The organism is Trinickia sp. (assembly GCF_051954495.1).
GTDB lineage: Bacteria > Pseudomonadota > Gammaproteobacteria > Burkholderiales > Burkholderiaceae > Trinickia.
The window spans coordinates 55295-101225 of record NZ_JBQCHR010000010.1 but is presented as its reverse complement, the minus strand read 5'-3'; the positions used below and the strand labels follow the sequence as shown (position 1 = coordinate 101225).

Annotated in this window: 41 protein-coding genes (1 of these 41 only partly in view); 26 read left to right on the top strand and 15 right to left on the bottom strand. The window is 64.9% G+C overall.

Going from position 1 to position 45931, the window contains the following annotated elements:
* Positions 1-528: P-type ATPase (locus tag ACTHNR_RS00970; protein WP_440545523.1), on the bottom strand; the 528-nt coding region annotated here is incomplete at its 3' end.
* 206 nt (positions 529-734) lie between these two features.
* Here ACTHNR_RS00970 and ACTHNR_RS00965 point away from each other — a divergent pair.
* Positions 735-2813: an NAD(+) synthase gene (locus ACTHNR_RS00965; protein ID WP_440545522.1), complete on the top strand. Its 2079-nt coding sequence runs from the start codon at positions 735-737 to the stop codon at positions 2811-2813.
* Between the two features lie 59 nt (positions 2814-2872).
* On the opposite strand, the gene ACTHNR_RS00960 is transcribed toward ACTHNR_RS00965, so the two are convergent.
* Positions 2873-3232, bottom strand: a complete 360-nt coding sequence (locus ACTHNR_RS00960) for a COG4315 family predicted lipoprotein (protein WP_440545521.1) — start codon at positions 3230-3232, stop codon at positions 2873-2875.
* 293 nt (positions 3233-3525) lie between these two features.
* Here ACTHNR_RS00960 and ACTHNR_RS00955 point away from each other — a divergent pair, with 293 nt between their 5' ends.
* Entirely contained in the window at positions 3526-4974 is a 1449-nt protein-coding gene (locus ACTHNR_RS00955; RefSeq protein WP_440545520.1) for a carbohydrate porin, read from the top strand.
* 84 nt (positions 4975-5058) lie between these two features.
* Here the strand turns inward: ACTHNR_RS00955 and ACTHNR_RS00950 are convergent, their stop codons facing one another.
* A complete protein-coding gene (locus ACTHNR_RS00950; protein WP_440545519.1) occupies positions 5059-5727 on the bottom strand; it encodes a hypothetical protein in 669 nt (222 codons plus the stop codon).
* 907 nt (positions 5728-6634) lie between these two features.
* On the opposite strand from ACTHNR_RS00950, the gene fusA reads away from it, so the two are divergent.
* From fusA to ACTHNR_RS00935, 3 genes are all read left to right on the top strand, one after another.
* Positions 6635-8686 carry an elongation factor G gene (gene fusA, locus ACTHNR_RS00945; protein WP_440545518.1) on the top strand — a complete coding sequence of 684 codons (2052 nt, stop codon included), beginning with the start codon at positions 6635-6637 and terminating at the stop codon, positions 8684-8686.
* A 165-nt stretch (positions 8687-8851) separates the two neighbouring features.
* Positions 8852-9559 (top strand): SDR family NAD(P)-dependent oxidoreductase, encoded by a 708-nt coding sequence (locus ACTHNR_RS00940; RefSeq protein ID WP_440545517.1) that lies wholly within the window; start codon positions 8852-8854, stop codon positions 9557-9559.
* A gap of 99 nt (positions 9560-9658) precedes the next feature.
* On the top strand, positions 9659-9895 hold the full coding sequence (locus tag ACTHNR_RS00935; protein WP_440545516.1) for a tautomerase family protein: 237 nt from the start codon (positions 9659-9661) through the stop codon (positions 9893-9895).
* Positions 9896-9903: 8 nt separating this feature from the next.
* On the opposite strand, the gene ACTHNR_RS00930 is transcribed toward ACTHNR_RS00935, so the two are convergent.
* Positions 9904-10815, bottom strand: a complete 912-nt coding sequence (locus ACTHNR_RS00930) for a LysR family transcriptional regulator (protein ID WP_440545515.1) — start codon at positions 10813-10815, stop codon at positions 9904-9906.
* Positions 10816-10972: 157 nt separating this feature from the next.
* Between ACTHNR_RS00930 and ACTHNR_RS00925 the strand changes: the two genes are divergently transcribed.
* From ACTHNR_RS00925 to ACTHNR_RS00910, 4 genes are all read left to right on the top strand, one after another.
* Positions 10973-11524, top strand: coding sequence for a redoxin family protein (locus ACTHNR_RS00925; RefSeq protein WP_440545514.1), 552 nt, complete (start codon positions 10973-10975; stop codon positions 11522-11524).
* Between the two features lie 645 nt (positions 11525-12169).
* Positions 12170-12313, top strand: coding sequence for a hypothetical protein (locus ACTHNR_RS00920; protein ID WP_440545513.1), 144 nt, complete (start codon positions 12170-12172; stop codon positions 12311-12313).
* A 28-nt stretch (positions 12314-12341) separates the two neighbouring features.
* The gene (locus tag ACTHNR_RS00915) at positions 12342-12863 is read left to right on the top strand and encodes a sigma-70 family RNA polymerase sigma factor (protein ID WP_440545512.1); all 522 of its coding nucleotides are present in this window, start codon (positions 12342-12344) and stop codon (positions 12861-12863) included.
* The gene (locus ACTHNR_RS00910; RefSeq protein WP_440545510.1) at positions 12860-13651 is read left to right on the top strand and encodes an anti-sigma factor family protein; all 792 of its coding nucleotides are present in this window, start codon (positions 12860-12862) and stop codon (positions 13649-13651) included. Before ACTHNR_RS00915 ends, ACTHNR_RS00910 begins: the two co-directional genes overlap by 4 nt.
* A 29-nt stretch (positions 13652-13680) precedes the next feature.
* Here ACTHNR_RS00910 and ACTHNR_RS00905 read toward each other — a convergent pair whose 3' ends face one another.
* Together ACTHNR_RS00905 and ACTHNR_RS00900 are read right to left on the bottom strand one after the other, a co-directional pair.
* The gene (locus ACTHNR_RS00905; protein ID WP_440545509.1) at positions 13681-15015 is read right to left on the bottom strand and encodes an ATP-binding protein; all 1335 of its coding nucleotides are present in this window, start codon (positions 15013-15015) and stop codon (positions 13681-13683) included.
* On the bottom strand, positions 15012-15674 hold the full coding sequence (locus ACTHNR_RS00900) for a response regulator (RefSeq protein ID WP_440545508.1): 663 nt from the start codon (positions 15672-15674) through the stop codon (positions 15012-15014). The genes ACTHNR_RS00905 and ACTHNR_RS00900 overlap by 4 nt, the downstream gene beginning before the upstream one ends.
* A gap of 209 nt (positions 15675-15883) precedes the next feature.
* Between ACTHNR_RS00900 and ACTHNR_RS00895 the strand changes: the two genes are divergently transcribed.
* A complete protein-coding gene (locus tag ACTHNR_RS00895; protein WP_440545507.1) occupies positions 15884-17083 on the top strand; it encodes an MFS transporter in 1200 nt (399 codons plus the stop codon).
* A 46-nt stretch (positions 17084-17129) separates the two neighbouring features.
* Here ACTHNR_RS00895 and ACTHNR_RS00890 read toward each other — a convergent pair whose 3' ends face one another.
* From ACTHNR_RS00890 to ACTHNR_RS00875, 4 genes are all read right to left on the bottom strand, one after another.
* Entirely contained in the window at positions 17130-18536 is a 1407-nt protein-coding gene (locus ACTHNR_RS00890; protein WP_440545505.1) for a GGDEF domain-containing protein, read from the bottom strand.
* A 115-nt stretch (positions 18537-18651) separates the two neighbouring features.
* A complete protein-coding gene (locus tag ACTHNR_RS00885) occupies positions 18652-19317 on the bottom strand; it encodes a DUF4136 domain-containing protein (protein WP_440545503.1) in 666 nt (221 codons plus the stop codon).
* An 86-nt stretch (positions 19318-19403) separates the two neighbouring features.
* Positions 19404-21842: a CHASE2 domain-containing protein gene (locus ACTHNR_RS00880; RefSeq protein ID WP_440545502.1), complete on the bottom strand. Its 2439-nt coding sequence runs from the start codon at positions 21840-21842 to the stop codon at positions 19404-19406.
* Between the two features lie 11 nt (positions 21843-21853).
* Positions 21854-23260: a FecR domain-containing protein gene (locus ACTHNR_RS00875; protein ID WP_440545531.1), complete on the bottom strand. Its 1407-nt coding sequence runs from the start codon at positions 23258-23260 to the stop codon at positions 21854-21856.
* 430 nt (positions 23261-23690) lie between these two features.
* On the opposite strand from ACTHNR_RS00875, the gene ACTHNR_RS00870 reads away from it, so the two are divergent.
* On the top strand, positions 23691-24434 hold the full coding sequence (locus ACTHNR_RS00870) for a response regulator transcription factor (RefSeq protein ID WP_440545501.1): 744 nt from the start codon (positions 23691-23693) through the stop codon (positions 24432-24434).
* A 184-nt stretch (positions 24435-24618) separates the two neighbouring features.
* A complete protein-coding gene (locus ACTHNR_RS00865; protein ID WP_440545500.1) occupies positions 24619-27669 on the top strand; it encodes an ATP-binding protein in 3051 nt (1016 codons plus the stop codon).
* 135 nt (positions 27670-27804) lie between these two features.
* On the opposite strand, the gene ACTHNR_RS00860 is transcribed toward ACTHNR_RS00865, so the two are convergent.
* From ACTHNR_RS00860 to ACTHNR_RS00840, 5 genes are all read right to left on the bottom strand, one after another.
* Entirely contained in the window at positions 27805-28095 is a 291-nt protein-coding gene (locus ACTHNR_RS00860; RefSeq protein ID WP_440545499.1) for an H-NS histone family protein, read from the bottom strand.
* A 205-nt stretch (positions 28096-28300) separates the two neighbouring features.
* The gene (locus ACTHNR_RS00855; RefSeq protein WP_440545498.1) at positions 28301-29806 is read right to left on the bottom strand and encodes a PAS domain-containing protein; all 1506 of its coding nucleotides are present in this window, start codon (positions 29804-29806) and stop codon (positions 28301-28303) included.
* On the bottom strand, positions 29803-30261 hold the full coding sequence (locus tag ACTHNR_RS00850; RefSeq protein ID WP_440545497.1) for a response regulator: 459 nt from the start codon (positions 30259-30261) through the stop codon (positions 29803-29805). The genes ACTHNR_RS00855 and ACTHNR_RS00850 overlap by 4 nt, the downstream gene beginning before the upstream one ends.
* 26 nt (positions 30262-30287) lie before the next feature.
* Entirely contained in the window at positions 30288-32456 is a 2169-nt protein-coding gene (locus ACTHNR_RS00845; RefSeq protein ID WP_440545495.1) for a sensor histidine kinase, read from the bottom strand.
* Between the two features lie 154 nt (positions 32457-32610).
* Positions 32611-33633 (bottom strand): AraC family transcriptional regulator, encoded by a 1023-nt coding sequence (locus ACTHNR_RS00840; protein ID WP_440545494.1) that lies wholly within the window; start codon positions 33631-33633, stop codon positions 32611-32613.
* A 291-nt stretch (positions 33634-33924) separates the two neighbouring features.
* Between ACTHNR_RS00840 and ACTHNR_RS00835 the strand changes: the two genes are divergently transcribed.
* The 14 genes from ACTHNR_RS00835 to ACTHNR_RS00770 form a co-directional block, all read left to right on the top strand.
* Positions 33925-35058 carry an acyl-CoA dehydrogenase family protein gene (locus ACTHNR_RS00835; RefSeq protein ID WP_440545493.1) on the top strand — a complete coding sequence of 378 codons (1134 nt, stop codon included), beginning with the start codon at positions 33925-33927 and terminating at the stop codon, positions 35056-35058.
* A gap of 294 nt (positions 35059-35352) precedes the next feature.
* Positions 35353-35547, top strand: coding sequence for a Flp family type IVb pilin (locus ACTHNR_RS00830; RefSeq protein WP_440545492.1), 195 nt, complete (start codon positions 35353-35355; stop codon positions 35545-35547).
* A 73-nt stretch (positions 35548-35620) separates the two neighbouring features.
* A complete protein-coding gene (locus ACTHNR_RS00825; protein WP_440545490.1) occupies positions 35621-36106 on the top strand; it encodes an A24 family peptidase in 486 nt (161 codons plus the stop codon).
* 18 nt (positions 36107-36124) lie between these two features.
* Entirely contained in the window at positions 36125-37135 is a 1011-nt protein-coding gene (gene cpaB / locus ACTHNR_RS00820; protein ID WP_440545489.1) for a Flp pilus assembly protein CpaB, read from the top strand.
* Positions 37136-37206: 71 nt separating this feature from the next.
* Entirely contained in the window at positions 37207-38547 is a 1341-nt protein-coding gene (locus ACTHNR_RS00815; RefSeq protein ID WP_440545488.1) for a type II and III secretion system protein family protein, read from the top strand.
* Between the two features lie 12 nt (positions 38548-38559).
* A complete protein-coding gene (locus ACTHNR_RS00810) occupies positions 38560-38976 on the top strand; it encodes a CpaD family pilus assembly lipoprotein (protein ID WP_440545487.1) in 417 nt (138 codons plus the stop codon).
* Positions 38977-38983: 7 nt separating this feature from the next.
* The gene (locus tag ACTHNR_RS00805; protein ID WP_440545486.1) at positions 38984-40198 is read left to right on the top strand and encodes an AAA family ATPase; all 1215 of its coding nucleotides are present in this window, start codon (positions 38984-38986) and stop codon (positions 40196-40198) included.
* On the top strand, positions 40198-41679 hold the full coding sequence (locus ACTHNR_RS00800) for a CpaF family protein (protein ID WP_440545484.1): 1482 nt from the start codon (positions 40198-40200) through the stop codon (positions 41677-41679). The genes ACTHNR_RS00805 and ACTHNR_RS00800 overlap by 1 nt, the downstream gene beginning before the upstream one ends.
* Positions 41676-42647 (top strand): type II secretion system F family protein, encoded by a 972-nt coding sequence (locus ACTHNR_RS00795; RefSeq protein WP_440545483.1) that lies wholly within the window; start codon positions 41676-41678, stop codon positions 42645-42647. Before ACTHNR_RS00800 ends, ACTHNR_RS00795 begins: the two co-directional genes overlap by 4 nt.
* 2 nt (positions 42648-42649) lie before the next feature.
* The gene (locus ACTHNR_RS00790) at positions 42650-43582 is read left to right on the top strand and encodes a type II secretion system F family protein (protein WP_440545482.1); all 933 of its coding nucleotides are present in this window, start codon (positions 42650-42652) and stop codon (positions 43580-43582) included.
* Positions 43579-44694, top strand: a complete 1116-nt coding sequence (locus ACTHNR_RS00785; RefSeq protein WP_440545481.1) for a tetratricopeptide repeat protein — start codon at positions 43579-43581, stop codon at positions 44692-44694. The genes ACTHNR_RS00790 and ACTHNR_RS00785 overlap by 4 nt, the downstream gene beginning before the upstream one ends.
* Positions 44691-45176 carry a TadE family protein gene (locus ACTHNR_RS00780; protein ID WP_440545480.1) on the top strand — a complete coding sequence of 162 codons (486 nt, stop codon included), beginning with the start codon at positions 44691-44693 and terminating at the stop codon, positions 45174-45176. Before ACTHNR_RS00785 ends, ACTHNR_RS00780 begins: the two co-directional genes overlap by 4 nt.
* A 95-nt stretch (positions 45177-45271) precedes the next feature.
* Complete coding sequence (locus ACTHNR_RS00775; protein ID WP_440545478.1) at positions 45272-45787, top strand: hypothetical protein; 516 nt, start codon at positions 45272-45274, stop codon at positions 45785-45787.
* Positions 45784-45931, top strand: the 5' end (the start) of a protein-coding gene (locus ACTHNR_RS00770; RefSeq protein WP_440545477.1) for a TadE/TadG family type IV pilus assembly protein. The gene runs 1292 nt beyond the window's last position; the window shows 148 of its 1440 coding nt (coding positions 1-148); it begins with the start codon at positions 45784-45786; its stop codon lies off the right edge, out of view. Before ACTHNR_RS00775 ends, ACTHNR_RS00770 begins: the two co-directional genes overlap by 4 nt.

Below are 45931 nucleotides of genomic sequence, written 5' to 3'. Positions count from 1 at the left end.
CAGCGGGTCGGCGGGTTCGGACCCCCCGGTCAATGCTTTTTTATGGTGGCTGCCCCCCCCCCCCCCGACGCGGGCGTCGGCCGGGACGACCGCCCCAAGCGACAGTTCGACGAAATCGCCCGGCACGAGCCCGGCCGCGGGCATCTTTTTCCAGTGTCCGCCGCGCTTGACGCGGGCTTGCGGTTCAAGCCGCTGCGTCAAGGCCGAAAGCGCTGACGCCGCGCGCTTTTCCTGGACGAGACTGAGCGCGACATTGAAAGCGAGCAGCGCAGCGATCACCGCCGCCTCCAACTGGGCGCCGGCGAGCAATTGGAGAACGACCGCCGCTTCGAGCAGCCAAGGAATCGGCGCCCAAAACTTGCTTGCCACGACACGCCAATAGGGCGGCGACGTTTCGTCGACGGCGTTCGGCCCATAGTGTGTCAACCTCTCTGCTGCTTGCTCGTCGGTCAGGCCTTCATCCTGGTTCTCGGACGCATCGACACGGTCGGCGGCGCGTGGTGCGCGGGCTTGGGCGGTCCCGTTCATAGGCGGTGGATGGCGCAATCTGTTATCAATACGGGCTGGGCAGGAATAGACGCTGGCGCGTTGCAGCACGCCGGGCGGCGACTAAAGGATGGAAAGCTGCACCCGGGTCCATTTGACCCTCGCCGCAAGCGCGGCGGTTGATGTGTGTCAAGCTAGCCGCTTGATCGACCGAACACGACGTTTAGAATTTAAAAGAGGCTTTCGCCATGACCGATGCGCCGAACTTCTTCAACCTCTATCGCCACAACTTCGTGCGCATTGCCGTCGCGGTGCCGCGTACCCATGTGGCCGACCCCGCTTCGAACGCCAAAGAGACCATCGCGCTCATGCGAGAGACCGATGCGCGGCATGCAGTGGTGACGCTCTTCCCGGAACTCGGGCTTTCCGCCTATACGTGCGACGATCTTTTCCATCAGCGCGCGTTGTTGGACGCCTGCCTCGCCGCACTCAACGATGTGCTGCTCGCATCGCGCGACCTCGAATCGGTCGCGATCGTCGGTGTGCCGCTCGACATCGGCGGCCAGCTCTTCAACTGTGCGGCCGTGCTGCACCGTGGGCGGATACTCGGCATCGTTCCCAAGACCTACTTGCCGAACTACCGAGAGTTTTATGAGCCGAGGCAATTCGCCCCCGGCAACCGGCTGACGCGCGACCGAATGTCGCTGCTCGGCCAAGCCGACGTTCCCTGCGGCAGCGCTTTGCTGTTTCGCTTCGAGCGCCAGCCGCTACTGACGTTTCACGTAGAGATCTGCGAGGACTTATGGGTGCCCGTGCCGCCGTCGTCGTACGCGGCCTTGGCCGGCGCGACCGTCTTGCTCAATCTATCGGCATCCAACGTGACCGTAGGCAAGGCCGATTTCCGTCGCGATCTCGTGGGGGGACAGTCGGCCCGTTGCCTAGCGGCCTATGCATATAGCGCGGCGGGCTACGGCGAATCCACCACTGACCTCGCCTGGGACGGTCACGGTCTGATCTATGAAAACGGCAATGCCTTGGTTGAAACGCGCCGTTTTCTCGATACGCCGCAATACGCGGTGGCCGACATCGACCTGGACCGCTTGCACAGCGAGCGCATGCGGCAGACGACGTTCGGCGATACGGCGCATGCGCATCGCGATACCGTCGCGCGCTTTCGCACCGTAGCCGTGCCCACCATCTTGCCTCGCACGATGCGCCTTCCGCTCGAGCGCACGTACGAGCGTTTCCCTTACGTGCCCGCCAACCCCGCCCGGCGCGACGAGCGTTGCAAAGAGATCTACGACATCCAAGTACAGGGGCTCGTCACGCGCATGCGAGCCGCACGCGTGTCTCGGCTCGTGATCGGCGTGTCGGGCGGGCTCGATTCGACACTCGCGCTGCTCGTCTGCATGCGCGCCGTAGAGGCGCTCCAACTGCCGAGCACCGCAGTCATCGGCTGCATCATGCCGGGCTTCGGCACGAGCGAACGCACGCTCGATCAAGCGAGACGGCTCGTGTCCTCGCTCGGTTGCGAAGCGCGGGAAATCGACATCCGCCCAAGCTGCCTGCGCATGCTCGAGGACATCGGCCACGCCTACGCGAACGGCGAACCGGTGCACGACATCACGTTCGAAAACGTCCAGGCCGGCGAGCGCACGAGCCACTTGTTCAGAATGGCGAATCAATACGGGGCGCTCGTGGTCGGCACGGGCGACCTCAGCGAACTCGCGCTGGGCTGGTGCACGTATGGCGTGGGCGATCACATGTCGCACTACGGCGTCAACGCGAGCGTGCCGAAAACGCTCATCCAGTACCTGATCCGCCGCAGCGCGCAGTGGGGCACGCTGAGCGCGGCCGCTAGCGCGGTATTGCTCGACGTGCTCGATACCGAGATCAGCCCCGAATTGATTCCGGCCGACGAAGCCGGACAAGTCCAGCGTACCGAGGACAAAGTCGGCCCGTACGAGCTGCAGGACTTCAATCTCTACTATCTGCTGCGTTTCGGCTATCGGCCGTCGAAGGTCGCGTTCCTCGCCTGGTCCGCCTGGCATGACGCCACGCTAGGTTCGTGGCCCGATCTGCCCGACGAGAAGCGGCATAGCTACGAGATCGGCGAGATCAAGCATTGGCTCGGCATTTTCCTGCAGCGGTTCTTCGGCGGGCAACAATTCAAGCGCAGCTGTTTGCCCAACGCGCCGAAGGTCGGCTCGGGCGGATCGGTCTCGCCACGCGGCGATTACCGGGCGCCCAGCGATTCGACGGCCGATGCCTGGCTGGCCGAACTCGATCTCATTCCGGACGCGGATGAGAGCGAGCCCGGCGCTTGACGGGCCGCGAGCGGCGCGCCGCCCGTCACGACCTCGCATCGGCGACAAGCGCCGCGGGCCTACGGCTTGACGAGATGCCATACCCCGCGGAAGCCATCGCCGTTCTTTTCGCCGGGCTTTTTGTCCCCGGAATAGCGGTAGAGCGGATGACCTTCGTAGGTCCATTGCCGTTTGCCGTCGGCGGCATCGACGAAGCCCCACTGCCCGCTGGCTTTGTCATAGGAATCGGCCGTCGCGGCGGGCCACAGCGTAGCGCACCCGCCCGTGCAGGCGCTCTTGGCCCCGGCGGTATCGCGATCGAAGGTGTACAGCGTCATGCCCTCGTCGTCGACGACCACGCCGTTCGCCACTTTCGGCGCTTCGGCCAAGGCGGCTGTCGATACCGCGCATGCGACGAGGCATAGCAAGAGCTTGCTCATAAAAGTCTCCCCTTTCAAGTCAGAGCGTATGTTCCGGACGCCTTCGCGCGAACACCAGCGCGCGAAGGCTAGGAGTAGAACGATTCGGACGGGCGGTTGATTCCAGGGAGAAAAAAAAATTGTGCTTTCCCGACGGCGGGCCGCACGAAAACGCATGCCGCGCGTGGCGAGCGCATCGCCCAGGGTGGCGCGCATGATCGGCGGTCAGCCTTTCAAGCTTCACCGAGGCTGAGTACAATCCGCTTCCCATCGACGTATTGCCCGCACGTCACCGACACCAAGTAGGAGCCTCGATGTTGAAATTCGCCGCTGGACCCGTCGTCCAACGCCTGGCGATTTACGCCGCTTTAGCCTGCGGTGCGCTGGCCTCCGGCGCCGCGAGCGCCGCCGACGCGCCCGACGCCGCGCCGCCACCGCCCGATCCTCAAGGCGTAAAAACCCAACCGTCCGATGAATCGAACGGCATCGCCACGCGCCAGAACCTGCTCGGCGATATCGGCGGCCTGCGCCCTTGGCTCGACCGATACGGCGCGACGTTCGCAATGACCGAGACGAGCGAATATCTCGCCAACCTGCGTGGCGGCCTAGCGCGCGGCGGCGCGTACGACGGCTTGACGACGATGACGCTCAGCATCGATACGCAGAAAGCGTTGGGCATACCCGGGGGCACGTTCAATGTCAGCGGCTTGCAAATTCATGGCCGCAACTTGAGCCAATACAACCTTGGCACGCTCAACACGGCGAGCGGAATCGAAGCCGACGACACCACGCGCTTGTGGGAGCTCTGGTACCAGCAGTCGTTGTTCAACGGCCGCGTCGACGTCAAGGTCGGGCAGCAAAGCCTCGACCAGGAATTCATGGTCAGCTCGTATGCGAACACGTTCGTCAACACCATGTTCGGCTGGGCGGGCGTGCCCTCTTACGATCTGCCCTCGGGCGGCCCTGCGTATCCGTTGTCGGCGCTCGGCGTGCGAGCACGTGCGCAACTCTCGCCGTCGCTCACGGCGCTGGTAGGCGTGTTCGACGGCAATCCGGCGCCTGGCGCGGGCGATCCGCAGCGGCTGAACGGCAGCGGCACGAATTTCAATCTGCACAACGGCGCACTGTACATCGGCGAGCTTCAATACGCCGTCAATCCGCCGCAGGAAGGCGGGAGCGGTCCCGCCGCCGGAAAACCGAGCGGCCTGCCCGGCACGTACAAGATCGGCCTTTGGTACAACAACGAGCGCTTTGCCGACCCACGCTTCGACAATACGGGCCAATCCTTGGCCAGCCCTTCCTCGACCGGCAGCGCGGCTCAGCACCGGGGCGACTACAGCTTCTACGCCGTCGCCGATCAAATGGTCTGGCGCCCGAACGCTGACGAGCCGCGCAGCATCGGCGTTTTCGCGCGCATCATGGGCGCGCCCGGGGATCGCAATCTAATCAGCTTGAGCGCGAACGTAGGGGTCGTCATGAAGGCCCCGTTCAAGGGGCGCGACAACGACAGCGTCGGCCTGGGCCTCGCGTACGTGAAAGTGGGCAGCCACGCGCGCGGGCTCGACGCCGACAACGGCAACGCCGTACGCGGCAGCGAGACCGCTGTCGAGGCAACGTATCAGTACCAGGTCACGCCGTGGTGGCTCGTACAGGGCGACGCCCAATACACGTTCAACGCCGGCGCGGGACAAAACCCCAACGCGCCCGCGCAAGCGCTGCGCAACACGTTCGTCGTCGGCGTCCGCACGACTGTCACGTTCTGAAGATAGAGGCGTTCGGGATCCGGTTTTTTGTAACCGGATGCCGATTCGACATGGCCGAAGGGCCGTTTCGGGACTTTAACTCGGCTAGGCGATCGACAACGAGCGCATGGCCGTTTCGCGTGCGGGAGCGTCCTTCGATACGCGAGCGGGGGCGGGCACGACGTCCCTGAGCGAGCGGTGGATGTACCACCACGGTCCCGTGCCCTTGGCCGGTAGGTCGTCGAGCAGCACGGCGCGCTTGCGCAAGATGCGATATTGGTCGTCCGCGGCCGCCAGGTACCGCGCGGCGTTGATCAATCCGACATAGTTGGCATCGCCGTACTGCAAGTGCGGCTCCAGCTCGCCGGAAGGCGCGGCGCGTCCGTCGTGCCTAACCTTGAGTTCGTTCGTGTAGGTCAGCCACCACGTACAGGCTTCCATTTTCGTCGGCCTGCGTTCAGCCATGACCGACCGATTGTCGAGATGGCTCACCGACAACATGCGCGAGTTGCCTTTATCGTCGACCATTTGCAGCCGCACGCGGTCGGCGAACGAGATGGGGTCGCCCCATTTTCGTTTCGATCCCACGACAGGCAGAATTCGCCACTGATAGTCGCCGGCCGGATGTTTGTCCGCTTCGGATACTTCGGTCGACAGCAGTAACGGGTTTCGGCGCCCCTCGGATCGCCGCACGATACCTAAAAATAACGGCTCGCTGCTTTCACAGCTCTCCATGACGATTGCATCACCATAACGCACGACATTGCCGTTCATGTTTTCGCCCCCCCGGGTTTTGGATGAGTCAACGTGCCGCAACTTCGAGATTGCGCGGTGATATCCGCCGGACTTACAGCGAAAGGCGGAATCGACGTCTTCAGGACGCGCTCACCCCTCGGCATATGCACCGACAACCGGCAAAACATACAGAAACGATCACGTCGCGAAGTGCTCTATTTCGGCCTTTCGCGGTGCAGCAATTGGTACGGCAGTGCCATTGAACGAGAAACGACGGGGCGCGGCAGCCTCGGGTCGAGCCGATGCAGCGCGGCCTGCCGCTCCATCGCCCGCCCGCGCGCACTTGCGCGATAGCCGGGTGGATTCGAGTCGCAAAACATGTCTGGTCCCCTCCCAGTCGCTACGGCAGTTATCGGGCCGGACGGCTAGCGGTTATGTGTCAATTCCGCGGAACGTTTTAGAATGAAGAGCTGAAGACGAATCTAGTGATTAACAGATTGCATGTCAAGAAACCGGAGAAAATTTAAGAGTCTGAGATATTAAGGGAAAACGATTTAATTTCCACATTCTCCGAATCCGCCCCCTTTGTACTGAAGATACGAGACGGATCGCCGACTGCCGCGTGACCCTTGAACCACGGAATGTCGCAGACCCGTCGATCATGCCGAGTCGACTTTGTGACAATTGTTATGTTTTGATGTTGATCGATTGACGATTAATTAGAACACCTAAGCTTTTTTTAGCCCAACCAGTAATCGGGTATAGCATTCAGCTCAGTTTCGTATTGAAACCGTGCTGCGCCGCACGATAATGCAGCGTGAAGTAAGATCGTCCCTCTTAGGCGGTCGGGGCAACATCCGCGGCCGCGATCAGGCGCCTTGCCGGTGGCGGCGCGCTACGTTTTCGCCAATAATGGCCGCATTGCGATCGCAGGACGAGGGCGGCCATGGACTCCCAACCCGAAGCCATTCGTACCATCGCGGTGGTCGGCCATGCCGGTTGCGGCAAGACCTCGCTGATCGAAGCGCTGCTGTCGCGCAGCGGCGCCATCCACGCCGCGGGCAGCGTCGAGCGCGGTACCACGGTGTGCGATTTCGACACCCTGGAGCGAAAGTACCGTCACTCGTTGACGTCCAAGATCGCCCACCTCGATTATCGCGACACGCGCGTGTATCTGGTCGACACGCCGGGCTACCCCGACTTCTGCGGCCTGTCGATGAGCGCCCTGCCCGCCGTCGAAACCGTCGCGATCGTCGTCAACGCCCGGACCGGCATCGAAATGACCACACGCCGGATGATGGCCTGGGCAAGAGCGCGCAAGCTTTGCACAATCATCGTCGTGAACGGCATCGACGGCGAAAAGGTCGATCTTCCGGCGCTCGTCGAGCATATTCGGGAAACGTTCGGCACGATCTGCCTGCCGATCAACCTGCCCTCGCAGCAGGCACAAAACGTCGTCGATTGCTTTTTTACACCGTCCGGCGAAGCCGATTTTTCAAGCGTTCAATCCGCGCACGACGCGCTCGTCGATCAGGTCATCGAACTCGACGCGCAATTAATGGAGCTCTACCTCGAACAAGGCGAGGCGATTGCGCCCGAGCAATTGCATGCGCCGTTCGAGCAGGCGCTGCGCGAGGGGCATCTGGTGCCGATCTGCTTCACCTCCGCCGCGACCGGCGCCGGCATCGCCGAGCTGCTCGACGTGTTCGTGCGCCTGCTGCCGAACCCGCGTGAAGGCAACCCGCCTTTGTTCTACCGGGATGTCGACGGCCGACGCGAAACGGTGGAGGCGCAGCCCGATGCCGACAAGCATGTGCTTGCGCACGTCTTCAAGATCGTCATCGATCCCTATATCGGAAAAATGGCTGTATTTCGGGTGCATCAAGGCACCGTGCGCCGGGACAGCCAACTCTATATCGGCAGTGCGCGCCAGCCCTTTCGCGTGTCGCACCTGATGGTGCTGCAAGGCAAGGATCACGTCGACGTGACGCAAGCCGGGCCGGGGAATATCTGCGCGACCGCGAAAGTCGACGAGATCGACTATGACGACGTGCTGCACGATGCGCCCGAGGACGGCGACATCCACCTCGCGCCGCTGGAATTCCCCAATCCGATCTATGCGCTCGCGATCGAACCGGAACGACGCGGCAACGAGCAGCGCCTTTGGGAAATCCTGCAGAAGCTGGCGGCCGAGGACCCATGCCTGAGAATCGAGCATCCCGAGGGCACGAACGAAACCGTCGTGCGCGGGCTAGGCGAACTCCATCTTCGGCATATGCTCGAGCGGCTCACCGAGCAGTACAAGCTGGCCGTCGTCACGCGGCCGCCGAAGATCGCTTATCGGGAAACCATCGGCGCGCCGGCGGAGGGGCATTACCGGCACAAGAAGCAAACAGGCGGCGCGGGCCAATTCGGTGAAGTCATGCTGCGTGTCGAACCGCTGCCGCGGGGCGCGGGCTACGAATTCGTCGATGCGGTCAAGGGCGGCGCCATCCCGGGGCAATTCATGCCGGCGGTCGAAAAAGGCATCCTTCAGGTCATGGAGAGCGGCCCGCTCGCCAGCGTCCCGATGCAAGACGTACGCGTAACGGTGCACGACGGCAAGCACCATACCGTCGATTCGAAGGAAGTCGCCTTCGTCGTCGCGGGCCGCAAGGCCTTCATCGATGCGGTCCTCAAGGCTCAGCCGATCTTGCTCGAACCGATCGTCAATCTGGAAGTGACGGCGCCCGAAACGGCGATGGGCGACATCATCGGCGACCTGTCCGCACGGCGCGCGCAGGTCCAAGGCTCGCGCACGCTGAACGGTCACATGGTGGTCGTCACGGCCAAGGCGCCGTTGTCGGAGTTGAGCGAGTACCAGTCGCGGCTGAACGCCATGGCCGGCGGCGACGGCAATTACAGCATCGAGCTCAGCCACTACGATCCCGTTCCGCCCAACCAGCAGGATAAATTGGCGGCGCTGTACCGGCGGCACGAGGAAGGCGCCGAACGGTAGGAAAAGATTGCCCCTTGCGACGCAAAGCGATTTGTTCTTGCGACGCAAGACTGTTTGTCCTCGTCGGGTCTTCGAGGCGCAAGCGAGTGCGCCTACAGTCTGCGCCATCGGATCTTCGATTCGGTCGGCAACGCAGCCGAAAACCATTCAATTTCGAGGCACAGCATGAGCACATCCAAAGTCGTCATCGTCACGGGCGCTTCTCAAGGCATCGGCGCGGAAACCGTGAAAGCATTTCGCGCAAGGGGGCACCGCGTCGTCGCGAATGCGCGGTCGATCGCGCCGTCGGACGATCGAGATCTCGCAACCGTCGCCGGCGACATCGGCGATCCGGAAACGGCCACACGAATCGTCGAAACCGCATTGAGCCGCTTCGGCCGCATCGACACGCTCGTGAACAACGCAGGGATCTTCATGGCCAAGCCGTTCACGCGCTATAGCGCCGAGGATTACGCCGCCGTCAATCGCGTCAACCTCGACGGGTTCTTCCACATCACGCAGCAAGCGATCGCCCGGATGGAAGCGCAAGGCAGCGGGCACATCGTCACGATTACGACGACGCTCGTCGATCAAGCGAACAGCCAGGTGCCATCGGTGCTCGCATCGCTCACGAAAGGCGGCCTGAACGCGGCCACGAAATCGCTTGCCATCGAATACGCCAAGACCGGCATTCGCGTGAATGCGGTATCGCCCGGGATCATCAAATCGCCCATGCATGCGCCGGAAACGCACGCGAGCCTTGCCGCGTTCCACCCGCTTGGACGCATGGGCGAGATGAGCGACATCGTCGACGCCATCCTCTATCTCGACGGCGCGCCATTCGTGACCGGCGAAATTCTGCATGTCGACGGCGGGCAGAGCGCCGGTCATTGAATGGGGAATTCGAGCATGAGGGCGGCTCGCCTGCGCCCTCCCCGCTCGTTCGCTCCAAGCGATTCGATGCAAACCCAATGAAACGATAAGGAGCACGTCATGCCCATCGTCACCATTCAAGTCACGCGCGAAGGGACGCACCCAGGCGCCGACGCCGTCACGGCCGAGGAAAAGGCCCAGCTCATCGAAGGCGCAAGCCGGTTGCTGCTCGATGTCCTCGGCAAGCCGCTCGACGCAACGTTCGTCGTCATCGAGGAAGTGCCGCTCGAAAACTGGGGCTGGGGCGGCATGCCCGTCGACGCCTACCGCAAGCAACGCGCGGCGAAAGCGACCTGAGGCGCCGGCTACGCACGCAGCTTTTCGACGAGGAAATCGACGAAGCTGCGCACGCGCGAGGACAAATGCCGGCTGTGCGGATACAGCAGCACGAATGGGCGCGTGCAGCCGCCGTACTCGGCCAGCGTTTCGCGCAACGTGCCGTCGGCCAAGTCTTGCTCCACCAGGAAGCGGTAGGTCTGGAACAGGCCCGCCCCATGACGGGCCAGGGTGAGGCCGGCCAGGAAATCGCCCGACGTGGCGTAGGGGCCGCCCGTGGCGATCTCGATCGTGTCGTTCCCCTGCTTGAAGTGCCAGGGAATGTGGCGGCCGTTGCTCGGCAGCTCGAACTGGATGCAGTCGTGATGCGCAAGATCGTCGAGTGTGTCGAGTCGGCCGGCCCGGCTCAGATACTCCGGCGCACCCACGACGACGATCTCGGCGTCTTCGAGCTTTCTGGCAATGAGATTGGACTCGCGCGGCGCGCGGCCTCGGATCGCCAAGTCGAATCCCTCTTCGGCGAAGTCGATGTTGCGGTTGCTCAGGTGGGCTTCGATCTTGACCTGCGGGTAGCGCGCCCGGAATGCGGCGAGCAGCGGCAGCACGCGATAGTGGCCATAGGGCGTGGGCATGCTGATCCGCAGTACGCCGGCCGGTGTGGTCTGCTGGCCCGTCGCCTCGCGCTCCGCCTCGGCCAGCTGCGTCAGGGCTTGCCTGCACTGCTCGAAGTACCGCTGGCCCGCATCGGTCAGGCGGATCTGACGCGTCGTTCTGACGAACAGGCGCACGCCGAGCCGCTCTTCCAGCCGAGCCACGGAACGGCTCACGGCAGCCGGGTTCACGCCCGCCGCCGTCGCGGCCACCGTGAAGCTTTCCGCTTCGGCCGCGAGGCAAAACAATTCGATGCTGCCGAGTTGAAGGTCTTCGAATTGACGCTGCATGATGCTCGTATTCCCCTGAAATGGCTTGGCCAGCGGGCGTCGCCGCGCTTTTTCCCGCCCAATGCGACGACATATTAGCGCCGCCCGCCGCATGCATCCGTTCGCACCTTTCGTCCGTATCTAGCGCACGAGCCACCTACCTCGAAGGAATCGAATCATGCGCACATCGACACGACGTCTCGGCATCTTCGTCGGCCTGCTCCTCGTTGCGGGCGCGGCCGTCCAAGCAGTCGACGGCGCGGATACGGCCCGCAGCCCCGCCGTCATCGGCCGGAACGCGCCTGAGTTCGCCGGCATCGATCACTGGCTGAACGGCCCGCCGCTCACGATGCAAGCCTTGCGCGGCAAGGTCGTGCTGGTCGATTTTTGGACTTACGGGTGTATTAACTGCTTCCATACGCTGCCGCACGTCGAAGCTTGGGACAAGCAGTACGGCGAAAAGGGGTTGACCGTGATCGGCGTTCATACACCCGAGTTTCCGAGTGAGCGCGTCACGGATAACGTAAAGGATGCGATCCAGCGGTACGGCATTCGCTTTCCCGTGGCGCAGGACAACCAATATGCAACGTGGAATGCCTATGGCAATCAGTATTGGCCGGCGTTTTATCTAGTCGACAAGAAAGGCCGCATCGTCTATACGCACGTGGGCGAAGGCGACTATGACGAAACCCAAGCGTGGATAGAAAAACTGCTGGCGGAAAAGGACTAGTGCCGAACTAACGTCGAAACACGCTTCGCCTGCGCCAAATAGCGCGCAGCAGCAAAGCCACGCCCCACCACATGAGCGTGGAAATGGCGGCCGGGACCGTGATCAAGCCGGCCCAGCCCGCTATGCTCATCGTCGCCAGTACGTCGCCGAAATCGCGCCCGTGGATGATGCAAGGGTAAATCGCGGCTTCATCGAGGCGGCATCCGTATGCGTCGGCGACCGCCCCGGCAATGGACACGGAAATGAAAGGAGAGCAACCGATCAGGAGAATAACCAATAGAATCGTCAAGCGGCGCTTACGTGGCGTCATGGCTGGGTGCGGCAATCAATGCCTCATGAGTGCTACCGTTGAAAGTGCCCCGGCAAGGCGCTCGGCTCGTTTAACCCTGGCGCCCCGGCGGCTGGCTGGCCTTGTCGCATCCGTGCGCCCCGATCTATCCTCGGGAAAGCCGCGCCCAGCGCCCGAAAAACAAAATTCTAGCGCTCGGCATGCATCCGATGGAATAAATCGTCGAGCCCTCCCGTTATGCATGACGAAAGCGTTCCGCTCATGCCGCGCGGCAGGGCGGCCGTACAGTGCGGCGCCCGCCAAGGTTTCCCGGCGGCCCGTCGCTGTATTCATCCGTCCATCAGGAGGAATCGAAGATGAATCCGTACAGAGTGCTCTCCACCTTATTCGTGACGCTGGCATTGGCGCTGGCCTCGCTATCGGTGTCGGCATGCTCCTCGCCCGGCGATACCGCGAACTCGTCCAGCTCCGGCGGCAGTGGCGGCAGCGGTGGATATTGACGTGCATCGATAGCCTGGCGACGACCGTGTGACGTTCGAAGCCGATGTGATCGCGGGGCTGGCCCCGCTGCGCCGCTACGCGAGGGCGCTGACGGGCGACCCCGCTTGGGCCGACGATCTTGTACAGGATACGGCGGAGCGCGCGCTCGCGCGTGCAAGCGCCTTTCGCGAAGGGACCAATCTTCGAGCCTGGCTCTTTACGATCGCGCGCAATCTGTATATCGATCAGTTCCGCGCCCGCAGAGAGATCGCGGTCGAGGACGAGACGGCGCCGTGGCGCACGATGGAGACGCCCCATCGCGAAGTCGACGGTCTCGTGCTGCGCGACGTGCAGCGCGCGCTTTACCATCTGCCGCTCGAGCAGCGCGAAGTGCTGCTGCTCGTGGGCGTGGAAGAGCTCAGCTATCACGAGGCCGCGTCGGTGCTGGGCGTACCGATCGGCACGATCATGTCACGGTTGTCGCGCGCCCGCGAGCATTTGCGCTTGCTGCTGGGCGGCGAACCTTCCCAAAAAAGCACACCGCTCAAAGTCGTGAGAAAGACGCCATGAACGACGCTCCGAACGATCGCACGCAGCCGTCGCCGCTCGACGCCGCTACGCTCGGCGCCTACGTCGACGGCGAGTTGCCCGAAGCGCAGCGCGCTGCCGTGCAAGCGCGTCTCGCACATGACGACGAAGCCAGAGCATGCGTGAGCGCCTGGCGAGCGCAGAAAGCCGCGCTTCAAGCGCTATGCGGGCCGGCAAGCGAGCCCGAGGCCAGGTTCATCGTACTGCGCCCGCGGCCATCCTGGCCTCGCCGTTTCGCCATGGCGGCCGTCTGGCTCTTGACGGCGGGCGGCGCTGGCTTATTGACCGGGGCGTTGTCGTCGCAATGGACCGCGTCCGCCGCGCCGGCGGCGTTCGCGCGGCGCGCCGACGTCGCGTTCGCGGTCTACACGCCCGAGGTTCGTCACCCCGTCGAAGTCGCCGCCAGCGACGAAACGCATCTGGTCGCTTGGTTGTCGAAGCGGCTCGACCGCCCGTTATCGGCCCCTAGCCTGCAGGAATATGGCTATTCGCTCGTGGGCGGTCGGCTTTTGCCTGGCGACGGAGCGAGCCCCGCGGCGCAGTTCATGTACCAAAACCGCACCGGCGAGCGCGTCACGCTCTATGTCACGCGCTCGCCGTCGGGCGAAGCTTCGGTTCGGTTGCTGCGCGCCGGCGGCCGCAACACGCTTTATTGGGTCAATGACCGAACCGGCTATGCCTTGTCGGGGGCGATACCCGAACCGAGGTTGCGCGCGATCGCCGTGGACGTCTGCAGCGCGCTGGGCGGAAAGCCGCAAACCTGGCAATAGAAAATAGAAGACGCAGTGCGGCGTATCGGCTAGACGGGCCGCAGCCTCGACACCGACACGGTCAGCCCCTGGCCGTCGGCATTGTTGCGTAACGAGAGCTCGGCGCGATGCCGGCGGGCCACGCGCGAGGCGATCGCAAGGCCCAGCCCGCTGCCCGCCCCTTTCGTATCGACGCCGCGATAAAACCGGTCGAACACACGCGGCAACTCGGCCTCGGCGATACCGGGGCCCGTATCGATGACGTCGAACGCGACGTGCCCGCCTTCGCGGCGCAGCACCACGTCGACGCGGCCGCCCTCGGGTGTGTGCCGAATCGCATTGTCGAGCAGGTTGTTCAGCAATATCGACAAGCCGTGCGCTTCGCCGAAGACATCGAAGGCGTCGTCGGCGGACGTGGCCGCCACGAGTTCCAGCCCGAGATCGATCGACCGTTCCTCGGCCAGCAACGAGAAATCGCTGACCGCCTGTTCGGCCAGCCGCCGCAGCGCGACGGGCGCCAAAGCCGAGGCAGGCTCGGCATCTTCGCGCGCCAGCACGAGCAGTTGCTGAACGAGCCGAATGATGCGGTTCAGCCGCTCCTCGATCCGCGCCAACGTCGGGCCCGAGCCCGTCAGCGAACCGTCTCGCTGCGCAGCCTGCAATTGCAGCTTCAACGCGGCGAGCGGCGAGCGCAGCTCATGGGCCGCGTCGGCGACGAACGTGCGTTGCGCGCTCGACGCGGTGTTCAGCCGGGCGAGCAGATCGTTCAGCGCGTCGACGAGCGGAAGGACTTCCACGGGCACGGCGCCATCCGGATGCACGGGTTCGAGCGCATCGAGCGAGCGCGTGGACAGCGCCCGGGAGAGCGCGCGAATAGGCGCGAGCCCTCTGCCCACGACGAAGAGCACGAGGGCGATCGTCAAAGGCAGCAGCAAACCCAACGGCCACAGTGTGCGCAATGCGAGCCGCAGGGCGAGCGTCTCGCGTACGTAGACAGGTTGCGCGACTTGAATGAAGCGATCGGGTTGCCGCAATCCGTACACGCGCCAGTGAATCTCGCCGCGTTCGATCGTACGCAGGCCTTCGGTGAGGCGTTCGATGCTCGGCGCGTGCACCGAACGGTAGATCTGCCGCCCCTGCGCATCCCACGCTTCGATCGCGATACGCTCGTCGGAGATTTCGCCTAGCGTGCCCGGCACGTGCGTCGACGCGCCGGGCCCTGTCGGCACCGGCGGCAACGACAGCGCGACGGCGCGCAGCTCGTAGTCGAACAGTTCGTTCGCCTCTTCGTGCGCGGTGCGGAAGATACCGTAGGCGGCGATGCCCGATGCGGCCGCGAACCCAAAGATGAGCCAGCCGAGCAGCCAGTGGCGAATCGACGTCATTCGATGCGTTTCATGCGGTAGCCCACGCCGCGCACGGTCACGATCTGTTCCGGACCGAGCTTGCGACGCAAGCTGTGGACATACACTTCGACGGCGTTGCTGCCGATCTCTTCGCCCCAGCCGTACAGCTTTTCCTCGAGTTCGGCTTTCGTGTGCACCCGCCTGGGGGCCTCGATCAGCGCGCGCAGCAAGGCGAACTCGCGCGGCACCAGCGGCACCTGAACGCCCTCTTTCGTGACTTCGTGGGCGGCCGGATCGAGCGCTAGCTCGCCGTGCGTGTAGACAGGCTGTTTCTGACCGGTGCGCCGGCGCAGCAGCGCGCGCACGCGAGCCGCCAGCTCGTCGAGTTCGAACGGTTTGACGAGGTAGTCGTCAGCCCCCGTGTCGAGCCCGCGCACGCGCTCGTCCAGGGCATCGCGCGCCGTCAGGATGATCACCGGCGCCGCGCCGCCCGCATCGCGATAAGCGCGAAGCACGGCGATGCCGTCCTTTTTCGGCAGTCCTAGATCGAGCAGCACGAGATCGTAGACGCCGTTCTCCAGCGAGAGCTCGGCGGCCCGGCCGTCCTCGGCCCAATCGATCGCGTATCCGGCTCGGCGCATCGCGTCGAGCACGGGCTCGGCGATCATTCGATCGTCTTCGACCAACAGCAGGCGCATGATTCGTTCGTGTCGAGATGGCGGTGGATGGGGCGCATCTAGGATGACGGCGTTCGCCTTAACGCAGCCTTAAGGACCCAACGCGCTCAGGCCCTCGGGCTCGCTGGCTTGCAAAGTGCTTGCCTGCGCTCCATTATCGGTCAGCCCGCGCGTTCGAGCGAGTTCGCCGTCCCTCGTCAACGTCCAAACTTGCGCCATCCTACGTCACGATGCCCCTTGCCCCCGCCGCACGACCTTCTATCCCCCGCACCGTTTGGGCCCTCGGTTTCGTCAGCCTGTTCATGGACCTCTCCTCCGAACTCATTCACGCGCTGCTGCCGGTCTTTCTCGTGTCGACGATGGGCATGAGCGTGGCGGCCCTGGGCATGTTGGAAGGCGCGGCCGAAGCAACGACCATGATCGTCAAGATGCTTTCGGGGCCGATCAGCGATTGGATGGGCAAGCGAAAAGCCCTGTTGCTGGCCGGCTATGGCCTCGCTGCCCTATCCAAACCGCTGTTTCCATTGGCATCCGCGCCCGCGACCGTCGTCTTTGCGCGCATCGCGGATCGGGTCGGAAAGGGTATCCGCGGCGCGCCGCGCGATGCGCTCGTGGCCGATGTCGCGCCGGCCGAAATCCGAGGCGCGTGCTACGGCCTGCGGCAATCGATGGACACGATCGGCGCGATCGCCGGGCCGCTCCTCGCGATCCCGCTCATGCTGCATTTCGGCGACCATATTCGAACCGTGCTCTGGTTCGCGGTGGCGCCGGCCTTCGTATGCGTCGCGCTGCTTTGGGCCGGCGTGCGCGAGCCCGATCGCGCGGCCGCCCACCGGCCCTTCAGAGCGCCGCTGCATTGGCGCGCCGCGCGCGAATTCGAGCCGCGCTACTGGCTCGTGGCGGCCATCGGCGGCACCTTCGCATTGGCGCGCTTCAGCGAGGCATTTCTTGTACTGCGCGCGCAGCAGACAGGCATCGACTTCGCTTGGATCCCGGCCGTTCTCGTCGTCATGAACGTCGCCTACGCGCTGTGCGCCTACCCGATCGGCAAGCTCGCGGACTCGATCGATCGACGAAGCTTGCTGATTGTCGGCCTTGCGCTGCTGCTCGCCGCGGACCTGCTGCTCGGCGCTCGGCTCTCGCCTTGGACATTGTTCATCGGCGTCGCCGCATGGGGACTGCATATGGGCTTCACGCAAGGGGTGCTGTCGGCGATGGTGGCCGACACCGCGCCCGCGGCATTGCGCGGCACGGCGTTCGGCATTTTCAACCTGATCAGCGGCTTGGCCATGCTGCTCTCGAGCGCGATCGCGGGCTGGCTGTGGCAGCGGTACGGGGCGAGCGCCGTCTTCTTCGCGGGCGCGGGACTGCTGGCCGCGCCGCTCGCGATGTGCACGTTCATACGAACGCGAGCGCCGCGCGCCGGCTGACCGGCGCCGAGCTATCCGCGCATGCTTTCAGCCCCGGCAACGCCCGTCAAACGGCGATGACGCAATTGCGCCCGTGTGTCTTCGCGCGTTTCAAGCGCTCGTCGGCGGCTCGCATGATGGCGTCGGCGGAGGAACCGTCCGGGCCGAATTGCGCGATGCCGATGCTCGCCGTGACCGTGAATCGCTCCGTGCCGCCTTCGAACTGCAGCGACTGGATCGACGCCCGAATGCGTTCGCCGATCATTAGCGCCGTGTCGAGCGCGGCTTGCGGCAGCACCGCCATGAACTCGCCGCCGCCCACTCGGCCTACGCCCTGGTACGGCCTGAGCGCTTCGATGCAGGTGGTCGCCACGGCTTTGAGAATGATGTCGCCCATCTGCTCGCCGAAGCGCTCGTTGACGCGCTGCAAATTGTCGAGATCGATCGCGAGCAGCGAGAACGGCTTCCCGCCGCGCTTGGCCGCGCCGATTTCGAGCTCCAGCCGCTCGACGAAGACGCGCCGGTTCGTCGCGCCCGTCAGCGGATCGACGGCCGCCATCGATTCAAGCTTTTGATTGCTGCGCTGCAACTCCTGCAGGGCGCCTTCCGTACGCGACATCTCTTGCCGCAGCCGGGCCAACAACTCGGCTTGGCTGTAGATCGTCGAGAACGAGCGTGTCGTGAGAAACGCCTGAACGATACCGAAGCTGAGCAAAAAGAACCCGCCCGCGAAAATGGCATGCGCGAGCCACCACATGTGGTTCCATGGCTTGCCGAGGATGAACGCGAGCGAGGACAGCGCGAACGCCATCACCGAAATGCCGAAGATCTGCATCAGGGGCGAGCGGATGCGTCGAAACACGAGGCACGCGACATTGAGCAGCGAGATGACCATCGCACCGCCTTCGAGCGAGAGCCGCACCGCCAGCGCCCCCGCGATCGGCGAGTTCGCAAGCACCGCGACGAGCAGATCGATGACGACGAACGCGACGAACCACATGCCCCACAACCATCGATCCCCGCGTCGCTCGGGCGAATCGGCGCGCGCCTCGTACGAGAGCAGGCCAACGAACAGCAGAATCGACATGACGAAGCGCGAGGCCGGACCGTACAACAGGAACAGCCACATATTGTGATGCGCGAGCGGCGTGAACGCACCGTGCGGGGCATAGATCAGGACGAAGCCGATGAAGCCGAGCGTCAGCCAGCGCAGGATCGGTTCGCCGGAGAGGCGATAGCACTGCCACGTCACGTAGCTGACGAACAGCCCTTCGAGCGTCGCCGCCGCGATCGCGAATTCGTGAAAGACGTGGTTCTCGAACAGCAGATGGGGGTCTTGGTAGAACTGGAGATACGCGATGAGGTAAGCCGGCAGCAGCGCAAAAGCCGCCAGCAGGAAGTTCGCGTACCAGGTGGTGACACGCCGCACGGCCTGCGGGGTGTCGTCTGCCGATGTCGTCATTGTTGTATTCATCGTGAGTCTCCTGTCCGTGGGCGACACGTATGGCGCATTCTACGCACGAATAGCCCGCGGTACGAGCCTTACAGCGGCCGCTGGCCGCCGTTCGAGGCCGGACCCGCCGGGGATTTCACTTGCGCAGTATCGACACGCCGGTGACTCGAGGGGACATATCGGCTCCGCCTTCGGGCGCCTGCAGCGTCACTTTCCAATCGCCCCGCAGTTCGCTTTCGTTCGCCGTCTCCGCGTTTCCGCGGGTTTTTGCGGCGCCTGCGAAGGGCAGGCGCGCCAACGCCCCGGCGACCAGATAGCCCGCCGCCTGTCCGTCGTCGAGTTCGCGGTCGCGCTTAGTGGCGCTGACCCTATAGGCTTCCGTACCGTCCGTGCGATCGAAGAAACGCAGGGTCAGCGAGTGAACGTACGCGGTCGTGCCGGGCCACGGGAAGCCCGGCGTGCGCCCGGTATCCGCTGCGCCGCATGGCGCGCCGCCGGCGCAAGCCGCATAGTCGACGCTGACCGATGCCGGGCGGGTCTCGTGCGACAGCGCAACGCGATAGTGCGCTGAAGTTTCAGGCGCTGCGACGAAGCCGAGTTCCGCCAGCCGGCGCGCGATGGGCGAGGTGAAACGGCTATCGTCGCCACCGACAGCGCCCTCCGGGCCTTGGGCGAACGCATAAGTGCGCGCCCCCTGGCCGAAATCCTGGGCCGAGCCCGCCCGCACGGCCGTCTCGGGACCGGCGCAACCTGTCAGCATCGCAGCGATCGCGCAAGCGCCAAGCAGCAGTATCGGTTTCATCGCATCGTTCTCGCAAAGGGTTGTTCGGTTCTTCGGTTGTTCTTCTTCACGGAAAAAGCGCACGCAAGGCCGCTCGCGGCGCCGCTTTAGTCCGTGCCGTCCCAACACGGCATGGACACCGTCACGACGGTCCCCCGCCCTGGCTTGCTGTCGACTTTCACCTCGCCTTCGTGACGCGTGACGACCGTTTTCACCAGCGCCATGCCGAGGCCTGCCCCCTGCGTCTGCGGCTGCCCCGGTACGCGGAAGCGCCGAAAGCGCTCGAACAAATGCGCCCTCGCCTCTTCGGCCATGCCATAGCCTTCGTCGGCGATCGTGCAGTGAATGCGGCCTGGCGGGTCGCCCGTCAGCGACACCAGCACGAGGGTATCGTTCGGGCTGTACTTGACGGCGTTGTTCAGCAGGTTCGTTATCGCCCGTGTCATCAGCGACCGATCAGCGCGAATCCAATAGGCCTCGCCTTCGAAATGCGTCTCGATACGAATGCGTTTGGCGCGCGCCTGCGGCCAGATTTCGTCGCTCGCATCGAGCACGACGTCAACGAGATTGACGGGTTCGAACTGGTAGGTCTGCGATTCCGCGCGCGTCAATTGCACGAAGTCGTCCGCCAGCGTGAGCGCTCGCCGCGTGTAGCGCTCGATATGCTGGAGCAACGTGCGCACCCGTTCGGAGCGCGTGACGGCCATCTCCTCCTCGATCAAAGCGAGCACCGAAGCATGCGGCGACCGCATGTCGTGAGAGAGCAGTCTCAACGCATCTTCTCGCGCCTGCTCCGCCGCATGGAGCGCGGTGACTTCCACGAGGCCGACGGCCCAGTATCCGGAGGGCTCGCCGCGCGCATCGCGGCAGCGCGCATAACGCAGCAGATGGTCGCGCCCGGCGCGATCGCATACCTCGATTCCGCGCTTGACGGTCCAAACGCGTTCGGCATCGCTCGGATCGAGGACCTCGGGCCAACGCGCCTTCAGTTCGTCGTCCGAAACAGTCTCGGGTCCTATCGATTTGATGAACTTCATTTCGCCGAGGGCATCGGTCAACAGTCGCCCTTCCGGCGGGACGCCGCCCACGCTAGCAAAGTGGTCGCGAGCCGCCTTGTTTGCAATGCAAATCATCCCTTGCCGATCGGCGATCAAAATCGGCTCGGGCAAGCTGTTAAGGCAGTCCCATACGAACCGCTTCATGTCTTGAACGCGGTCCGCGGCCTGCTCGACGAGCCCAATGTGCTGCTCGAGCGCATCGCCTCGGACCGTGCGTGGACCCATATCGACGTTCGGCAAGATGTCGGCGTCGTCGGCCAGCCGCGCGAGTTCGCGCTGCAGGCGAGACATCGTCATTTCAAGCCTGCGCCAGCTCCACAGCGGATAGACGGTCAACAGCGAAACGAGCGCGGGGACGGGCGAGATCCAGATCGAAGCACCGTCGAGCAAAACGGCGCTCATCGCGAGCGAGGCGAGGCCGAGCGCCGCGGTAAGCAGCAGCGTACGCCACGGCGAAAAGAAAAAGAGCGCGCTCAGCAACGCCGCAATCGGCGCGAGCGATATCACGAAACGCCAAGCCGGCTCCACGGGGCGAATGGCACTGCCCTTGAGCAGCGTACTCAGGACGTTGGCGTGCAGCAAAGTGTCGGAAGTCGGACCGAATCGGCCCGCTATCGGTGTTGCCAGGTGCGTCATCAGCCCGGCGGCAGTCAAGCCGACGAATACGATCTTGCCGCGTAGCGCTTCCGGCGAGACGTGTCCGTCGAGCAGCCGTCTGGCCGATACTTGCCCCCCGCCGGGGACCTCGCCGGAAAAGGGAATGAGAATGCGTGAATGATTCCGCTCGAACGCCGCATCCGTCGAGGCCACGGCTTGCGCGATGGACCGCCCCGGGGGCCCACGGTAGCGACCGTCGGCGACGGCGATTTTCCCGCTCCAGATGTCGGCGACCAGCGGCACGACGAGATAAGGCCAGCTTGCGTCGCCCGCGCGTTCACGCAGCCGCACGCCACGCACGATGCCGTCGGGATCGGCCTCGACGTCGATATGTCCCACTCCCGCCGCCGCTTGAGCCAGTACCGGCACGGGCCCGACAGCCTGACTCTGGGTGCGGGGATCGACAAAGAGCGGCAAGAACGTGGGGGCCTCGCGAAGCGCCTGCGCCAATACGGCGTCTTCGTCCGAGGGCTCCGTCAACAGCACGTCGTAGACGATAGCGGCAGCGCCGGCGTTCGCGACCGCATCGATCAGCCGGGCTTGCGTCGACCTCGGCCACGGCCACCGTCCAATGTCCGAAATACTGGCGTCATCGATCGAAACGAGCGCGATTTCGCTCGCGAGCGGCTCGGCGCGCAACGTCACCAGATGGTCGTAGACGAGTCGATCGAGGTTTTTCGTCAACGAGGTAAATACGCAAGCGAACACCACCGCTACGCCGACGAAGCCGATGGCGAGCCACTCGCATACGAAGCGCCGCCAAACGCCAAGCGTCGGCCCACGCATCGAATGCACGCCCGGAAACGGTGCGAACGATTCTTTCTGCGTCATACGCTCGTCTTTCAATTGGCCAGCGTAAACGCGTGGACGGCGCCGGGCGTTTCGTAGAAGCGGCCCTGGTCGTATTGTTCGGCGATGACGCGCCAGTAGTAGTCGCCCGCCGGCAAATCGGAAACGACGAGCGAGGTGCCCGTCAAATCGACTGCGTCGACCATTGCATCGTGCAGATCGCTGTAGCGCGACAACACGAAGCGAAAACGCGCATCGGCCTGGCCTCGCGACGCCCGCCAAACGAAGCGGTAGTCGTGCGAGTCGGCCCGCGGGGCCGCACTGGCCGTGACCTCGTTCGCGCGGCGCTCGAACGCATACACGCGCGGCAGGCCTTCGAGACCCGCGGCGTCGATCGCGGACACGCGCACGAAATAGGTGCCGTCGGGCAGATCCGGAAACTCGGCGGACGGCGCTTGCACATGCGTCTCGCGGATCAAATCGAGCAGGTCGGCATCGCGCGCGATCTGAACGCGATAGCCGACAGCGGCGGCGGCCGGCTCGATGTCGAACGCGACGGCGCGGCCGTCCTGCACCTTCGAGGGATGGCGCAACCGGGGCGCCGGCAGCAGCGCGCGAGCGGCGCCCACCGCGCCGTCGTTCGGGGTCGCGCTGCCTTGCCCGGCCTCGACGAACTGCGATGCGCTGGCCTGCCATTGCGCTTTGCCCGGCGTCGCATTCGCCGTGGCGCCCACGGCCACCTTGCCGTCGAGCACCTCGACCGCCGTCATCGACGGCAGAACGTTCACGCGGAAATGCGTACCGCGCACGCCCGCGACGATGGCCGGCGTGCGGACCTCGAAGCGATCGCCCGGCTGCTTCGCATGCGTCACCTCATTGGTGACTTCCCCTTTTTCCAACTCGATGACGCGTTCGTCGATGCCGGTCAGCGCCATCTCGCGCAGGATCGTCAGCACGATGCGGGTGTTCGGCGTCAGGCTGACGTAAGAACCATCGGCTAGTTCGAGCGTGGCGAAGCCGTCCGGCCCCGTGCTGACCGTGTCGTTTTCGCCGAGCGTTCGCTCGAGAAGCAGGGGCACGTCAGGCGCGCCGCGACGCCCGCGGGTCGTCACGAGCCCGCTCAGCGCGACGACGCTTACGGGCATTGCATCTCGGCGCAACAATGCGAGGGGCAGGCGCAACGTCATACCCGGCGGCAAGCGTCGCGGTGCGCTCACGTGATTGAGGTGGGCAAGCGTGCGCCACGCGCGAGCGTCGGCCAAGTAGCGCTGCGCGACGTCGTAGAGCGTATCCCCGGCCCGCGTGACATACGCGGCCGTCGCCCCCAGGTCGAGGGGCGCTTGCGCACGCGCGGACGACATGAAAAGCAGTGCGAACACTGCACCGGCGGCTGCCGCCCGCAAGCTTTTCCGCAGCCCGCGGCGGCCTGCTTTCCGACAACGGGCGGCTTCATCGCCCATAGCCGCGGTGCAGACCATCGTTTGGATGGGCATCGTCGTATGTATCAATGCTGTGTTGTTCTAGATAGATACCGGCGTCGGGATTGACGGCGATCGCTCGCGTGAGCGAAACCGGTCTTACGTTGGATAATCGACGCGATCTTCACGGAATGACATAACCCGCGAGCATATCGAAATTTGTGCGACCGTGCTCGGAAAATGCGTTGTTTTGGTCTTCTTTCGCATGACTGCCGCGCCTTCCACTGAGCGAAACAGCGGCACGAATGCAGCCCCCTCAAGCAATTGCAAACAAATGTCAATTGCCTGTTGACCCGCAACCTCCCACAATTTGTTTTCCCGCATCGGCGCTGTACAATCCGACAAAATTGCCGCTAGGCTGGCCTTTCACCGGGGTAAAGGCCGAGTCATTCATCCATTCGGACCGAGACACATGAAGATCGCCTACTTGGAAGACGACGACGTTGTTGCTGAACATGTCGGCGCCATATTGTCTTCGAACGGTCACGAATGCGCGGTATTCCGCGACGGCAGTCAGCTCATTCGCCGCTTGAAACGCGAGCATTTCGATTTGCTGGTGCTCGATTGGAACGTGCCGGGCGTAACCGGGCATCAGGTGACGATCTGGGCGCGCGCCAATCTCAGCGAACGAGTGCCGATCCTGTTCATGACGAGCCGTTCGCTCGAAGCGGATGTCGTCGCCGCGCTGACGGCCGGCGCCGACGATTACATGATCAAGCCGATTCGAAGCGGTGAATTGCTGGCGCGCATCGCCGCGCTGAGCCGCCGCGCCTATCCGAGCGACGCAGCGCCTCAAGCCGCCATTGAGGTCGGGCAGTACCGCGTCGACCCCGTCGGACGAGCGTGTTACTTGCGGGAACAGCCGATCGAATTGACGGGCCGCGAATTCGACCTGGTGCTCCTGCTGTTTCAGTATGCGGGGCGCGTGCTCTCGCGCGAGCATATTGGCGGAACGCTGTGGGGACAACCGCCGAACGCGATTTCGCGCACGCTGGATACGCACATGTCGCGCGTGCGGACAAAATTGCAGCTGAAACCCGAACACGGCGTCAAGCTGATGCCCGTCTACGGCCACGGATATCGCTTGGAAGTCGTGCACGATCCGGCAAGCGACGCCGCCTCCCGCGACACCGAATCGCAAGCGTTCAGCTATTAGCGACATGGCGCCCTGCAATGATCGTGCAAGGCGCCGCTCTCCCGTCTTGATCCATATCAACGTCGTTTCTGCGCGACTCGGAAAAATACGTATGAAGTTTCGGCGAAAAACGCCGTAACACACGTCATAGGCGCGCCGCTTTATTGGGGCCGGCGCCGCTCCGAGGTTTTTGCGAGTAACGGACATGGATGCTCCGCCCGACGTGCCGGACAACGCGCAGCCGCATGCGATCGATCCATCGCATAGCGCGCTGCGTCGCCGATTTGCCAACGTCAAGCTGCAAACGCTATTGCTGATCGCGGCGCTGTGGTTCGCGCTCGGCGCACTGACGCTATGGGACGCCAACGCGGAAATGCGCAGCGCCCGCACCGGCGCCGCGGCGCTCGCCGACGCACTGGCGGCGCATACGGTTCGCGTCATGCGAGAGGCGGAACAAGTGGCGGCGCTCGTCTCGTGGCAAGTGCAAAACGACGGCGTGTCGATTCCGCTCGCCTACTATGTCAGCTCGGGCCTGCTCAAGCTCGACGTCTTCGTGCAGGTCGCCGTCATCGATTCGCAAGGCTATCTGCGCGCCTCGACGGTGCCCGGGTTCCAGCCCATCGACCTGTCCGACCGCGAGCACTTTCGAATCCATGTGCATGATCCGAGCACGGCCCTAATGATCGGCCAGCCCGTCATCGGGCGCGCGAGCGGTAAAGCCTCGCTGCAGTTGTCGCAGCGGATCAGTTCGCTGAACGGGCGCTTTCTCGGCGTCGTCGTCGTATCGGTCGATCCGTCCTACTTCACCGAACTCTACAACGGTCTGCGCATCGGCAAGAACGGCGTCGTGGCCGTCGTCGGCACGAAAGATTATGTCGTGCGCGCGCTGCGCTCGGGCCGCGATCAAGCCGTCGGCGCGACGCTGCCTGCGCAAGACCCGTTGCGGCGCGCGCTTGCGCAATCGCCCTCGGGCAATTTGCGCACGGCTTCCTTCGTCGACAGCCGCGACACCATCATCAGCTACCGCACGCTCAAGGGCTACCCATTGGCCGTGGCCGTAGGCTATTCCACCGACGAGTTTCTCGCGGCGTGGCGCATGCGCAGCCTTCTTCTGCTGCTGGCCGCCGTGTTGCTCACCGTGTTGATCATCGCCGCGGAGCGCCGCACGAAGACGCTGCTATCGAATTTGGCGGCCGCCAACGATCGAGAGATCGCAAAGGGCGCGCAGCTCGAACAGGCCCGCAGCGACGCCGAAGCGGGATCGCGCGCGAAGAGCGCGTTTCTCGCCACGATGAGTCACGAGATCCGCACGCCGATGAACGGCGTCATCGGCATGACGGAAGTCTTGACGCGATCGGCGCTCTCGGCCGACCAAAAGGAAATGGTCTGCACGATCCGCGATTGCGCCTGCGCGCTGCTCAAGATCATCGACGACATCTTGGACTTCTCGAAGATCGAAGCCGGCAAGCTTCAAATCGACTGCGTGCCGACGGCGATCGAGGACATCGTCGACAGTCTCGCGACGTCGCTCGCGAACGTGGCCGATGCGCGCGGGGTGGCGCTGCGCGTCTATGTCTCGCCCGCCTTGCCCGCGAGCGCCATGTTCGACGATACGCGCCTGCGGGAGATTCTCTATAACCTGGTCGGCAATGCCATCAAGTTTTCATCGGGCCGCGCCGGGGTTCCGGGGCAGGTGTCCCTGCGCGCTACGTTGGAGCAAGGCGATGCGCCTCGCGTGCGATTCGACATCGGCGATAACGGCATCGGCATGACGGCCGAAACGCTCACGAAGCTCTTTCAACCGTTCAGCCAAGCCGAGGCTTCGACCACGCGGCGCTTCGGCGGCACGGGGCTGGGACTCGCCATTTGCCGGCGCCTCGTCGCCTTGATGGACGGCGAAATGTCCGTCCGCAGCGAGCCGGGGCGAGGTTCGACATTCACGGTCACCCTCCCCTTGCGCATCGCACCGGCAAACGCGCCGCGCCAGCTCGCCGATCTGTCGGGGCTCGCATGCATCGTCATCGCCTCGCCGGACTGGCGTTGCGACGATGCCGGCGACTATCTGCGCCACGCGGGCGCGCAAGTCGAGATCGCGGCCGACGCCTACGACGCGCGTCAAGCGCTCGCGCGCGCGACCGGTCCGCGTGTGCTCGTTCGCGACGAACGCTGCACGCTCGACGAGGTGGCGCCTCATGGATCGCAAGAATCGGCGCGCCTGTCCGGCAACGTCGTGATCGCCGCCTCGCGCAGTCTTAGCCTGATGTCGCGCACCGGCGCGACGGTGTCGATCGGCGCGCAGGCGCTGCGGCGGCGGGTGCTCGTCGACGCGGTCGCGCTCGCCGGCGGCCGGCGAACGGTCGGTACGCTGACGGACGAACGCGAAGACGAACTCGCTGTTCGCGGCGCCACCGGGGATGGCGTCACGCTGCTCGTCGCCGAAGACGATGAGATCAATCGCCGTGTGATCTCGCGGCAATTGGCGCTGCTCGGCTATGCGGCCGATATGGCCGTCGACGGCGAGCAAGCGCTCGAAATGTGGCGCGCCGGCCCCTACACGCTGGTGTTGACCGACCTGCACATGCCAAGGCGCGACGGCTACGAACTCGCGCAGGCGATTCGCGCGGAAGAGGCGCAAGGCGCGCGCGCGCGCGTGCCGATCGTCGCGCTGACGGCCAATGCGATTACCGGCGAAGCGAATCGCGCGAAGGCGCTCGGCATCGACGATTACTTGACGAAGCCGCTCAAGCTGAACTTGCTCGAACAAGCGCTCGCGCAGTGGACGAGCGCGCGGGCATCCGGCAGCCCCAAGGACGAGGCCAACGCCGTCATACGCGACGCTGCACGCACGCCCGATATGCCGCCGGCAGCGCCCGCGCCGATTCAAAAGGACGAGCCCGCAACGATCGTCGATGTCAACGTGCTCAAAAGCATCGTCGGGGACGATCTAGAAACCGTTCAAGCGCTACTCGTGGAATACATCGATTGCTCCGCCGCCCTAGCGGACCAGTTGGTGGGACATATGAAAGAAGATCGCGCACGCGAGGCGGCAAGCGTGGCGCACAAGCTCAAGTCGTCCTCGCGCTCGATCGGCGCTCTGCCGCTCGGCGAGCTCTGCGCGCGAATCGAGACCGCGGCGTCGGCCGGCGAGGTCCACGACTTCGCGCAACTGAGCGCGCGATTCGATACGTCGTATCGGCGCACGATCGAAGTCGCCCGCGGCATCGCCGCGAGCATCGACGTTGAGCCGTCGGTCTGATGCCGCCGCACCCAAGCCGCGCACGATCGCTTTGTTGCCGCGCGGAAGCGGCGGCGCTTGCGAGGGATGCCCGGAAAAACTTACGCGAAACGGAGCGCGAATTTACCGGCCATCCCGAGTCCGGTCCGCCGCCGATCAGAGCCCGGCGACGCGGAACTGCTCCGGGTCTTTGCCCTTCAACCAACGGGGCCGTGGGCCGCGCCCGCCCCACGTCTCGCCCGTCTCCGGGTGACGAAACCGCGGTGCGCCGTTCGAAGCGCCGCGAGCCTTTCGGCGCGTGCCGAACACGTCATCCGGGGTGAAGCCGAAGGCGGCGATCGTTTCGCGCACGGTAGAGAGCGCTTGTTCCGCCTCTACCTGTCGCGCTCGTTCGATCTCGGCATCGAGCTCTTGTTTCCTTGCCAGCAATTCCTTGTAAGTCGCCACGGACTCAGTCCTCCATACGGTTTGTCGTAAGCGCGGCGCTTCCGTCGATCATCTCGCGACGTGATGCCGCAGACTTCGCAACGGCGCTCACGCGCCCAAACTGCCCTGCCCATAGGCACAGCCGGCACAGCGTAAGCAATAGTCATGCCTATTTTTCGCATTCGTGCGCGTCACGCGGGCGCGCGACCCGATGCAGACGGCCAACTCAATGCTTGACCATACCGGCCGAATCGCTGCCGTCGATGTCGGGCGCTTCGACGACGGCGAGCGGCAACGTCACGGTCAGCGCAAAGCCTTGCCCGGGCGCGGTTCGCACCGCGAGTTCTCCACCGAGTCGCGCAGCTCGCTCGCGCATTCCGATGAGACCGAACGATTTCCGGTTGCGCCGCGCATCGGATAATGCGCCGCGCCCGTTGTCGCTGATCTTGACCATGCAAAATGGGTCTTCGCGAGCAATCTCGATCGTCACCTCGCTTGCGCCCGAGTGACGGGCGATGTTCGTCAACGCCTCCTGCACGATGCGGAAGACCTCGGTGCCGCTGTCGCGATTGAACCCGACGTCGCCCGCGTCGAGCTGCGCGTGCACGGCGATACCATGTCGCGCCGAGAACTCCTGGATGAACCAGTCGATCGCCGGGATCGGGCCCAGGTCGTCCAGCATGACGGGACGCAGATCGGCGGCGATGCGCCGCACGGATGCGACGAGCTGGTCGATGACGCCGTAGATGCGCCGCAGCGCACCGCGCGACGCCTCATCCATCTTGGCCTCGATCGTTTGCTCGAAATGCCCCATGTCGATCTTGAGCGCGGTCAGCAGCTGCCCGAGATCGTCATGCAACTCGCGAGCGATGCGCGTTTTTTCCTCTTCGCGAATATGCTCGATGTTGGCCGACAATCGTTGCAATTCCTCACGCGACTCGCGCAGCGCCTCGTTCGCGCGGCGCCGTTCCGTCACGTCGAGAATCCAGCCCACCATGCGGTAAGCCGTGCCCGACGCATCCCACAGCGCTTGCGCGCGCGACTGTATCCAGCGGTATTCTCCGGCCCGCGTGCGCACCCGATATTCGACATCGTACGGATGCCTTTCTTGCGTATGCGCTCTGAGCGCCTGCGCGACGCGTTCGACGTCGTCGGGGTGAATGATCTGGTAGTGCGCCTGCATGTCGTTCGGTAGTTCATCTTCGTCATGCCCGACGATCTCGCGGAAATGCGGCGACAGATACAAGGCGCCCGTGCGAGGATTCCAATCCCACAGGCCGGCGCTCGCGCCGCTGACGGCCAATTGGAATCGCTCCTCGCTCGCCGCGAGTTCGGCCGACGCTCGATTGCGCTCGATCGCATAACGGATCGCGCGGCTCAGGAGCGCCGCCTGAATCTCGCGCTTGAGCAGATAGTCCTGCGCGCCTTCTTGAATCGCCACGAGCCCCACCGAAATATCGGAGAGCCCCGTCAATACGAGCACAGGCGTATCGGGCGCCACCAGCCGAAAGCGCCGGAACGTGTCGATGCCGTTGCCGTCGGGCAAGCCCAGATCGAGCAGGACAACGTCGAAGCGCGCATGCTCGGCGTGCGCGAGCGCATCCGTCAAAGTCTCCGCATGCGTCAAACGATGCGCGAAGTCGGTGATGTCGATGAGCGCCTCGCCGATGATCAACGCATCGGTGGGGCTGTCCTCGACCAGGAGGACGTCGACGGAAGGACGCGTATTCAATTGCGAACCGGCGGCAGCGTGACGACGCCGAACCAAAACTCGTTGATGCTGCGCACGACGTCGATGAATCTTGCGAAATCCACGGGTTTCGTGATGTAGCAATTCGCGTGGAGGCAGTACGACTTGATCACGTCCTCTTCCGACTTCGACGTCGTCAATACGACGACCGGAATATTGCGCAGCTCGGGGTCTTGCTTGAGCTCATAGAGCACTTCCCGGCCGCTCATGCGCGGCAAGTTCAAATCGAGGATGATGAGCCCCGGATGCACCGGCCCTCGCTGCGCATACTTGCCTCGGCCCTTCAGGTAATCCATGGCGTCCACCCCGTCTTCGACGATGTCGAGCGGGTTGACGACTTTGTATTGCTCCATCGCCTCCCGAGTCAGCATGACGTCGGTGGGGCTGTCCTCGACCAGCAGAATGTGGACCAGGTTGCCGCTGTCATCGCGTAGCATGAGCATTCACTCCCGAGAACGATGCGTTAGCCTTCGATCGACGCGGCCTGAGCGGGCGCGCTTGCCGCGCGGGCCAACGTGAAGAAGAACGTGGTCCCTTTGCCCGGTGTCGATTCGACCCAGATTTTTCCGCCGTGGTGTTCGACGATCCGTTTGCACAGCGCGAGCCCGAGCCCCGTGCCCGGATATTCGCGGCGCGTATGCAATCGCTGGAAAATCACGAAAATCCGATCGAAGTACTGTTCGGCAATTCCGATTCCGTTGTCCGCGACCGAGAATTGCCATTCGTCGCCGGTCGCTTTCGCGGCGATATGAATGCGCGGCGTTCTATCTTTGCCGCGAAACTTGACGGCATTGCCGATGAGGTTCTGAAACAGCAGCGCCAATTGCGTCGAGATGCCCTGCACGACGGGAAGCGGCTCGTGCGTCACTGCGGCGCCCGTTTCCTGTATGACGACGGCAAGGTTCTTTACCGCGACCTCGAGCGCGTACTCGACAGGCACGGGCTGCTTTGGATCTTCCAGACGCCCGACGCGCGAGTAGCTGAGCAGATCGTCGATCAGCGACTGCATCCGCGTTGCGCCATCCACGGCGTGCCCGATGAACTCGTCTGCGCGCTCGTCGAGCTGCCCCTGATAGCGTCTCTGCAGGATCTGCAGCGGCCCGGCCACCGCGCGCAGCGGCTCCTGCAGATCATGCGAGGCGACATAGGCGAACTGTTCGAGGTCGCGGTTGGAGCGCGCGAGTTCCTCGGTGCGCTGACGCAGCTGCCGCTCCGCGCGCTTTCGTTCCGTGATGTCGGCGATCGCACTCAGGACGAACATGCCCTCGGACGTCTCGATCGGGTTCAAGCCGATCTCGATCGGAAATTCCGAACCGTCGCGCCGCAACCCGAACAAGTCGCGCCCGGTGCCCATCGGGCGCGCCGACGAGTTCGCGAAGAAGACCGATCGATAATTGCCGTGATGCGCGCGAAAGCGTTCCGGCACGAGCTTCTCGATCGGCTGCCCGATCAGCTCGGCCCGCGCATAGCCGAAAAGCCGTTCCGTTTGCGTGTTGACGAGCGTCATCCTGCCTTCGGCATCCACCATGATCATCGCGTTGGGCGCCGCTTCGACCGCCACGCGGAACCGTTCTTCGGCACGACGCCGCTCCGTGACGTCGTGCACGACCATGACCGAGCCGACGAGCTTGCCCTCGGAGTCGAACGTCGGAGCGCCGTTCGCATCGACGTGCGTGCGCTTGCCGTCGCGGCCCACGAGCACCATGCCGTCCGCATGCCCGACGCTGCGCCGCTCGCGCATCGCGATGAGGGCCGGGTTCTCGGTCAGACTATCGTCGGCGGCTCGCTCGATTCGCACGATCTCCTCGACGGGCCGTCCCAGCGCCTGCGCTTGGCTCCACCCGGTCAAAGCCTGCGCGACGCCGTTGAAAAACGTGATGCCGCCGCCGACGTCGGTTGCGATGACTGCTTCCCCGATACTGGCGAGCGTCACCTCGAGCAATTCCTTCTGCTCGAACTGCAAACGCGCCGCAGCGGCCTCGTCATGCAGCAAACGTCGCGCCAAATACCCGAACGACAAACAAATGACGATCGTCAACGCACCCGATGCGAGGCAGATCACGACCGCCAGATCACGCGTGCGGCGCGCGTTCGCCTGGCGCACCGCCAATTGTTCGGCGACGTGGCGCTCCATTTGGGCTACCGTCGCCCGTGCGCGGTCCATGAACGCTTTGCCCGTATCCGTCAGCACGATCGCTTGTGCGGCCGCGAACCCCTGCGTGCGCCGCGTATCGATGACCCGCTGAAGCTCACGGCGCTTTTGTTCGAGTTGCCCGCGCAGCCGCGCGAGCTGCTGCTCTTGCGACGCGTCGCCCTTGAGCAGGAACGCCAGATGATCGAGTTGCCGGGCGATTTGCGGCTCGGCCTCGAGATAGGGCTCGAGGTAGTCGTCGCGCCCGGTGATGACGAACCCGCGTTGCCCCGTTTCCGCGTCGCGCGCCAGCGCGAGCAGGCTCTCGAGGCTGGCGTAGACATCGTTCGAATGCTGGACCGAAGCTTCGCTGTCGTACAGGGTGATCGTGCCCAGGGCGCCGACGACCGCGGTGACGAGCATCAGCAAGCCGATGACCGGCACGCCCCACTCCACCCAGCGCGACGCCTTGCTGCGAATGCGTTTGACTGCCGTGTCCATTTCCCCTCACCTCGAATGCGCGCGCGGCGCCTAGTTACAAGATAGGAAATTCAGCAGAAGAATCGAACGAGAAATCGTCATCGGACGCAAATCGACCGTCCGCGCAGTCGATGCGTGATTGATATGCGCAATGGGTATGCCGCGGCCGGACGCGCTACCGCTGCGTTCTTTGACCGAGCGGGCGGTAATCGGTGGGCCGAGCGCCGGTCCATTTGCGGAACGCACGATGAAACGCGCTGGGTTCGGCGAACCCGACGGCGACCGCGATATCGGCGATCGTTCGTTCGCCCTCTTGCAAGGCGGCGATCGCCATGTCGCGCCGCAAAGCGTCCTTGATCGATTGATACGTCTCGCCTTCGCGCTTGAGCTTGCGCCGCATCGTCGCCTCGGCGGTGCGCAATTCAAAGGCCAGCGCATCGGCGCCGGGCCACTCGGCGATCGGGCGTGTCCGCAACGCGCGGCGCACGCGCGCGCTCATCGAGTCGGGGTTGCGGTACTTGACGATGAAGCTGGCCGGCGCATTGCGCAAAAACGTTTTCAACGACTTCGCGGTTTGGATCACCGGAAGTTCGAGGAACTCCGGAGCGAGTTCGACGTAAGACGCGCGTTCACCGAAACGCAGGTCATCGCAGAACATCGACCGATATTCGTGGCCCGCGGCCGGCTCGGCGCAGCTAAAGCGCGCGGCGTGCACAGGGATGCGGCGCCCGACGAGCCAACAAACGACGCCGTACACGACAATGAAGTGGGTCGCGTAGGCGAACATGGCCTTTTCCGGTACGCCTTCACGCAAGGTATAGACCAGCCGGACGCGTTCGCTCGTCGCGTCGACCTGCGCGGTCATGTCGTCGAGCACGAGCCGCATGAAGCCGGTGGCGCGGGCGATCGCCTGCGCACCGTTGCGCGCCGTGAGCGCAGCCTGGCACAGCGCGATGAAGCTGCCGCTGCGCATCGGGTGCGAATCCTGGCCGAAGAATTCGTCGTCGAGCTCGCGGCCGATCGCGTTCCACAACGCGCCGTATTGCGCCGACGAGACACGGCCCTGCGGCGAGGCGAGCAGGTGCGGCGCGATACCGGCCTGCTCGAGCATGGCCGAAGGGTCGACGCCCATGCGCCGCACGCATTGAACGGCTTCTTCGACAAGACTGACGGCGATGGTGCCTTTCTCTTTATCCATAACTCGCTTCGGCGGCGGATCCGCCGTGGCCCGGTGGCCCGTTCGACCGTTGGCTCGTTGGCCGGTTGACCCGCCCAATGGCAAATGCGCTCACGACGATTGAGCGGCCTGAGCATCGAAAGCCGCCGCCGCGCTCCCTACACTTCGACGCGTGAACGGCTTGCTCGCCGCGAACGACGAGACGCCATGGGCCACGTCCCACGGATGGACCGACCGCCGGCGCCGGGCGCGCCCGCGCGCAAAGCACGACAGTGTAAAGCCCCTTCGACTACTTCGCACGACCGCACCGCCATGGACGAGTTCTACACCGACGAACAGCGAATGATCCGCGATGCCGCTCGCGAATTCGCGACGCAATGCCTCGCGCCGCACGCGGCCGAGTGGGACCGGGAAGGCGCGCTGCCGGCCAATGTGGTTCGGCAGATGGGCGAGCTCGGCTTGCTCGGCATGATGGTGCCGGCCGAGCTTGGCGGCACCTACACCGACTACGTGGCCTATGCGCTCGCGCTCGAGGAAATCGCGGCCGGGTGCGCCGCCTGCGCCACGCTGATGAGCGTGCACAACTCCGTCGGCTGCGGCCCGATTCTGAAGTTCGGGACGGCGGCGCAACAGGCGCGCTGGCTGCACGACCTGGCGCTCGGCAAGACGATCGGCGCATTTTGCTTGACCGAGCCGCATGCGGGTTCCGAGGCGAACAATTTGAAGACGCGGGCGGTGCTCGAGGGCGGCCGCTGGATCATCAACGGCAGCAAGCAATTCGTCACGAACGGCGCTCGCGCCGGCGTGGCGATCGTCTTCGCCGTGACCGATCCCGAACTGGGCAAGCGCGGCTTGTCGGCATTCGTCGTACCGACTGACACACCGGGCTTCATGGTCGGCCGGCCTGAAACCAAGCTTGGCATCCGCGCATCCGACACCTGCCCCATCACGCTCGAAAACTGCGCGGTGCCCGAGGACAACCTGCTGGGCGCGCGCGGCGAAGGGCTCAAGATCGCCTTGTCCAATCTCGAAGGCGGGCGCATCGGCATCGCCGCCCAGGCCGTCGGCATCGCGCGCGCTGCCTTCGACGCGGCGCGTGCCTATGCCGGAGAACGGATCCAATTCGGCAAGGCCATCAAGGAGCATCAAGCCATCTCGCACATGCTGGCCGATATGGCCACGCGCTTGAATGCGGCGCGGCTGCTCGTGCATCATGCCGCGCGGCTGCGCACCGCGGGCAAGCCCTGCTTGTCGGAAGCGTCGCAGGCCAAGCTCTATGCGTCCGAAGCGGCAGAGGAGGTCTGCTCCAAGGCCATTCAGATCCATGGGGGCTACGGCTATTTGGCCGACTATCCCGTCGAGCGCCACTACCGCGATGCGCGCATCACGCAAATCTACGAAGGCACGAGCGAAGTGCAGCGAATGGTCATTGCACGCAGTCTCTGATCGCGCGTGCAAGGCAAGTCATCCGGTTGCGGACGCAACCATAGGCCCTAGGCCGCCTCGGCCCCGCTCAAAAAAGTACGATGACGACCCGCACGCTTAGACGGGTCCATACCGCGGAGCCGAGGATTCGTAGTTCCATGCGCACAAGCGCCCTCCAAACGAATCACGCCTACGTAAGAGCGGATTTGTGGCCTGGAAATCGGATCGTTATAGTGATCTCACTAAAGCGGAGCATGAAAAGCTCCGGCACGATCAGACCAGGCAAGCCAATCAACTCACCATACGGGGTGTCTCATGCTCTCCTTCCTGCGCTCTCTGTCTCGCGATGACCGCGGTGTCAGCTCGATGGAATATGCCGTGCTCGCGGGCATTATCGTTATCGCTGTCGTCGCGGCCGGCACGGTCCTGAGCGATACGACCAACGGCATCCCGGGACTCTTCACGAAGCTGCTCACCACGGTCAACACGGCCGCCACCACGGGCAAATAAGCCGGATTTCGTTCCATCGCGTCGCGCGACCCCACTGCCTGCCGGCGGGGTCGCCGGCGGCTGGATATCGGCCATGTCAGACGCAGTCAGCTATGCCGCCTGCGCGGCGTTGCTCGTCCTTTCGTACACGGACTTGAGCGCGCGGCGCCTGCCCAATTCGCTCGTCGCGATGTTCGGCGCGCTATACGTCCCGCACGCGTGGCTCGCGCATACGCCGTGGACCTCGTTCGCGCAGCACGCCGCGACCGCACTCGTCTGCTTCGCGGTCGGCGCCGCGCTGCATGCGGCCGGACAGTTCGGCGGCGGCGACGTGAAGCTCGCGAGCGCCGTGCTGCTGTGGGCCGGCCCTCGCGCCGCGTTGCCGACGCTCGCGCTCGTTTCGCTCGCGGGCCTCGTCATCGTCGCGCTCGGGTGCGCCGCCGACCGGCTCGCGCCATCCATGCCGTTCGCGGCGCCCCTCGCCCGACTCTGGTCGGCGCGGCGCGGCGTGGCTTACGGCGTAGCGCTTTCGATCGGCGGCTGGTGCGTCGTGCTGCCGCGCGAGTTCATCACTGGATAACCGTATCAGGAAAACGCCATGTCGAGCACAGTCAAGCTCGCGCTGCTTGCCGGGGTCGCCATCGTGATCGCGCTGATCGTGCGCGCGATGTTCGTCGCGGCCTCCGCGCAATCGCCGCATGACACGCCGGCATCGGAGCGCGTGCGCGTCGCCGCCGTGGACCTTCCGGCCGGACTGCTGCTGCGCGACAGCGACCTGGCATGGAAGGAAATGCCGCCGGCGAAGCGGCCCGCGGGCGCCGTCCTGCAAGGCAATCCGTCCACGCCCGATGTCGCCGGCGCCGCGATGCTTCATCCGCTTGCGGCGGGCGCGCCCGTCACCGCGAAGGACGTCGTGTTTCCCAATGCGCCGGGCTTTTTGGCGGCCGCGCTCAAGCCCGACATGCGCGCGGTATCGGTGGCGATCGACGATGTCTCCGGCAACGCCGGACTGATCCAGCCCGGCGACTACGTCGATCTGATCCTCACGCAGGATCTGGCGAGCAAGACCGATTCGGCGCGCCTGTCGGTGGCGAGCGAAACCGTCGTCGACCATGTGCGCGTCCTCGCCGTCGGCAGCGAGTTCACGCGTCCCAAGGACGACACTGCAGCGGACAAGGGACATGCGCGCACCGTCACGCTCGAGGTGAACCCGCGCATGGCGGAAGTCGTGGCGATTTCCGCGCGGCTAGGCACGCTGTCGCTCGCGCTGCGCAGTTTCGCGACATTCGCGCGCGGCGGCTCGGATGCGCACGCCACGACCGACAACGGAATCGCCGCCGCCCCGCCCGTGTGGGCCGGCGATGTGTCGCGCGCGGTGCGCGAGCTGCCGCTTTCGCACGACAACGGCCGCGGTCAAGCGGAAAACGGAGCGCCCGCGGTGCTGGTTTATCGCGGCTCCGCGAAAGGCGACGCCGAGGCCCGTTCGCCGTTGCTCGCGCTGCCGCCGAAGGGCGAGGCGCCTGTGGTTCATGACGGCGCATCAACCAACGAAGCAGTCGGTGCGCTGGCGCCGGCGCAAACCCCGGCGCTTGCCGCGCGGAGTCAATGATGTTCGCCCTTTTCGAACGCGTCCGCCGCATGGGCTTCGCACGCATCCTCGGTCGTGCCGTTCACTGCCCTATGGCTGCAGTCTTGACGAGCACGGCGCTCGCCGCGCTCCTTTGCGCGGGAAACGCCCGCGCGGACGAAACGCTGACCGTCAATGCGGGCGCCGGCGAGGTCGTGCAGCTCTCGCAGCCGGCCGTCGCTGTGTTCGTCGCGGACCCGGACGTCGCCGACATCCACGTCCCGACGCCGGGCGCCGTGTTCTTGGTGGGCAAGAAGGAAGGCCGAACGACGCTCTTTGCGCTCGGACCGGACAACCGCGTGATCCTTCGCCGTTCGGTGCTCGTGCGACGCGATCTCGACGCGTTGAACACGCTGCTGCATCAGCGCTTCCCGCACCTTCAACTGACGCTTGCGTCGGCGCCCGGATCGGTGATGATTTCGGGCGCGGTCGGATCGGCCGCGGACGTCGATGCGATCACGCAAACGCTCACGCCGATGCTGCACGACAAGGAAACGCTGATCAACCATCTCACCGTCGGCCAGCCGACTCAGGTCTACCTGCGCGTGCGCTTCATCGAAGTGGACCGCAACGTCACGCAACAGCTCGGCGTGAACTGGAACGCAGTCGGCAGCATCGGCAACTTCGTCGTCGGGCTGCTCAGCGGGCGCGTCATCCAAGACGCCACGACAGGCGCGTGGAACTTGCCGCAGTCGAATGCGACCGGGGTGCTCAGCGGATTCCGTACCGCCCACACATCGGTGACGAACGTGATCGACGCGCTCGATCAGGACGGCTTGCTGACGATTCTGGCCGAGCCGAATCTGACGGTGCTCTCGGGCGAAACGGCCAGCTTCCTCGCCGGCGGCGAATTTCCGATTCCCGTCGCCCAAAACCAGAACACGTTGAGCGTGGAATTCAAACCGTTCGGCGTGTCGCTCGGTTTTACGCCGACCGTGCTCGCCGACAACCACATCAGCCTCAAGGTGCGGCCCGAGGTCAGTCAGATTGACCCGACCGCGAGCGTGACGACCAATTCGATCACCATTCCGGGGTTGTCGGTGCGGCGCGTCGAAACCACGGTCGAACTGTCGAGCGGACAGAGTTTCGCGATCGGGGGGCTGCTGCAGAACGAGACGCGCGACATCATTTCGCAGCTGCCGGGCCTCGGCAAGCTTCCGATACTAGGCCGGCTGTTCTCGTCCAAGGACTACCAGAACAATAAGACCGAACTGGTCGTGATCGTCACGCCCTATCTCGTTCAACCGGCGAGCGCGGCGCAGATGACTAGCCCGGTGGACACCATCATGACCCCGGGCTCCGACATCGAAACCATCATCCAGCGCAAGACCGGCCTCGATCCGCTCGATGGCTCGACGCCGCGGCTCGTCGGTGCGGCCGGCTTCGTTTATTGACCGGGGACACGTATGCGATTCGTCAACCGTTCTCCATCGACTCGGCCGGCGCCATCGAAGCGCACGCTGCTGCGCGCGTCGGCGCTGCTCAGTGTGCTGCTTGCCGGGTGCCTGTCGACGGCGCCGCCGATCGGCATGCCCGACGCCACGGTAATCGGTGTGGAAGACGGCCACGTGGTGCCGCCCGACTGCGACGCACTCGCGACGCCGACCAATTTCCGCGACGCCGGCGCGAAACGTCCCACCAACGCATTCGGCTGCGCGACCTACCGAAATCTCGCGGCGGTGCTCGTACGGCCGGCCGATCTCGTCGCGCCGCGGCCGTTCGCCGGCGCCGATGCCCCGGTCGCCGCCAGCGCCGTGCATCGCTACGAGACCGGAAAGATCACGCCGTTGCCGACCACCGAAACCTCCAGCTTCAACAAATAGGCTTGCGATGAACACGTTGCTGAAACTCGCTACGCAGCCTCGCCGCAACCTTGGCGCGAGCTTCGTCGCCTTCGTTCGCGATCGCCATAGCGAAGACGTGGTGCAGCGTTTCGCCGATGAACAAAATTTCACCCAAGCGCTCGTCAAAGTGGGGCCCATCGACGACGCCATCGATCACCTGACGAAGATGCCGCGCTCGCCGGCCGCACTGCTCGTCGACGTCTCCGCCACGCCGATGCCGCTCTCCGAGCTCGCCCGCCTCGCCGCGGTGTGCGAGCCGTCGGTGTCGGTCATCGTGATCGGCGAAACCAACGACGTCGGGCTCTATCGAAACCTGCTCGAAGTGGGCGTGCAGGACTACCTCGTCAAACCGCTGACGCTCGAACTGCTGCGCCGCTCGCTAGGCGGAAACGGCCAAGGCCCAAGCGCGCGGCAGTCGCGCACGGGCAAGGTCATCGGCTTTGCCGGCACGCGTGGCGGCGTCGGCGTCACGACCGTCGCGGCCGGCCTCGCACGGCATCTCGCGATGGTCGCCCATCGGCGCATCGCCTATATCGACATGAACCTGCACGGCGGCGCGGCGAACACGCTGCTCGGCTTGAAAAGCAACAACGGGTTGCTCGACGTGCTGCGCGACGCCGATCGCCTCGACCCGCAATTCGTCGAGCGCTCGCTCGTCGCCCACGACGACCGCCTGTTCGTCTTATCGGCGGAGCTGCCTTACGGCGAGACATTCAAACCGCAAGAGCGCGCGCTGGCCGATCTGCTCGAGCGCTTGAAGCCGCATTTCCACTACATCCTGCTCGATCTGCCGGGCCAAGGTCACGCGCTCACGCATGCCGCGCTCGCCGAAGTGCAGCTCCTGTATCTGCTCGCCGATGCGTCGATCCACTCCGCGCGCGAAGTGCTGCGCTTCACGCGCTACCTCGACGGCATCGACCGCGCGCCGTCGATGTCGGTATTGCTCAATACGCCGAATGCTTCGCAGCGCGGACACTTGAAAACCGCGGATTTCGCCGCCGCCATCGGCTGCAACGTGCTGCTCGAGCTGCCGTTCGACGGCGCGGTGCTCGCCGCCGCGGAAAACCTGGGCGAGCCGATCGCGCCGGGCAAGTCGCGCTTCGGCGATGCGATCGAGGCGCTCGCCGACGGCTTGAGCGGACGCTCATCCGCGCCCGCACCGCGCTGGTACGAGAAATTGCTGCCTGCAAGGAGACGCTGATGTTCGGCCAAAAGAACGTTCCCGCGCGGCTCGATCTACTGCACGAAGCCCCCGCCTCCGCCCCCATCGCCGCGCGCGACGCGCATGGGGCGCTGCCCGCACGCGCCCAGGAACATCGCGAACGGGGCGTCGCGCTGGCTCATCCGGCTCCGGCTAGAGACGGACGCGAGTCATCCGAAAAAGCGGACCTTGGCCCTACCGCCGCCGAGCGCGCCGATAGCCTCGTGCGGACGGACAGCTTTCGCATCATCCGCTCGCTCGTGCTCGGCTCGATGAACGTATCCGCCGCGGTGCTTCAGACACGCGACCAAGCGCAAGCGGAGATCGCCCGGCTCGCCGCCGAGATCGTCGAGCGCGAGCGGCTCAAGATGACGCTGACCGAGCAGGCTCAGGTGATCGAGGAGATCCTGAACGACATGTTCGGCGTGGGCCCGATCGAACCGCTTCTGACCGACGACTCGGTCACCGATATTCTGGTCAACGGCGCGGACCAGGTCTATGTCGAGCGGCACGGCAAACTCGAACTGACGCGGCTCAAGTTTCGGGACAATGCGCACGTCGTCAACGTGGCGCAACGGATTGCGGCCTCGGTGGGGCGACGCGTCGACGAAAGCAGTCCGATGGTCGATGCGCGTCTGTCCGACGGCAGCCGCGTCAACGTGGTGCTGCCGCCCCTCGCGATTCGCGGCGCCTGCATCGCGATTCGCAAGTTCGCGAAACGCGATATCACGCTCGAACGGATGTCGACGCAAGGCAGCCTGTCCGCCGCGATGGCGCGCACGCTCGAGATCGGCAGCGCGTGCCGGCTCAATATCATCGTGTCGGGCGGAACGGGGTCGGGCAAGACCACGCTGCTCAATGCGATGTCGCGCTACATCGACGCGCGCGAACGCATCGTCACGATCGAAGACGCGGCCGAGCTGCAGTTGCAGCAGCCGCACGTCGTGAGCCTCGAAACCCGTCCCGAAAACGCCGAAGGTCTGGGCGCCGTTTCGCAGCGCGATTTGATGCGCAATGCGCTGCGGATGCGGCCGGACCGCATCATCCTCGGCGAAACGCGCGGGGCCGAGGCGTTCGACGTCTTGCAAGCGATGAACACCGGCCACGACGGCTCGATGACGACCATCCACGCGAATACGCCGCGCGATGCGATCACGCGGTTAGAGAGCATGGTGATGATGGCGAACGGCAACCTTCCCCTGCTGTCGATCCGTCGCCAGATCGCAAGCGCGGTGCACCTCATCGTGCAAACCGAGCGCATGCGGGACGGCATGCGGCGCGTCACGCACATTACCGAACTGGTGGGCCTCGAAGGCGACGTGATCCTGACTCAGGATCTTTTCATCTTCCGTTATGACGACGGGGTCTCCGGCGACGAAGTGCGCGGGCGCTTCGAATCGTCGTCGCTGCGCCCCGCGTTTTCCTCGCGCGCCGCGCACTATGGGCTCGAAGAGAGTCTGATGAAGGCGTTGCACGCATGAGCCGCGCCAACCTTTTCGCCCTCGCGGTGTTCGTCACCGTCTTCAGCGCCGGGCTGCTGGGGCATGCCGCGCTCCAGATCATGCGAGCGCGGCCCTCCGCGCTTATGCGCGCACGGCTTTTCGCGCTCGATGCGGCGGCCGCGACGGCCGCGACGGCCGGCGACGACGCGTTCGTCGCCACGCTCTTCCATGAGCGGACGCGCCGCTTGCGTTTATGGACCTGGCTCGACGACCGTTTGCGCCGCATCGAGATCGTCGGCGGCAAATTCGGGCCGAGGCTCGCGGGCGTGGTCGTCGCGGCCGCCATCGCCGTTGCGATCGCCATCGCGCGGATCGACGTGGTGCCGGCGTGGGCGGGGCCGGTGCTGCTCGCGGTGCTGCCGCTCGCCGCGCTGCGCTCGTTCTACAAGATGCTGGTCGAGCGTTTCCGGTTGCGGATGCTCGGCGTATTTCCGGATGCCCTCGACCTGATGGTCCGCGCGGTTCGCGCCGGCGTGCCGGTCGTGCGCGCGATCGAAATCGTCGCGGACGAATGCGCCCAGCCGCTCGCCGCGGAATTCCGCCAAATCGCCGACGGTCTGCAGCTCGGCATCGAACTCGAAACGGTATTGAACGAGGCGATGCGGCGCCTGCGTATCCCCGAGTTTTCGTTCTTTTGCGTCGCCCTGCTGCTGCAACGGGAAACGGGCGGCTCGCTCGGCGAAACGCTCGAAGGCCTCGCGGACATCGTGCGCGGTCGCAAGGAAGTGCGGCAGAAAACCCGTGCGCTGACAGCCGAAAGCCGACTCGCGAGCCGCGTGATTGCGTGCGTGCCGCCCGTCGTCTTCGGCGCGCTGTACACGATCAATCGCGACTACGCGCGCGTGCTGATCGATACGCACGCGGGCCACCTGATTCTCGTCGCGAGCGGTGTGCTGCTGGTTTTCGGGCTCGTCGTCATTCAGCGCCTCGCTAAATTGGATACCTGAACATGACGCTGTCCGTTCTCGACAAGATCTTGTGCGTCGCGGTGCTCGCGGCAATGGTCATTGCCTTCGTGAACGGCAACCGGCCCGCCGCGCGCATTGCGCAACGGGCCCGGTCGCTTGCCGGCGAACGGCGCACCGCGGTGGGCGCAACCCCTGTCGCACGCTCGCTTCCGGCTCGCATCGCGGCGCGTCTCGCCGCACTGGGCGATCGCCTTCCCTTGTTCGAAGCCGCCCATCGCAGCGATCTGGCGCGGCGCCTGACACGCGCCGGATTTCGCGGCACGCGTCCCGTGTCCGCATTGATCGGCATCAAAGCGGTGACCGGCGCCGTCGCCGCGCTTGCGATGCTGTTGGGGAGCACCCACGTCCCGCTTCTAGAGCGTTGGATGATGCTGCGCATCGCCGCCGTGGCAGCGTTCTTCATGATCGGCATGATGCTGCCCGAGTTCGCGCTCGACTGGCATACGCGGCGGCGCCAAAAGCAAATCGCCGCGGCGCTGCCGGACGCGCTCGATCTGCTCGTCATCTGCACGAACGCCGGTTACAGCCTCGGTTCGAGCATCGTGCGGATCGCGGAGGAAATGCGCTCGATCGCACCGGCTCTCGCGTACGAGCTCGGACTGACCGCGCAGGAACTGCGCATCGACAACGACAGCGCGTCCGTGCTGCGCAACCTCGCGGACCGCGTCGACGTGGCGTCGCTGCGCACGCTGGTAACGACGCTCACCCAGTCGCAGCGCTACGGCACGCCGATCACGCAGGCGCTGCGCGTGCTGGCGCGCGCCGAGCGGGCGCAGCACATGCACCTGCTCGAGGAAAAGGCGGCCAAGCTGTCCACCAAGATGACGCTTCCGATGATGTTCTTCATCTTGCCGACGGTGATCCTGATAGCGGCCGGCCCGGCCGTGCTTAGTCTGATGGCGGTATTCAAATGAAAACTCTCGCACCCGTCGCATCCGCGCTGCGTGTTTCCCTTGTCCTGTGCGTCCTGCTTGCATCCGCGTGCACGCCCGTGGTCACGCAGGTGCGCTCGCGGCCCATGACCGTGAGCGGCGGCGCACACGGAAAGACAAGCCTCACCGACATGACGATCGCCACGACCGCGCTGCAAAACGGCGATATCTCGCTTGCCACGTCGATGTTCGGCAAGGTGCTGGAGACCCAGCCGCACAACCTCGAAGCGTTGACCGGCCTTGCCGCGGCCCTCGCCACGTCGGGAGACCTGGAGCGCGCGCGCAGCATGTACGAGCGCGCCGCGGCGCTCGCGCCCGGGCACACCGTGCCGACGCTCGGCCTCGCACGCATCGCGGTGCGGCAGCGGCGCCTGGACGAGGCGATCGAGCTGTATCGGCGCGTGCTGTCGAAAGAGCCGTCCAATGCAATGGCAAGCGCGGGGCTCGGCACCGCGTGGGCCCTGAAGGGCGACGCGCAGCGCGCGCAAACGATCTATCGGGACGCGCTGAAGCGCCATCCGGGGGACACGATGCTGACGGTCGACCTCGGCCTGTCGCTGGTGCTCGACGGCCAAGTGCGCGACGGCGCGAACTTGCTCTTGAGCGTCGCCGGGGAGCCCGGCGCGCCCGTTCAAGCGCGGCAGAATCTCGCGCTCGCATACGGTCTGCTCGGCAACAGCGGCGCGGCCGACCAAATCCTGACGCGCGATTTACCGCGCGCGTCGACGGACGAAAATCTGCGTTTCTACAAAATCGTGCGCGCGCGCCTCGACGCAGGTTCACCCGACAAGCCGGTGACGATGCTGCCGACTTCGAGGCACATCGGCGTACAGACATATGCGATCAAGCCGTTCGCGCCTGCGGCCCAAGCCCTGGCGCCCGTGGAGAACGCGGTGCGGACAGAGCCGGTACCCACCGTGGCGATGAACACCGTGCCTGTGCCGGCCATCGTGCCTCGCACCCTGCCGCCGGCAACGCAGCCGGCGACCCGCGAACCCTCGTTCGCCGCCGCGGATCAGGCGCAATCTGCCCCCGCGCCGACGCCGATGCCGCTGGGCTTGCGCCGGCAAACACAGCTGCTGAACGACCAATGACGCCGCTCAGGTCCGTGCACGGCGCAAGACGCACGCTCGCCCGCCCCTCGCGCATCCGCGGGCTGACGGCGCTCGAGTTCGTGATCGGCTTGCCGTTCCTGCTGCTTCTCGTGATCGGTACGATCGAGATGGGGATGATCTTGATGGCCGATGCGTCGCTCGAGGCCGCGGTACGGCAAGCGTCGCGCTTTGGCCAAACCACGATGGTGCCGACCGGCGAGACGCGCGATCAGGCGATTACCGCGCTCGTCGATCGCGACCTGATGATGTGGGTCAAATCGCCTCAGCAAATCACCATCAGCACGACGACCTACCCTTCGTACGCGAGCGGCGTGAAGACGCAAACAGGCGCCGGCAATCTCGGCGACATCGTGCTCTACAAAGTATCGTTCACGCGCCCGACTTTCACCGGCATTCTCGGCATCGTCGGCGTCAAGCAGCTGACGTTCAGCCGCACCATCCTGATCCAGAACGAGCCGTGAAAACTCCCTCTCTCCCGCGCCCGCGGCGATCACGCCGGTCGTGGCGGCTGTTGCCCGACACGCGAGGCGTCGCGGCAATCGAAATCGCCGTTTTGATGCCGCTCGTTTTGCTGATGCTGGTCGGCTTCGTCGAACTCTACGGATACTTTCGCGCCTCCGCGCTCGTCACGCGAACCGCGTTCACGCTCGCCGACAGTCTAGGGCAGCAGACCAAGGTCATCGACAACACCGACGCGACGAATGCGGCTAGCCTCGCCGCGTATTGGAACGGCGCGGTGACGATGGCAAGCCCGCTTGAACTGTCGGGCAGCGGCGCCGTCATCGTAACGGTCATCGACGACCCCACCGGCAAAGGCAAGCCCCACATTGCATGGCAGCGCAAAAGCCCGTGGTCGCCGAGCGCCGTTTCGCAGCTCGGCGCGGCGCTCGTGCCCGCAGGCTACCCCTTCAAGCCGCAAGACTGCGTGGTGGCCGTCGAAGTGTTCTACACGTACAGGCCGTTCGCCACGACGTCGGCTTTCTGGAAAGCGGCGCCCGGCAATCTCACCCTCTACGAACGCGCGTATTACCGCCTGCGCTTCGGCAACGAACTGGTGCTCTCGCCGTCATGAATACGCTACGCGATACCCGCGGCGCGGTCACGCCGATGTTCAGCGTGTCGATCGTGCTGATGCTGATGGCGCTGCTCGGCGGCATCGATACCGTCCGCTTCCACCTCGCGCAGTCACGGCTTCAATATTCGCTCGATGCGGCCG

Bases quoted from the DNA above. Each gene is read 5' to 3' on its own strand.
- ACTHNR_RS00965 (WP_440545522.1), top strand. From the start codon at position 735: ATGACCGATGCGCCGAACTTCTTCAACCTCTATCGCCACAACTTCGTG.
- ACTHNR_RS00960 (WP_440545521.1), bottom strand. From the start codon at position 3,232: ATGAGCAAGCTCTTGCTATGCCTCGTCGCATGCGCGGTATCGACAGCC.
- ACTHNR_RS00955 (WP_440545520.1), top strand. From the start codon at position 3,526: ATGTTGAAATTCGCCGCTGGACCCGTCGTCCAACGCCTGGCGATTTAC.
- ACTHNR_RS00950 (WP_440545519.1), bottom strand. From the start codon at position 5,727: ATGAACGGCAATGTCGTGCGTTATGGTGATGCAATCGTCATGGAGAGC.
- fusA (WP_440545518.1), top strand. From the start codon at position 6,635: ATGGACTCCCAACCCGAAGCCATTCGTACCATCGCGGTGGTCGGCCAT.
- ACTHNR_RS00940 (WP_440545517.1), top strand. From the start codon at position 8,852: ATGAGCACATCCAAAGTCGTCATCGTCACGGGCGCTTCTCAAGGCATC.
- ACTHNR_RS00935 (WP_440545516.1), top strand. From the start codon at position 9,659: ATGCCCATCGTCACCATTCAAGTCACGCGCGAAGGGACGCACCCAGGC.
- ACTHNR_RS00930 (WP_440545515.1), bottom strand. From the start codon at position 10,815: ATGCAGCGTCAATTCGAAGACCTTCAACTCGGCAGCATCGAATTGTTT.
- ACTHNR_RS00925 (WP_440545514.1), top strand. From the start codon at position 10,973: ATGCGCACATCGACACGACGTCTCGGCATCTTCGTCGGCCTGCTCCTC.
- ACTHNR_RS00920 (WP_440545513.1), top strand. From the start codon at position 12,170: ATGAATCCGTACAGAGTGCTCTCCACCTTATTCGTGACGCTGGCATTG.
- ACTHNR_RS00910 (WP_440545510.1), top strand. From the start codon at position 12,860: ATGAACGACGCTCCGAACGATCGCACGCAGCCGTCGCCGCTCGACGCC.
- ACTHNR_RS00905 (WP_440545509.1), bottom strand. From the start codon at position 15,015: ATGACGTCGATTCGCCACTGGCTGCTCGGCTGGCTCATCTTTGGGTTC.
- ACTHNR_RS00900 (WP_440545508.1), bottom strand. From the start codon at position 15,674: ATGCGCCTGCTGTTGGTCGAAGACGATCGAATGATCGCCGAGCCCGTG.
- ACTHNR_RS00895 (WP_440545507.1), top strand. From the start codon at position 15,884: ATGCCCCTTGCCCCCGCCGCACGACCTTCTATCCCCCGCACCGTTTGG.
- ACTHNR_RS00890 (WP_440545505.1), bottom strand. From the start codon at position 18,536: ATGAATACAACAATGACGACATCGGCAGACGACACCCCGCAGGCCGTG.
- ACTHNR_RS00885 (WP_440545503.1), bottom strand. From the start codon at position 19,317: ATGAAACCGATACTGCTGCTTGGCGCTTGCGCGATCGCTGCGATGCTG.
- ACTHNR_RS00880 (WP_440545502.1), bottom strand. From the start codon at position 21,842: ATGACGCAGAAAGAATCGTTCGCACCGTTTCCGGGCGTGCATTCGATG.
- ACTHNR_RS00875 (WP_440545531.1), bottom strand. From the start codon at position 23,260: ATGGGCGATGAAGCCGCCCGTTGTCGGAAAGCAGGCCGCCGCGGGCTG.
- ACTHNR_RS00870 (WP_440545501.1), top strand. From the start codon at position 23,691: ATGAAGATCGCCTACTTGGAAGACGACGACGTTGTTGCTGAACATGTC.
- ACTHNR_RS00865 (WP_440545500.1), top strand. From the start codon at position 24,619: ATGGATGCTCCGCCCGACGTGCCGGACAACGCGCAGCCGCATGCGATC.
- ACTHNR_RS00850 (WP_440545497.1), bottom strand. From the start codon at position 30,261: ATGCTACGCGATGACAGCGGCAACCTGGTCCACATTCTGCTGGTCGAG.
- ACTHNR_RS00845 (WP_440545495.1), bottom strand. From the start codon at position 32,456: ATGGACACGGCAGTCAAACGCATTCGCAGCAAGGCGTCGCGCTGGGTG.
- ACTHNR_RS00840 (WP_440545494.1), bottom strand. From the start codon at position 33,633: ATGGATAAAGAGAAAGGCACCATCGCCGTCAGTCTTGTCGAAGAAGCC.
- ACTHNR_RS00835 (WP_440545493.1), top strand. From the start codon at position 33,925: ATGGACGAGTTCTACACCGACGAACAGCGAATGATCCGCGATGCCGCT.
- ACTHNR_RS00830 (WP_440545492.1), top strand. From the start codon at position 35,353: ATGCTCTCCTTCCTGCGCTCTCTGTCTCGCGATGACCGCGGTGTCAGC.
- ACTHNR_RS00825 (WP_440545490.1), top strand. From the start codon at position 35,621: ATGTCAGACGCAGTCAGCTATGCCGCCTGCGCGGCGTTGCTCGTCCTT.
- cpaB (WP_440545489.1), top strand. From the start codon at position 36,125: ATGTCGAGCACAGTCAAGCTCGCGCTGCTTGCCGGGGTCGCCATCGTG.
- ACTHNR_RS00815 (WP_440545488.1), top strand. From the start codon at position 37,207: ATGGCTGCAGTCTTGACGAGCACGGCGCTCGCCGCGCTCCTTTGCGCG.
- ACTHNR_RS00810 (WP_440545487.1), top strand. From the start codon at position 38,560: ATGCGATTCGTCAACCGTTCTCCATCGACTCGGCCGGCGCCATCGAAG.
- ACTHNR_RS00805 (WP_440545486.1), top strand. From the start codon at position 38,984: ATGAACACGTTGCTGAAACTCGCTACGCAGCCTCGCCGCAACCTTGGC.
- ACTHNR_RS00800 (WP_440545484.1), top strand. From the start codon at position 40,198: ATGTTCGGCCAAAAGAACGTTCCCGCGCGGCTCGATCTACTGCACGAA.
- ACTHNR_RS00795 (WP_440545483.1), top strand. From the start codon at position 41,676: ATGAGCCGCGCCAACCTTTTCGCCCTCGCGGTGTTCGTCACCGTCTTC.
- ACTHNR_RS00790 (WP_440545482.1), top strand. From the start codon at position 42,650: ATGACGCTGTCCGTTCTCGACAAGATCTTGTGCGTCGCGGTGCTCGCG.
- ACTHNR_RS00785 (WP_440545481.1), top strand. From the start codon at position 43,579: ATGAAAACTCTCGCACCCGTCGCATCCGCGCTGCGTGTTTCCCTTGTC.
- ACTHNR_RS00780 (WP_440545480.1), top strand. From the start codon at position 44,691: ATGACGCCGCTCAGGTCCGTGCACGGCGCAAGACGCACGCTCGCCCGC.
- ACTHNR_RS00775 (WP_440545478.1), top strand. From the start codon at position 45,272: ATGCCGCTCGTTTTGCTGATGCTGGTCGGCTTCGTCGAACTCTACGGA.